The organism is Mycobacterium sp. E2699 (assembly GCF_001666745.1).
Classification (GTDB): domain Bacteria; phylum Actinomycetota; class Actinomycetes; order Mycobacteriales; family Mycobacteriaceae; genus Mycobacterium.
Genome location: NZ_LZJH01000096.1, coordinates 1 through 46,871 on the forward strand (window position 1 = coordinate 1; position 46,871 = coordinate 46,871).

The window sequence follows — 46,871 nt, forward strand, 5'->3', positions numbered from 1 at the left end:
GCGCGTGGCGCCGCTGGTTGTTCTCGGCCTTGAATCCCGCCTTCCTCACCGCGAGCAGGCTCATCACCGTATCGATGTCCGCCGACAGCGGGCTGCCCTCGTGCAGCAGCACGAGCTCCGGTGCGTCGGTGAACAGCGCCCGAAAGTCGTCGAGCCGGTTCTCGTCGTAGGTGTAGGCGTAGGCGCCGAACAGGTTGATGACGGCCAGCCTGTCGGCGACGTCGAAGGCCGCGCTCCCGACATCCCCGAAGTCCATCGGCATCGACCTCCGTCCCGGGCGCTTACAGGCGACTCGCGGCGAAATCGGCCGCCTGATCCACCATCCCGGCGTCGACGTATTGCCGGTGCGCGGCCGGGAAGCCCGACCCCGAACAGACGGGATCGTTGGGGACGCACAGGTCGATCGTCTTGGGTGCATACAGCGGGCCGACCGTGACCGGGGGCTCGTTGATGATGCTCATGAACTGGCCCGACGGCTTGCCGAAAAGGGCGACCGCGGCGACGTGGTTGGCGACGTCGGGGGGCATCGGCTCGGGTGGCTGCGCCAGATTTGCGCCGTCGGGCACCCTGTTCGCGGTGACGAAACCCATCACGGCGGCGCCCTGGGAGTATCCGCCCAACACCATTTTGGTCCGAGGACAGCTCGCCGCCATGGACTCGACGTGGTGGCCGGCGTCGGTGATGCCGTCGATGGCGGTGGGGAAGTCCGTGGTGGCCGGGTAGTTGACCGGGTACACACCGAGCGATTTGCCGCCCACCCGCGAGCGCAGCGTGTCGACGAAGTGCTGGCCGACGCCGCCGACGCCGGGAGGCTCGCTGGTTCCCCGGGCGAATACCACCTCGACGTCGGGGCACGGCTCGGCCGATGCGGACGGAATGGGCGCGATCGCCGACACCCAAATAGGCGCCGCCGCAGCGCAAATGAGGTTGAGGAGGGCAGGCAGCTTCACGCCGAAAATTTTGGCACACGGCGATGGCGGACGCTCGGTGAGCGTCCGGCCCGACTCGACCCGCCCTTCGACCGGGCAAAATCCCAGCTCAGGCGATGACGGTGGCGTCGACGCCCGCTCCATCGCGCTACTTGTCGGTGCCCGGAGTCGAGGGCCGACCCGCGTTCCGCCCGTGCACCAACGAAGTGGCCGAACGCAACACCCCCCGAAACGCGTAGGCGGCCGCCACCACCGACAGCAGAATGAGCAGGATGAACATCGGTAGCCAATTGCCCCGGCTGTGGTCGACTTCCCACCAGACGATGGTGAACAACACCACGCAGAGCAAGAGCACCACATCTCGCCAATTGCCCCGGTAAGTCAGTGCGGCCTGCCGTAACGCGCGATTCCGGTCGGCGACGTCGACCAGGTCATCGATGCGGTCGTCGATCGTGCGCTGCAGCGCGGCGCGTCTGCCGGTGGCCTCCGGGGGGAGGCGATCCAGCAAATCCATGTCCTGCTTGATCAGCCCTCGGTAGTCCGGGCCCCTGAACTGCCCGGCCGCAACGGCCAGCATCAGGCCACCGAAAACCGGCGCACTGTTGAGTGCGACTTGTCCCAAACCCACCACGTCCGTCCTCCATGTGCTATCCGTCCTGTGGTCCGTTGAGAATCGCCGAACGGGCGGAACGGATCAACCGCCCGCGGTCGACGGGCGCAGCGGTCAGGACGCTTTCGGGGGGCGCCCCCGCGCCGGGATCGCGGGCGTGCCCTGCAACGAGTCCATCGCCCGCACCAATTGCGGGTAGGCGATCGCGGGGCCGATCCAGCGGGTGAGATAACGCCGGAGGTCGTCGCCGCCGCGGGGCGGCCGGCCGGGATCCGCGAGAAACGAGTGCAGCACCCGCAGGCAGAACTCGTTCAGCTCGTCCAGGCCGGCCTCATCGAAACCGTAACGCTCCCAATCGATGTCGTAGCGATGCAGCATCGAGCGTCCGAACGCCAGCGCGGTGTCCGAGATGATCGAGACGCCCTGGCCGCCGCGGTGGCGGCGATTCAGGACGAATTCGACCTGATTGTCCGACGCCAGTTGTTCGATCGCGAACGCCATGCCCTCGGTCATCGCGAGGACCGGGTCGGTCACACCGCCGAGATGGCTCGCCAACCGGTCCAGGAAGCCGTCGGCCGACCGCATCGCGGTTGCCACCAGCAGCGCCTGGGTGCCGGGGAAGTACCGATAGACGGTCTGCCGGGTCACACCGAGGGCCCGCGCGACATCGGCGATCCGCGTCGCCGGGCCACGTTCGTCGATGATCTGCTCGGCGGCGTCCAGGATGCGCTCGATCGCCTCCTCGTCGGAGGCCGGCGTGTTCCCCGCCCACCCGTGGCTGCGCATGCTTATCCCGTCATCCCCATCGCTGGATCATAACGTCCATCGGGCGCTCCACGGATTCGCTTGAGCCACAACCGGTTACGGGGCAGCCGCGCCCAGGATGAGGGTGACGGCCTCGTCCAGCTGGCCGGCGATCTCCCGGTAGCTGACGAACCGCGCCGTCATCAGCGCGCCGGCGAACGTCATCTGCAAAGCCGACTTCACGGCGCGAGGCCACCCCGGACCCAGCGCGGCCCCGATCCGCCTCGACACCTCGGCCCCGATCTCCTCGCGCAGCGGCCTGACCGCGGGATCGTCGGCCATCAGCGCGGCCCCGCAGGCCGTCATCAGCTCCGGCTCGTCGGCGACCATCAGCGCCATGTCGCGCAACGTCGCGCTGACCCGCGCCGGGGTCGCGTCGTTGACGTCGGTGTGCAGCGGCAGGTCGCGCAGAAAGCGGAGGTACACCGCGGCCACCAGCGCGCTCTTCGACGGAAAGTAGGTGTATGCGCTGGCCGGGGAAACCCCGGCGCGGTTGGCGACCGCCCGCATCGTCAGGTTCGCGTACGACGACTCGCGCAGTTCCTCCAGGCCGGCGTCGAGGACCTTGCGGATCGTCTGGGCGGGCCGACGGTCGGAGCGGCGGGGTGTGGTGGCAACCGCTTCCCTGGACACCGGTCCAGTGTAGAAACGGCGTGGGCGTGCTGGTCCACTGGTCGCGCCCCGCAGCGCCCGGCTACGCCGCGCTTGCGAGCGCTCTAAGGTGGCGCCTATGGCCGAGGCCGACCGGCGCCGCTGGGACGACAAGTACGCCGCTCAGGGTCCGCCGCCGGTGGGTGCGGTGGACCCGCCCGACCTCCTGGTGCGGCACGCGGCGGCGTTTCCGACGGCCGGTCCCGCCCTCGACCTGGCCTGCGGGCGGGGGTTCGGCGCGGTGTGGCTGGCCCGGCGCGGCCTGCAGGTGTGGGGGTACGACGTTTCTCCGGTCGCGATCGACCAGGCCCGCGAGGTGGCCCGGGGCGCCGGCGTCGGAGGCCGCTGCCACTTCGAGGTGTTCGACCTCGATGACGGTCTGCCGGCCGGGCCGCCGGTCGCCGTGATCCTCTGCCACAGGTTCCGGGACCCCCGCCTCGACCGGGCGATCGTCGAGCGCCTGGCGCCGGGCGGGCTGCTGGCGATCGCCACGCTCAGCGAAGTGGGCGCCGCGCCGGGGCCGTTCCGCGCCGCCGCGGGCGAACTGCCCGCCGCGTTCGCCGAGCTCGAGCAGGTGGCCACCGGCGAGGGCCACGGTCAGGCGTGGCTGCTGGCCCGCCGCTGAGGGGGGCGCCTTCGAGACTGCGTCCAGATCACCCTTTGCCCGCAAAATCGCGATCTGAGCGCAGGCTCGGCGCCCTCGTCGCGGGCTCGAGAAGCGGTAGTGTCACCGAGATGGAGCGGCGCGTGCTCGAGGCGATCATCTATGAACGCGAACCGCCGATTGCGCGGATCATCCTGAACCGGGTCGACAAGGCCAACACCAAGGACGCCGTCTTGGTCACCGAGGTCGACGATTGCCTGCACGAGGCCGACCGCGACCGCGAGATCAAGGTCGTCATCCTCAAGGCCAACGGCAAGGGCTTCTGCGGCGGGCACGTCGCGCGCTGGGGCCCGGACGAGAACCCGTACCCGGACTTCGGAAACACCTTCGAAGACCTGTACAAGGGGACCGCCGACCTGTTCCTGTGGCCCACCCTCTACCTGTGGGAATTCCCCAAGCCGACGATTTCGCAGATCCACGGCTACTGCATGGGCGGCGGCATCTATCTGGGTCTGTTGACCGACTTCTGTGTGGCATCCGACGACGCGTATTTCCAGATGCCCCTTGCCCAGAGCCTCGGGGAACCCGGCGGGCACACCATGATCGAACCCTGGTTGCTGATGAACTGGCACCGCACCATGGACTGGCTGCTGCTGGCGCCGACGTTGTCCGCCCAGGAGGCGCTGGACTGGGGTCTGCTGAACAGGGTTGTGCCGCGCGAAGATCTGGAAGACACCGTCGAGGACATGGCGCGCAGGATCGCCCAAATCCCGTTGACCACGCTGATGGCGGTGAAGAACAACGTCAAGCGCGCCTGGGAATTGATGGGCATGCGGGTGCACCTGCAGGTCAGCCACATCCTGACCAACATGGTGGGCGCCGCCACCGACGTCCAGGCGCGGCGGGCCGAGCTCATGCAGTCGGGAATGAAGCCGCGCGATTTCGTCGGCCGCGACGAAAGTTCCTAGCGCGAGGCCTGACGGCTCCTCTCCCCGGCGATTTTTCGCCCGGCGGCGTGCCGCGCGGCGACGTAGCCGAACACCATCGAGCTGGCGATGCTCGCGCCCGCGCCCGGATAGGTGCGACCCATCACCGTCGCCGTGGTGTTGCCGGTGGCGTACAGGCCGTCGATCACCAGGTCCTGCTCGTCCAGGACCTGCGCGTGCTCGTTGGTGACGACGCCCCCGCACGTCCCGACGTCCGCCGGAAGCACCCGGGTGGCGTAGTAGGGCGCCCGGTCGAGGGGGCCGATGGCGGCGTTCGGCCGGTAGCCGGGATCGCCGAGGCAGTCGTTGTAGGCCGACTGACCGCGCCCGAAGTCGGGGTCCAGACCCTTGGCGGCGAACCGGTTGAACCGCTGGATCGTCCGCGCCAATTCGTCCGCGGGAAGGGCGATCTGGGCGGCGAGCTCGGCGACGGTGTCGCCGCGTTTGACCGCGCCGCTCTCGATGAGCTCCGGTGGCAGGTTCTGGTTGCGCTTGAACGGGTTGGTGCTGGTGACGTATCTGCGCACATAGCCCTCGTCGAAGATCATCCAGCAGGGCACCGCCTTGTTGGCATACATCGCCTTGCCGACCTCGACGTAGGAGTTCGACTCGTTGCAGAATCGGCGGCCGGTCGAGTCGACGTAGATCGCGCCGGGACGCTGGCGGCCCGACCCTAGCGAGGCGGCCACCGCCCCGCCGTTGGCGATGAAAACCGAAGGCAGCCACCAGGCCTCGTCCAGCAGATCGGTCCTGGCGCCGAGCCGCATCGCGGCCTGGAGCACCTCGCCGGTGTCGCCGGCGTTGGCGATCGACCACTTCGCCTCGTTGGGCTGATCGCCGCTGTACTCCCGGCGCATCTCGGCGTTGTGGCCGAAGCCGCCCGCCGCCAGCAGCACGCCTCGCCGGGCCTCCACGTTCTGCGAGACGCCACCGCGGGAGACGCGGGCGCCGACGACCCGGCCGTCGTCGACGATGAGATCTTCCATCGCCGCGTCCGTCCACAGCGGCGGCTGCCCACTGGAATCACTGCTGAGTTCGATGAGCGCCTTGAGCATCTGGGCGATCAGCGACGCCCCGTTGGTGAGGATCTGCCGACGACGCACGCGCGCGGCCGCGGTGCGCAGGAACACCCGCGCCGCGACGGCGAACGCGCGCGGCGAGCGGTTGTAGTACTGAACCGATCGCAGTTCGTTGGTCAGGACCACGAAGCCGTAATTCTTGGCCAGCGGCGGCTGCACCTTGTCGCACCAGCTGCCCAGCTCCGCGGCGTCGAAGGGGATGCCCTCGATGGCCCGGCCGGCTTCGTTGCCGCCCTTGTGGTTCGGGTAGTAGTCGCTCCATCCGGCGCAACGGACCAGCCGGACGCCCTTGCGCACGAGGAAATTCACCATTTCGTAGCCCGCGGTCAGGAACATCTCGCGGCGCGCGGGCGAGGACGGCGCGCCGATGTCGCCGACCACGTCGGCCAGGTAGGCCAGGCCGTCCTCGTGCGAGTCCGCGATGCCCTCGGCCCGCATCAAGGGGTTGTTGGGCAGCCAGACGATGCCGCCCGACAGGCCCGTCGACCCACCGACCAGCGCCTGCTTCTCGATGATCAGCGGTTCGAGCCCGCAGTCGAGCGCGGCCAGCCCGGCCACCATGCCGCCGCCGCCGCTGCCCGCGATCAGCAGGTCGACCGAGCGGTCCCACCGGGGGGTCATCGCCCCTCCACCCCGAATCCCAGCTCGGCCACGGGCACGTCGATGGTGGTGTTGGTCTTCTGGATCGCCGGCACCAGCGCGCCGTACGGCAGGCCGGCCAGGAAGCCGTCGATGACGCGTTCGAAGTTCGAGATCAGCCCCTCGATCCGGTCCGACAGTCGCATGTATTCAAACCCCTTGGAGTGCAGGCCTTTTTGCTGCCTGGGCAGGTTGGAGAAGTCCTGGGCGGGGATGGGCGGCCAGCGCGGGTCGTCGGGCGCCATCGGCTCTGGCGGGGTGGGTTTGTCGGTGATCTGGTCCGGCGGGATGCGGGTGAGCGACCAGATCTCGAACAGCGTCTCCTCCGGGCCCAGCGGGCGGATCCGGTAGGACGAGGCGCTGCTGTACTGGGGCAGCAGAAAGTAATGCGGGAAACAGAAGTTGATCGCTTCGGTGATCCCCCGCCGCGCCAGCTCGTTGAGGTCGGGCATGTCGCAACCCCGGGCGCGATGCCAATGGACGATGGCGTCGTTGAGGGTGCGGCGCCAGACGGCCATCGCCTCGGCCGGATCGGACGGCAGCTCCATGTCCTGCAGGCCCTCGGCGATGCGGACGTCGTTCTCGTGGGTCATGCCGGCCATGCCCTCGCCCAGCGTGCGCATGAAGTAGAGGTTGGTCTGGGCCAGGCCCGATGGTTTCGACGTCGGGGGCATTGCCGACGGCAGCAGTTGCGGGTGGGTCTGGGGGACGTGGTAGCCCTCCATGAACGCCGCCGTAGCCAGCTTCCAGTTCACCGGCAGACGGCACGACTGCCACCACTCGACGCGCAGCGATTCGACCTTCCATGCGTCATAGATCGACGCGAACGGCTCGATGCAGTCGCGCAGTTCAGGCGCGCCGTCGTCGAGGTTGATCCACGCGCACCCGCCCCAGAGCTCGCACCTGACCGGGACGAGCTGCAGGTCGTCCGGGCGCAGGTTGTCCTCGGCGAACTCCTCGGGCCGCAGCACGAATGTGTTGCGGCCGTCGATGCCCCAGCACCAGCCGTGGAACGGGCAGACGAACGTGCGCCGATTCCCGTTGCCCTCCACCAGCTTTACCCCGCGGTGACGGCATGCGTTGTGGTAGGCGCGCACGGTGTGGGTGTCGATCCGCACGACGACGATCGATTCGTCGAGGATCTCGTACTCGACGAAGTCGCCGACCTTCGGGATCTCCTCGAGGCGGCAGGCCATCTGCCACACGCGTGGCCAGAGCAGCTCCGCCTCCAGTTCGTAGAACTCCGCGTCGTAGTACCGCTGCTTGGGGATCCGGTCGGGCGTCTGAACCGCCCACGGCACCGGCAGGGGCGTCCAATCGACACCGGTTCTCTCCGAACCCGTCTCTACAGCCATCGCACTGTCCCTCGTGTCAGCTCATACGATCCGTGAGGCCCGCCCCTGCCAGTAACGCTCACGAATGCGCCGTTTGTAAAGCTTGCCGTTGGGGTCGCGGGGCAATTCGGGCTCGAATTCGACTGTGCGCGGGCACTTGTAGCCGGCCAGGTGCGCCCGGCAGTACGCGATGAGCTCGGCCTCCAGCTCCGGGCCGGGCGCCACGCCGTCGGCCGGTTGCACCACGGCCTTGACCTCCTCGCCGAACTCGTCGTTGGGCACGCCGAACACGGCCGCGTCGACGAGCTTGGGGTGCATGACCAGCAGGTTCTCCGCCTCCTGCGGGTAGATGTTGACCCCGCCCGAGACGATCATGAACGTCGACCGGTCGGTGAGGTAGAGATATCCGTCCTCGTCGACGTAGCCCATGTCGCCCAGCGACCGCCAGCCGCGGTCGTTGGACACCGATGCCGTCTTGGCCGGGTCCTTGAAGTACTCGAAATCGGGACCGCCCTCGAAGAACAGCTCGCCGGACCGGCCCGCGGGGAGTTCGACCCCGTCGTCGGAGAGCACGTGAACCGGGTGCAGCGGCTTGCCGACCGAACCGGGATGGGCGAGCCATTCCTCGGGCCCGATCGTGGTGCCCGCGAATCCCTCTGTGCCGCCGTAATACTCGTGGATGATGGGACCGAACCACTGCATCATCCGGTGCTTGACGTCCACCGGGCACGGGGCGGCCGCATGCAGCACGCACCGCAGGCTGGAGACGTCGTACTTCCGCCGGAGGGCCTCGGGCAGCTTGAGCATTCGCACGAACATCGTCGGGACGAACTGGGCGTGCGTGACGCGATGCGTCTCGATCAGCCGCAGCACGGCCTCGGCATCGAACTTGCGCATCAGGATCGCGGCGGCGCCGACGCGATGCACCGCCATGGTGTAGTTCACCCCCGCCGCGTGATAGAGCGGCGCGGGGGACAGGTACACGCTGGACGCGTCCATCCCGTACTTGTGGATCAGCGCCATCTCCAGGACCGCCTGGGCCCACGACCCGTTGCCGTCGGCGGGCAGCGCCCGGCGGACGGCCTTGGGCCGCCCGGTGGTGCCCGACGAATAGAGCATCTCCGAGCCGTCCGACGGCGGCGGGGGTTCGCCCGCGATTGTCAGGGCGTCCCCATACGAACGCCAGCCGGGCAGCTCGCCCCCGACCGCGACGTGGACCGCGACGCCGGCGTTGGCCGTGAGGACGTGTGCGGCCAGGTCGGCCCCCCAAGCCTCCGAGCCGTCGACGAAGACCGCCTTCGCGTCGGAGTCGTCGATGACGTAGGCGACCTCGTCGGGCGTGAAGTGGGTGTTGACCGCGGTGTAAAACAGCCCGGAAAGCTGGCAGCCCCAGGTGATTTCGAAGAACTCCGGTCGGTTCGGCAGCACCAGCGCCACGCCATCGCCGCGCCGCAACCCGGCGTCGTGCAGCAGGGCGGCGACGCGCAGGCTCCGCTCGTGCAGCGCCTTGTACGAGATGGTGTCGCCGTCCCCGATCGCGAGAGCCACCGAGTCGGGGGCCGTCGCAGCGTGGTCGGCGATGTTCACGGGCGGACCGGCCTAACTGGTTGCGGCGCCGTCGGTCTGTGAAGCCGCCGCCGCCTGGCGCCGGGCCTGTTCGGAGGGCAGCACCTTGTCCTTGAAGACCGTCTGGATCAGCTCCTGCACGTCCTTGCTGATCGACGCGAGCGCGACCAGGTCGTTGGAACTCTGCCAGTGCACCCGCATGCCCATCAGCTCCCAGGCGCGCTTGAGATTGGCCTTGGTCGCCAGCAGCGTGGTCATCGGCGCCTGGGCGATGTGGCGGGCGATGGCGTCGGCGCGCGCCTCCAGCTGGTCGCGCGGAACCACCTCGTTGACCAGCCCGACCTCCAGCGCCTTCTTCGCGTCGATGACCTCGGCCAGGTACAGGTAGTACGCCGCCCGCCGCCAGTTCATGAAGACCCAGGGCTCGATCGAGCATTCGCCGGACGGCATGCCGAAGCCCTGCAGCGGCGGGTAGGAGAAGTAGGCGTCCTCGGCGGCGATGACGATGTCGGTCGTCAGCCCGTAGTGGGTGCCCCCGCCGACGCAGTAGCCGTGCACGGCCGCGATGGTCGGCTTGGAGAACTCCCAGAGGTTCAGGATCGGCTTGACGAACAGGTCGGTCTGCGGCTTCCACGGGGTGCCCATCACCTTCGCGCCCTCGACGAACGCCGGATAGTCGACCGCGTTGTTGCCGATGGCGTGCCCGGAGCAGAAGCCCTTGCCGTTGGCCTTGAGGATCAGCACCTTGATGTCGTAGTCGCGGTCCGCGTCGAGCAGCGCGGCGTCGACTTCCTCGGCCAGTTTCTGGTCCTGGGCGTTCGCCTTCTCGGGCCAGTTGAGGATGACGCGGGCGATCGGGCCTTCCTTTTCGTAGACGATCCTCTCGCGGGTCTCGTTGAGATCCATGCAGGCTCACCTTTCGCTATCTCGAATTATGCAGTGATGACGCCGATTTCGGCGCCGATGTCGTACGTCGTCCCCACCTGTCCGGTCCATTGCACGACGCCGGAAGCGCCGGCCTCGATTTCCTGTTCCACCTTCTCGGTGGCGATCACATAGATCGGTGTGCCCTCCTCGACGCGCTCACCCGCCTCCACGAGCAGGCCGGTGAGCTCGGCCTCCGAGACGGCCACCGACACACGGGGGATGCGGATGATGAAGTCAGCCATGCACTTTGGCCCTCCCCGCGCTCTCGAAAGTGCGCTGGGCGGCCGCAACGATGCGCGGCGGCGACGGGTACATCTGTGCCTCGAGCGCGGCCGCGGCCGGGTTGGGGACGAACCTGGCGCCCACCCGTTCGATCGGTGCTGCCAGCTCGCCGAACAGTTCGGCCTGCAGGATCGCGGCGATTTCCGCTCCCGGGCCTGCGAATTGGACCGCGTCGTGCGCGATCACGACTCTGGCTGTGCGGCGCGCCGATTCGACGATGGTCTCGACGTCGAGGGGCACCAGGGTGCGCAGATCCACGACCTCGGCGCTGACGCCCTGTTCGGCCAGCGTGTCCGCCGCCGCGAGCGCGTCGTGCACGGGGCGGCCGTACGCGATCAGCGTCACGTCGGTGCCGGGCCGCTTGATGTCGGCCCGTCCCAGGGGGATTGAGAATCCGGGTTCGGCGGGGACGGGCCCTTTCTTGCCCTGCAGCCGGATCGTCTCGATGAACAGGCAGGGGTCCGGATCGAAGATCGCCGCCGTCAGAAGGCCTTTGCCGTCGCGCGGGGTGGACGGCACGATGACCTTCATCCCCGGGATGTGCATGAACCAGGCCTCCAGGCTCTGCGAGTGCGTGGCCCCGGTGGCCAGCCCGGCGTAGACCTGGGTGCGGATCGTGATCGGTGCGGTCGTGCGGCCCGCGGTCATGAACCGCAGCTTGGCGGCGTTGTTGATCAGCTGGTCGGCGGCGATGCCGATGAAATCCATGATCATGATCTCGGCCACGGGCAGCATCCCGTCGATCGCCGCACCGATCGCGGCGCCGACGATCGCGGCCTCCGAGATCGGGGTGTCCAAGACCCGGTCGTGGCCGTACTTGGTGGACAACCCCGCCGTGGGCCCCGAGGCGCCGGGATCGGCGATGTCCTCACCGAGCAGGAACACCCGCTCGTCGGCCGCCAGCGCCTCATCGAGCGCGAGGTTCAGCGCCTCGCGCATCGTCATCTCTTTGTCTTGCGTCATGCCGGAAACCCGATCGGGGTTGCGTACACGTCGCGGTCGAGTTCCTCGGTCGACGGGGTCTCCGCGGCCATGACCGCCGCCAGGGCGTCCTCCACCCTGGCGAGCGCGTGGGCGTCGATGCGGTCGAGTTCGTCGGGGCCGCAGATTCCGGCCTGCCCGAGATGGTCGCGAAACCGGGGCACCGGGTCGGCCGCCATGGCCGCGGCCAGTTGCTCCTTGGGGATGTAGGGCATCCGGTCTCCGAAGTAGTGGCCGCGGAAGCGGAACGTCACGCACTCGATGAACGTGGGGCCCCGGCCGGTGCGGGCGCGGCGCAGGGCGTCGTCGAGCGCGGATTTCACCGCCAGCGGGTCGTTGCCGTCGACGCGGACGCCCGGCATGCCGTAGCCGGCCGCCCGCCCCGCCACGTGCTCGAGCTTCATCGTGTCCGACGTCGGCGTCATCTCGGCGAACAGGTTGTTCTGGCAGACAAAGACCAGCGGCAGGTCCCACAGCGCGGCCATGTTGGCCGCCTCGTGGAACGAGCCGGTGTTCGTCGCGCCGTCGCCGAAGCTGACCACCGTGACGCGGTCGAGGCCCTTGCGCTTGGCGGCCATCGCCAGCCCGACGGCCACCGGCGGTCCGGCCCCGACGATCCCGGTCGAGAGCATGACGCCCTTGTCGGGCTTGGCGATGTGCATGGTGCCGCCCTTGCCCCGGCTCGCGCCGACGGTGCGCCCCATCATCTCGCCGTAGATCTCCTCGAGCGGGACGCCCTTGCCGATCAGGTCGTGCAGCCCACGGTAGGTCGTGACCAGTTGGTCGTCGGGCCGCAGCGCCACCCCCATCGCGGCGGCGATCGCCTCCTGCCCACGCGACGGCCAATACACGCACATGAATTCGCCGGTGCCGATGCCCTTGGACAGCCGGTCGTCGGCGGCCTTCATCAGGATCATCAATTCGTAGAGGCGACGTTCGACGTGCGTTGCGGCCTGACCGTCGCTCACCTACACCCTCCAGTCATTGTGCACCCCAACACGATTGGCGACGGCGTCGTCAGCCGCCCGACCACGGCTTGACCTTGAGGAAGCCGCCCCCGTCGACGCGCAGCTGCTGGCCGGTGATGTAGCGCGCCGCGTCGGACGCCAGGAACAGCACCGCCTCGCTGATGTCCTCGGGCTCGACGTACGGGATGGGCATCGCCTGGACCACCGGGAAGACCGGTTCGGCGTCCTCGCGCGTCGGCTCCTTCAGGTCGGGGCGGAACGCGCGGTACATCGGTGCGCTGTGCAGCATGTCGGTGTTGACATTGGTCGGATGCACCGCGTTCATCCGGATGGAGAACTTGGCCAGCGCCAGCGCGAAGTCGTTGACGTAGTGCGCGGCAGCGAGTTTCGCGAACGCGTAGCCGGCTCCGCCAGGGCCGCCATCGATTCCCGTGGTGTTCATCGACGACATGAACGCCGCGTTCGACCCGATCACGATGATCGACGCGCCGGCGCGCAGGTGCTTCAGGCTGGTGTGCACCAGGTTCAGCACGCCGACCAGGTCGACATCGACCGCATCGGCGAACGCCTGCGGCGGCAGGCCCGCGGTGAGCGGGCAGATGCCGGCGTTGGCCACCACGATGTCGAGGTGGCCGAACTCGGCCACGCCCTGATCGATCGCGGCGGCCAGGGCCGCCCGGTCGCGGACGTCGGCGATCGCCGTGAACGCGCGCTGCCCCTCCTTCTCCACCAGTCGCGCCGTCTCGTCGAGATCCTCGGGACGCGCCAGCGGGTACTCGTTCGTCTCGATGTCCGCACACAGGTCCACCGCGATGATGTCGGCGCCCTCCGCGGCCAGCAGCCGCGCATGGGAACGGCCCTGGCCGCGCGCCGCCCCGCTGATCACGGCCACCTTGCCCGTCACCCTGCCCATATCCGTCCTTTGCCCCTACACCGGCGACCCGCGTTGGGGGCCAACGCTATTCGGCGCCGCAGAGCCGGGAATGTGCGTACTCACCGCATCGCGGAGGGGGAGCGATCCAATGGTCGGCTCCATCACGTGTCTTCCACGGAAACTGCGCGTGGCCGCAGCCGGGCTCTCGATATCCCTTAGAGTAGCTAGAATACTTAAAATAGCAAGAAAGACGACCTAGGGGGTTGCCTTGTCGGGCGTGCTGAGCGGTGTCCGGGTGGTCGAGTTGGCGTCGTGGACCTACGTGCCATCGGCCGGCGCCGCCCTCTCCGACTGGGGCGCCGACGTGATCAAGGTGGAGGGCGTCGCCGCGGGGGACCCCGGGCGCGCGCTGGTCGTCGGCGGCTTCACCCGCGAAGCCGCCCGCCCCGACGCCGACTTCATCCTCGAGCTGGGCAACCGGGGCAAGCGCAGCATCGCCATCGACATCAAGTCGGAGATGGGGCGCGAGCTGTTCGGTCGCCTGCTGGCCAGTGCGGATGTGTTCCTGACCAATTGGCTGCCCGGCGCACTGGAGCGGGCACGGCTGACCGTCGACGACGTCCGCGGGTTCAACCCGAAGATCATCATCGCCCGCGGCACCGGGCTGGGGGTCCGGGGACCCGACCGGGATCGCGGCGGATTCGACGCCGCCACCTATCTGGCGCGCGGTGGGGTGGCCTACACGCTCACGCCGTTCGGCACCGACACGCCCGCCGTCCAGGGGCCGGCGTTCGGTGACCTGCAGGGCGGCGCAACGCTGGCGGGGGGCGTGTGCGCGGCGTTGTTTCACCGGGAACGGACCGGCGAACCGACGATCGTGGACTCGTCGTTGCTGGCACAGGCGATGTGGGCGATCGCTCCGTCGATCTCGGCGGCCGACTTCTTCGATATCGACGGCATTCCCGGTGCGCCGCCCGGGCTGGCCATCAACCCCTTGGTCAATCGGTACAAGACCAAGGACGGCCGGTGGATTCAGCTGGTGTTCTTACAGCCCGACAAGTTCTGGGCCGGCTTCTGCGAGCGCATGGGGTTTCCGGAGTTGGCCACCGACGAGCGGTTTGTGCCCTCGAGCAACCTGATCGCCAACGCCGCCGCGGCGACCGAGCTGGTGGCGAATGCCTTTGCCCGGCATGACCTTACGCACTGGCAGGAGGTCCTCGCGGACGAACCCGGCGTGTGGGGTGCCCTCGCGACGCCGCGCGAGACCCTCAACGACCCGCAGGTCGAACCGAACGGGTACGTGGTGACCAACGTCGACGACCATGGCGAGAAGTACCGCATCGTCGCGGCGCCCGTTCAGTTCGACGAAACCCCGCCGGCGCCCGCCCGCGCCCCGGAGCACGGGCAGCACACCGAGGAAATTCTGCTGGAGCTCGGCGTCGACTGGGACGACATCGCCAAAGCGAAGGATCGCCGGGCGATCCTGTGAGCGGCGCCCGGATCAGCCGGCCACCGCGGCCCTGCGGGCGGCGATCTTGGCGCGTACCGCGTTCATGTCGAGCGATTTCACCTGGCTGATCAGGTCTTCCAGCACGGCGGGAGGCATCGCACCCGGTTGGCTGTAGACCAGGACGCCGTCACGGAACGCCATGATGGTCGGGACTGACCGGATGCCCAGCGCGGCGGCCAGCTCCGGGTCGGCCTGGGTGTCGACCTTGGCGTGCACGACGTCCGGGTGAGCCTGCGCCGAACGGTCGTAAACCGGCGCGAAGGCCTGACAGGGGCGGCAGTACGCGGCCCAAAAATCAACCAGGACAAGCGAGTTGTCGATGATGGTCGATTCGAACGTCTCGTGGGTGAGGGCGGTGGTTGCCATGGTGGTTCCTTCCGGTTCGACTGCTTACCTGTGACAACTTATACCCTATGGGGTATATTCCACAGTAGCTCAGTTGATACCCCGGCGGGTACCGTGTGCGGTAACGACAAATGAGACGGAGGATCCAGTGATTGGTGATCAGGACAGCGTCGGCGCGGTGCTCAACCGGCTGCGGCGGGCACAGGGCCAGCTTGCCGGGGTGATCTCGATGATCGAGCAGGGCCGCGACTGCAAGGACGTCGTCACCCAGCTCGCGGCGGTTTCGCGCGCTCTCGACCGTGCCGGATTCAAGATCGTCGCGACCGGATTGAAGGAATGTGTCACGGGTACCACGGCGGACGGCGCAACGCCGCTGAGCGAGGCCGAGCTGGAGAAGCTGTTCCTGGCGCTCGCCTGAGCGGGCGGCGACGGCAACAAACGGAAGGAAGCCATGATGAATCTCGCCATTGCGACACCGCTGCAGACCACCTTCGAGGACGCGGTCGCCAAGACCCGCGAGGCGCTCGCGGAGCAGGGCTTCGGCGTGCTCACCGAGATCGACGTGAAGGCCACGCTGAAGGCCAAACTAGGCCATGACATGGAGGACTACCTCATCCTCGGCGCGTGCAACCCGCCGCTGGCGCACCGGGCCCTGGACGCGCGGCGCCAGATCGGCCTGCTGCTGCCGTGCAATGTCGTCGTCCGGGCCGACCCCGACCACGCCGGCACGGTGCTCGTCGAGGCCATGAATCCGGGGCTGCTGGTCGAGGTCACCGGCGAGCCGGAACTGCGTCCGGTCGCCGAGGAGGTCACCGACAGGCTCAAGGCGGCCATCGACTCCCTCCAGCCCGCGGTTCACCACTGAGCGGGGCCGGGCGATGTCGGATCACCAGCATCACCACGAAATACTGCAGGACCTGCTGCCGCAGCACCGCGCGCTTCGCAAACAGATCCCCGAGGTCTATCAGGGGTTCGCGGCACTGAGCGGCGCCGCCCTGACCGATGGGGCGCTGAGCCGCAAGGTCAAGGAGCTCATGGCGCTGGCGATCGGGGTCGTCGAGGGTTGCGATGGCTGCATCGCCTCGCACGCGCAGGGCGCCGCGCGCGCCGGCGCCACCCGGGAGGAAGCCGCCGAGGCCATCGGCGTCACCTTCCTCATGCACGGCGGTCCGGCCACCATTTACGGCGCGCGCGCCTACACGGCTTTCTGCGAATTCGCCGACGCCGAGGCCGCCAAGTCGTCATAGCCGCGGCGCCGCTGCCGAAGGACCCGATGTACGGGGACCAAAGTCATTGGCTGCCAAGGATGTGCTGACCTTTGCCGTCCCGCGTCGTAGGTTTGTCCCCGGAGCATGTGATGACCGGATTCCTGCGCAACAGCGACGCCTTCACCTGGGCGATGGAGAGTGATCCACGGCTGCGATCAACCGTCGTCAGCGTCGTGCTGCTGGATCGTTCGCCGGACTGGGACGAGGTGCGCGAGCGGTTCGACCTGATCAGCCGCAAACTCCCCATGTTTCGGCAACGGGTGGTGCCGTCGAGGCCGCCGGCGCCGCCGCACTGGGAATACGCCCCGGACTTCGATCTCGACTACCACATCCGGCGCTTCGCCGCCCCGGGGACCGGCACGCTAGACGACGTGCTCGAGATGGCCCGGTTGGCCGAGATGCAGGACTTCGACCGGGCGCGGCCGCTCTGGGAGACGACCCTGATCGACGGCCTGGGCGACGGTGGCGCGGCGATGATCTGCAAGTTCCATCACGCCCTCACCGACGGCATCGGCGGCGTGCAGATCGCGATGCACCTGTTCAACCTTTCCGAGGAGCAATGTCGGCGCGAACCCTTGCCGCCCGAGCCGGACCCGTCCCGGCCGTCGTGGCTCGCCGGCTACCGGGACAGCTGGCGCTATGACGCCGGGATGCTGGCGAGCGCCCTCGCGGGAGCGGCCAAGGCGACCCCGCGACTCCTCTACGGCGGCGTTCGCCGGCCCGTCGCGACGGCCCGGTCGGCGGCGGCCACGGCCGCGTCGGTTTATCGGACGGTCCGGCCGATAGGCCGCACCGGTTCGCCCCTGCTCACCGACCGCGGCCTGATCCGCCGATTGATGGTGCATCAGGTGCCGATGCAGCAACTGCGCGAGGCGGCACACCGCTCCGGCGGCGCGCTGAACGACGCGTTCGTCGCCGGGGTGGCCGGCGGGTTGCGCCGCTACCACGAAAAGCACGACGTCGCGATCGGCGACCTGCACCTCACGATGCCGATCAGCTTGCGGACGGAGGCGGACGGCATGGGCGGGAACCGGATCACGCTGATGCGGTTCGACGTTCCCGCGGGTGAGGTCGAGCCGACGGCACGAATCCGGGCGATCCACGAGCGCGCCGGCGCCGTACGCACCGAACGATCCCTGCCCTACACGCAGTTGATTGCCGGCGCCCTCAACCTGATGCCGCGCTGGTACATCGGTTCTGTGCTGCGGCACGTCGATTTCCTCGCCAGCGATGTGCCCGGGGTGCCCGTGCCGGTCTTTCTGGGCGGCGCGCCGGTGCGCGCGCAGTACGCGTTCGGCCCGACGATCGGCGCGGCGGTCAACGTCACGCTGCTCACCTACGTCGATACGTGCGCCCTGGGCATCGACATCGATACCGCCGCCATTCCGGACCACGACATCTTTCATCAGGCTCTGGTCGCCGGATTCGACGAAGTGTTGGCGCTCGCAGCCTGATTCACGCGCGATCCCGAAACGGTCACAAGGGCGTATCGATACCTGCGCCGGTCTGGCACAACTTGTTCAATCGGCAAATCATTGCACAGGGCGCCTTTTGAGAATCACTGGCGCGACGATGCGTACCGCACGGATTCTCTTCCGCTGCAGCGTGGCGGATTGCGTTCGGTCGCAACAGGAGGTATCGACATTATGATGGCGAACTGGGTTCCCGCCCAGACTTCGTACGGCCCGAATTCCGGCCGCATCCTTGACACCGCGCGAGGCATCCTGATCGGCCTTCGCCGCTGCCCCTCGCATGTGGCCTTCGACGAATTGCACAGTGCCGCAGTGCGTCACAAGGTTCCGGTGTTCGCCATGGCGTGGGCGCTGGTTCACCTGGCGGGCGAAGGGGAGAAGACGCCCAGCTTCGTCGACGCGCAGTCGGCGGCGCGTCGCGAATGGGGTTCGCTGTTCGCCGGGTCGAAAGCGGCGGCCCGCTGACGGGAGGTTAGGAGCTTGGCGCGGCCGGGGTCCTGGGGGGTACCGCGGCCGTCGCCAGCATGCACTCGGCGGCACACCCGAAACGGGTTGCCGGCGTGCCTAGTTGGCGTCTTCCCCCGACGGCCGGCTCAACGCGCCCCAGACCGGCGACCCGGCCGCGGCGCGCAACGCGTCGACGATGCGCCCCTCCTTCTCGCGAAAGCGTTCGGTGGGAGCGGGAACCGAGATCGCCACCACGTTCTCGCCCATGGCTCGTCGTGCGATCGCGGCGGCCGAAATCCCGTGCGTGTGTTCGTCGCGGTCGAAAGCGATGCCGGTGCGCCGGATCTCGGCGATCTCGGCGCGCAGCGACCCGGCGACGTCGGGGGAGAATTTGGCCAATGCGGCCTCCGCGTCGGCGTCATCGAGCGCCGCCAGGGCCGCCTTGCCGTTGGCGGTCGAATCGAGCGGGAACCGGACGCCGACGGCCGAGACCGCCCGAAGGCGGTGTGACGATTCGATCTGGTCGACGAACCACATGCGCCCGCCCCGCAGTATCGACAGGTCCGCGGTCTCGCCGTCGGTTGCCTCCGCCACCCGCTCGATCGTCGCGCGGAACAGGGTGGCGATCTGCGCCCCGTCGGCCCCGCCAAACCCGAGCAGGCGCTCGCCGAGCGCAAAGCGGCCCTGCGCGTCGACGTTGGCCATCCCGACCTCCACCAGGCCCAGCAGCAGGCGGCGAGCCGTCGACTTGGCCAGCCCGAGCCGCTCCCCGAGGTCGACCAGGCGGAGCCGTCCCGGCTCGGCGGCGATCTCGTCGAGCGCGGCGGCGGCGCGGCGTAACACCTGGATGCCCTCGTCGCGACCAGCCGGCGAATTTTCCCCCGTGGACGGCACGATGCCACTATAGTGTTCCGCATCGCGGACCGACAAGAACCGGAATGTGGATCAAAGGAGCTCCAGATGGGCGCGCTACCGGCCGGGCGGCATTATTTCCGTGGCGACGACGGCTACGAGCCCGCCCGCCGAGCCACGGTGTGGCACCAAAAGGTGCCCGACCGGTACCCGGAGCTGATCGTCGCGGCCCGCGACGCCGACGACATCATCGCCGGCCTGCGCTATGCCAAGGCCAACGGGCACAAGGTCAACGTCGTCTCCGGTGGGCACAGCTTCGCGGCCAGCCATCTCCGCGACGGCTCGGTGCTGCTCGACGTCGGCCGCCTGGATCACGCCACGATCGACGCCGAGAAAATGACCGCAGTCGTCGGGCCGGGCAAGGGCGGCAGCCTGCTGATGGCCGACCTGGAGGCGCAGAACCTGTTCTTTCCGGGCGGCCACTGCAAGGGCGTCTGCCTCGGCGGTTACCTGCTGCAGGGCGGATACGGCTGGAACAGCCGCGTCTACGGCCCGGCGTGCGAGAGCGTCGTCGGGCTCGACGTCGTCACCGCCGACGGACAACAGATCCACTGCGACGCCGACAATCATCCCGAACTCTACTTTGCCGCCCGCGGGGCCGGGCCCGGCTTTTTCGGCGTGGTCACGTCGTTCCACCTCAAGCTGTACCCGCGCCCGGCCGCCTGCGGCACCAGCGTCTACGTCTACCCGTGGGACGTCGCCGACGAGGTCTACACCTGGGCCCGCGGCATCAGCGCCGAAGTGGACCGCCGCGTCGAGATGCAGGCCATCGCGACCCGCAGCCTCCCCGAGATGGGCATCGACAGCCCCGGCATCGCGTTCGCCTCGCCGGCGTTCGCCGACTCCGAAGAGGAAGCCCGAGAGGCCCTCGCGATATTCGAGACCTGCCCGGTGGCGGATCGGGCGGTGCTGAAAGTTCCTTACCTGCCGAGCGATCTGCCCACCTGGTATGCCGCCGTGATGACCCACTACCTCGACGATTACCGCTACACCGCGGACAACATGTGGACCTCGGCGTCGGCGGGCGAGTTGCTGCCGGGCATCCACAAGATCCTCGACACCATGCCGCCGGCTCCCTCCCACTTCCTGTGGCTGAACTGGGGCCCGTCGCCGGCCCGGCAGGACATGGCCTACAGCATCGAGGACGAGATCTACCTGGCCCTGTACGGGTCGTGGAAGGACGCCGCCGACGACGACAAGTACGGCGACTGGGCCGGATCCAACATGGCGGCGATGTCCGATCTGGCCACCGGAATTCAGCTCGCCGACGAGAACCTCGGCCAACGACCGGCGAGGTTCGCCACCGACGCGGCCATGGCGCGGCTCGACGAAGCGCGCGCCACCTATGACCCTGACGGCCTCTTCAACGCGTGGATGGGACGACTGTAGATGACCGGCGACCTCTACCTCGGCTACCGCAACGACGACGCGAACACGCCCTTCGGCAAGTTCTTCCGACCCGAAATGGCCCCGCTGCCAACGCATGTCGTCGAGGCGCTACAGCATGGCCCGCAAGGGGGGATGGCCTTGTCGGCGTTCGAGGACGCGGCCGAGGTCGCCGGGGAGGGCTACCAGCAGACCGAGAACGGCTACGGCGTCCTCGAAGACGGCAGCTATCAGGTGTCGGTGCGCACCGAGATGCCCGGAGTCACCCCGGCGATGTGGTGCTGGTGGTTCGGTTGGCACGGCTGCGACACCCGCCGCTACAAGCTGTGGCATCCGCGCGCGCACCTGTCGGCCGCCTGGAAGGACGGCGACGACGTTGCGGCCGGCGATCGTCGGGGCGCCCGGCGCTACATCGGTCGCTGGTCGATGATCACCGAGTACATCGGCTCCACGATGCTCAATGGCGCAATCCAATTCGTCGCCCCTACCGAGCTGGGCTGCCCACCCGACGGCGACGATGCGGTAGCGATTTGTGCCCGCTTGGGCGCCGCGGACGCACCGGTGGATGTCGGGTGGTTCATCCATCACATCAGATCTACGCCCGGCGGCGCGGAGATGCGGTCGCGGTTCTGGATGGGCGGACCGCACATCGCCGTCCGCAACGCCCCGGACATCGCGTCCAGCGCGGTGCGGCCCATCGCGTCACGGCTCTTCGGCGACCCGGTGGCCAGCGGCCGCAATCTGCTGGTGCACTGCGCCCAGGAGATGAACCACCTCGCCGGATTCCTGCCCGAGCTCTACGAACGCTTCGGCGACGAGTAGCTTGTCTCGCCGGGTGCGCGAAAGCGCAACGGGCTGCGCGTTTCTCGAGTGGCGACCGCTTCTTCGCGGCTATGCGGGCCCGGCCGGCGGATGCGGGGTACCGAGGACGACGAACGCCTCGACCACTGTCGCCTGCTCGAAACCCTCGACTTCCACCCGCCACTCGTAGATCCCCGGCTCCAGCGGGATGCCGCCCGGAATGTTGAGCGTGAGCGGCATGCGAACCGACGTGCCGTGGATCGCTCCCGGCGGCCGCCCGGCCTCAGCCGAGGCTTCAAAGGAGATCCGTTGGGCTCCCTGGGTTCCCCTGACCACCACAGGTTCACCGTCGGTGGTCAACAGCTGGCACGACAGCTTGTGCGGTTTGTTGGTCTCGTCCCAGTCGATGTCCAGGAACATCACCAAAGCGAAAGGGGGAGTAGGCGTTTGGCACTGCCGCCAGCCGAGCCCGAGGGCATGGACCTTCCCGGATTGGGCGTCGGCCTGGGCCGCGTCGGCGAGAAACAGGCTGATTTTCATGCGTCGGCCGGACCCACGGTCGCCCTCGCGGTTCTCACCGCGAGATCCTGCCCTGCCATCGCCGCCGCCTCACCGGATCCAGGTGCCCTACCCATTGTCGGGAGGATCATACCTTCGCGTGGATCAGCGACGGCGGCCGCGCATCAGCCGGGCCGTCCGGCGCGGCTGTCTTCTCGCTACGCGCCGCTGGGCTTCGGCGCGGGGCTCTCGTCCTCGGTTTGGGAGAGTTTTTCGGGGCAATAGGCCGACGCCGCTATTGCCGCGAACTTGGCGGCGCCCGGGCCCTGGAAGCCAGGATTCTTGTCCTGCAGGGCTTTGACGATTTCCTCGCCCGTCATCCCGTCGTCGGCCGACTTGCACACTTGCTTGCCGGCGGTGATCGCGCGGTCGGCGTTGAGGTACGTCAGCCCGGCTTGGCTGAGGGCGTTGAGGAAGGCTTGATCTTTGGGGGTCGGGTCGTCGGCGTAGGCAGGGGCGGCCGTCCCGATCACCACGGCGGCGCCGGCCATCAACAGCACGAGTTTCATAGTTCCGTGATTGTTCCAAATCGGCGATGAGCGTGCATCCTTCGTGGCCGAACGGCACCTAAACGGAGCCGGACCGAACGGTGAACTCCCGGTGATCCGAACCGCCCTGTCCACCAACGCCGATCACTTCCCGGGAGGCAGCTGCCGGGGGCCGTCGGGACCGCGCAACTCGCCCGGGCCCTCCCGCTGGGTCAGCTCGCCCGTGCGGTCGCCCTCGGCGGACCCCAGCGTCGGGCGCCCGGCGTCTCCCGCGGCCACCGCCCGCACCGACGAGCGTTGCCGGCGGCTTCCCACCCCATGACGGGCCCCGGCACCGCCGTGCTCGCGCGACGACGGGATCCGGTCCGTCGCGGAGCCCTGCGCGCCCGGCCGCGCGTGCCCGCCGCTCTGGGTGCTTTCGGAGTCGAACGTCACCTTGTGGGTGCGCCTGAGCGAGAAGGTGATCTCCTCGACCTCTTCGAACACCTGACGCGCCGTGCGCAGCGGCTGCGTCGTGTTGTCGATCACGCGCGCGACGAACGGGGGCACCAGCGGGCGAATCCAGCGAGCCGCGGCCCTGGTCGCATCGGGGATGGACGGAATCAGGGGTGTCGCCCGCTCCCCGTGCGGTTCGTGGAGTTCGACCTCGACGTCCGGCTCGACCGGCACGGGCACGTTCTCGACGACCGCTCCGGCGACCGCTTCCTCGACGGCGGGCGGCCCGGGGGTGGGTGGGGCGATGGCCAGGCTGGCCGCCTCCGCTTCCGCGGCGATCGGCAGGTACATGTCGTCCTCCGCCGGCCCGGACGCCCGGTGCGACGCGAAACGCACCGGGGCATCGAGGGCTTCCATCACCCGCCGGCGCTGGTGTTCGCGGTCGATCTCGGTCTGAGCCTCGACGGCAAGCCGGGCCTGCGTGAGTTGGTGCTCGGCCCACATGATTTCGGCCTCGCGGCGGACCTGCGCCCGCTTGATCGCGATCGCGGTGTCGGCCTCCAGCTCGGCGCGCTCCTGGTCCGCCCGCGCCGTGGCGTGACGGTCGTGGGTCGTCTCGCCGCGCCACAGCCGCAGGATCAGCGGCAGCAGGCAAAGGAGCGCGAAGAAAGCGATCGTCACCAGCCGCAGCGCCAACGCGCCCGCGCTGGCGGACGTCAGGTCGTTCAGGGCCACCCAGCGCGCGCCCAGGCCCCGGCCGGCGTCGGCGACCACCTGATGCCGGGCCTGGGCCAACGCCAGCTCGTCGCGGGAGATCCTGGCGTCCAACTCGGGTGCCTGGCCGTCACGTGCCGCCAGCGCGTTGTCCAGCTCGTGCTGCGCGTCGGCGAGAAGCTCGTTCGCCGTTCGGGTTTCGGGCCCGGACCCGGGAACGCCGGTGATCCGGGTCTGCGGGCAGGCCGGCGTCGGGTTGTATTCGCAGCGCGCCACGACGAGGGCCTGGTCCTGATGCTCGCGGGCGCGCTCGACGGCCCGGTCCAGCGCACCGCGTGCGTCCTTGGCCTGTTCCAGCGCCGCCGACGCCTGCGCGACGGCCGGCGCCACGTCGGCGCCGCGCAACGCCCGTTCGTCGAGGCGGTGGTCGATCGAGCTGGCAAAGAGGACGAGCGCGGCGAGCTCGCCGACGACGCCGCCCAGCGCCACCGCGACGGCCGCCCGTCCCGCGATGCCGGGCCGGCGGCGGTCGGGGCCGCCGGCGGTCGCGCGCATGACCGCGGCCACCAGCAGGCCGAAGACCAGCGTCAGCGGCACGACGGCGACCATGGGCCACCGTGCCGCCTCGCTCACCGCCAGTCCGGCGACCAGCCACGCCAGCAGGGCGCCGAGCAGCACGACGGCGCCCGCCACCGCGTGGGTGGACCGTTCGTGGCGCTCACCGAGTTCGCGCCAGTGCCCGCCGCCCAGCCAGGTCAGGGGTCCCTCTATCCGCGACACGAACGAGCGCGGCTGCGCGATTGGCTCGGTATTTTTCTGGGCGCACATCAGCTCCAAACACCTCCAAGTCAGTCCAGCGTCCCAGGCCGGCGGCCGACACACCGAATCGAAGCGCCACGTGTGTGGTCAGCTTCACAGCGCGCGTGGTGGTTGCGGATCACATCCTCGTGATACCGATCGGCCCCGCCCGGTCCTGCTCTCGGGCCGCCTCCGCCGCGAAATTGCTGCGACGCGAGCGGATACAGCGGCCGTTCCGGCAGGGGACGTGAGACGGTATAAGCCTATGCAAAATCGCGATTATGTCACCTACGAAGAGTTCGGCCGCAGATTCTTCGAGGTCGCGGTCACCCCCGAGCGTGTCGCCGCAGCGTTCGCCGACATTGCCGGCAACGAGTTCGCCATGGAGCCGATCGCTCAGGGCCCGGGCGGCATCGCCAAGGTGAGCGCCAACGTCAAGATCCAGGACCCCAAGGTGACCCGCCGGCTGGGCGACGACATCACGTTCGTCATCCACATCCCGCTGTCGATCGATCTGCTGCTGGACCTGCGGCTGGACAAACAGCGGTTCGTGGTCTCCGGCGACATCGGGCTGCGCGCCACGGCGCGCGCCGCCGAGCCCCTGCTACTGATCGTCGACGTCGCCAAGCCGCGGCCGTCCGACATCACCGTCAATGTGTCGTCGAGGTCCTTCCGCGGCGAGGTGCTGCGCATCCTGGCCGGCGTCGACGGCGAGATCCGTCGCTTCATCGCCGCGTACGTCGCCGAGGAAATCGACTCGCCGCAATCCCAGGCCGCGCAGGTCATCGATGTGGCTCACCAGCTGGAGGAGGCCTGGCCCTAGCAGCGGGTCGCCACCCTGAGGCTGTCGGCCCGCGGTCGCGTTTACCTCTTCGTCGGAGCCGGGTATGCGGTGGCTACAGCGACCGTCTCACGAGGAGCGAAGACTTGGCACGAGTAGATGTTTCGATGGCATCCGATGTGGAACCCGAGACGGCCTGGAAGCTCGCCTCCGACCTGCGTCGATTCGATGAGTGGCTGACGATTTTCGGCGGCTGGCGCGGGCCGGTTCCCTCGACCATCGAGAAGGGCACCTGCGTGTCGTCGTGCATCAAGGTCAAGGGCTTCCGCAACATCATCCACTGGGAAGTCACCTGTTATGACGCACCGGAATCGATTGAGCTGCAAGGCCGCGGCCGGGGTGGGATCCGGATCGCCGTCGGGGTGACCATTTCCGACGACCATCCCGGATCGAAGTTTCACCTCACCGCGGACCTGAAGGGCGGGGTGCTCAGCGGGCCCGTCGGGGGGTTGGTCGCCAGGGTGGTGCGATCCGACATCCGCACTTCGGTCAACAACCTGGCGTCCATGCAGTAAGCGACGATTACGGGGTCGGCCGGCGCGTCCCCCAGCCCCGTTCGGCGTCGCGAAACCGCCTGCCGTCCATGACAAGCCAGGCCAGGCCGGCCCCGAAGGCCAGCAACCCGGTGATCGCGGCGGCCACGCCGGCACCGGCCTGGCCGAGGGCGAAATTCGTCACGCAGACCGCCGACGCCACCACGGCGATCCCGACGACGACTAGCCCCGGCGAGCGCTCGGCGTTTCCGCGGGCGCGCGTGCTGTGCTTCATGAGCGTCCCCCTCAGATGTCGCGTTTCGTTGAACCGCTTGTGTGCGGCTACCCGAAACGCCATCTGGGAAAACGACTTCGGGCGGCGACTACAGCGTCTGGTGCCGCCCGAAGTACTTGTGGTCCTCGCTGTAGCCGCCGTAACCGCTGCCGATGTCGCGGTAGTCGGCGACGAACTCGATTCCCTTGATCCACTTCACCAGCTTGAAGCCGTGCTGCAACTCGTTGCGCAGCCGCAGCGGCTTGCCGTGCATGTAGGGGAGCGGCTGGTCGTTCATGTTGTAGGCCAGCATCGTCATGTGGTGGTCCATCTGGCCGATGTGGTGGGCGTTGTAGTAGATCCCCCCAGTCGCGCCGAGGCCCATCGAATAGAACACCGCCCATTTCGCCTCGGGCAGCGGTTTGACGATGTCCATGATCGCCTTCATCTGCACGCCGCCCCACTTGGCCACGCCGGACCACGCCTGGATGCAGAAATGCTGGCTGATCTGCTCGTGGTAGGGCAGCGCCTTCAGGTCGTCGAGCGAGAATTCCATCGGGTGCTCAACCAGGCCGTAGACCTTCAGCCGCCAGTCGCGAAAGTCGTTGGCCTCCAACTCTTTGTATTCGACGGTCTCCGGCAGGCGGCCGTTGCGCCAATGGTGGGGCGAGATGTCCTTCTCCGTGAAGGCGCCGGGCTTGGGGTCGAGCTGTTCGAGCATGCGCTGGAACGGGCCGACGAGCGCGTACCCGACCCGCTGGACCACGCGGGGATGGCGAATGGTGAACGGCGTCGCCCACACCCACGCGACGGCCGTCACCACCATCGCCGCGACGAAGATCCCGAACCCCAGCCAGCTGTCGTCGTCGCGGGAGGCGAACATGTGGTTGAGGTTTCGCAGCGCACCGGTCGTCAAGACCATCGTCACGTGGACCAGGATGAAGAACAAAAAGTACACCAGCACAACGAAATGCAGCGAGCGCGCGTGCTGAATGCTCAGCCGCTTGCTGAGCCAGTGGACGCGCTGTGACAGTGCCGGCGACATGCCGAGGCCGGTGATCAACGCCGCCGGGGCGGCGATGAAGACGGTGGTGAAGTACGCCAGCAGCTGCAGGCCGTTGTAGGCGACCCACCCGTCGTCGGTCGGCCAGTCCAGCGACAGGTACTGAATCGCCACCGAAACGGCGTTGGGGAAGACGTCCCAGCTGGTGGGGACGATGTGCCGCCACTGGCCGGTGGCGAACAACAGCACGTAGAAGACCGCCCCGTTGAGCAGCCACAAAACGTCGATGCCGAGGTGCCACCACCGGGCCAGCCCGATGGAATGCCGGAATCCGGGCAACCCGAATTGCGGTGGCAGCGCGACGGTGTCGGCGTTGGCGGTCCACAACTCGTCATCCGGGACCGGTGGGCCCACGCGCAGCCACTCGTCCTTGCCGGGGGTGGCGTTGCGGCTGAAGTAGAGCCGCGGATGGTCGCAAAGGATCTGGATCCCCGTCCTGATGATGAACATCATCATGAACAGGTTGAAGAAGTGGGTCCAGCCGATCCACGCCGGCAGGCCCGGGCTGACGCCCGAATGGGTGTCGGTGCCGGGGTGACGCTGGATGAAGGCCTGCACCGCCGGCATGTTGTGCAGGCCTTTGCCGATCGCCACCCCGACGACCAGCAGGGCAAAGCCGATCGGGATGAGCCAGAGCAGGTTGAACCACTTGTCGCGCCCGACGCGCAGCTTGGGGGCCGTCGCCCGCCTGGTGAGGTCGAAGCCGCCGCCGTAGGCCTCCACGTCGATGGTGTCCTCGGCCGTGTGTATCTCGTTGCGGTAGTCCGGGACTTCCTTCAGCGGCGTGCCCGTGGCCAGGGTCGACACGGCGCCGTCCACTGCCGCCCGCCCCCCGGCCGACTCGACACGCGCGTCGCGGTGTTCGGTGTTCGTCACGCGGCCGAAAATACCCCAAACGGGGTTGGATAAATTGGACTCGATCGGAAAGAAGGGCGCCCCCGCGGGACGCTCAGGGGGTACGGCCGCCGGCAATAGTTGCCGACGGGCAAAATCCGCGTCGGCATGGATGACGATCGCCGCAGCTGCCGATTCAAACCGCGAATTTTTGCCGCAAACTCGGTTTCTTGGTGGTGACTGTGAGTTTGGGCATAAGGTTCTGGACGCCGGCTAGGCCGGCTCGCGCGGGAGCAGTTTCCGGACCGGGCGGGTCTCAATAGCGTTGATGGTCAGGGCCCGGCGGCCGATCCGCCAGCCGGCGTCGGTCAGCCGGTAGTCGTCGTCGTAGCGCAGGTGCCACACCACGTCGACCACCTCATCCCCGCGCGGGCTCCAGTGGTGCGCGACGCAAGCGACGCGCCCGGTGGCGGCGCCGGGGCCTTCGCCCTCGTCATAGACCTCGCCGATGATCGCGTGCTCGGTGCGGGTCACGGCCGCGACGGCGGCGACCGCGGCCGCGACGGCCTGCCGGCCCCGGTGGGAGTGGACGGGCTGCAGCGCGGCTGGCGGGTCGGGCAGTAGCAGCTCGCCCGTCTGGGTGAAAAGCTCTACGACGCAATCGAATCGGCGGTCGTCGACGTTGGCCGCATAGCGGTGCACCATGTCGCTCAGCGCCATCCGATCGCCGCTGGAAAGGGTCATGACGAGGTCAGGGCGTCAGGGACAGTCGTTGGGCGCACGCGGACAGGACGTCCTTGGCCTCTTCGATGTCGGCGGTCGGCGGCATCGCCAACACGATCCGGTCGGCGCCCTGATCGACGAGGCCGCCCGCGCGTTCGGCGTCGATCTTGGTGACCGCGTGGCCCAGCGAGACTTCCAGGGCGTCCGGATCGCGGCCCGCGGCGGACGCCTCGTCGCGCATCAGCGCGAGCAACGACGCGAGTTGCGGGCCCGCCACACCCAGCGGTTGGAAGCCGTCTCCCAAGCGGCCCGCGCGGCGGGCCGCCGCCCGGCTGTGTCCGCCGATGTGGATGGGAAGCCGTTCGCGTGCAACCGGTTTCGGATAACACATGACGTCGTCGAAATCGAAGAACTCGCCGTGATGGCCGGCCCCCTGCGGTCGGTCGGCCCACAGCGCCCGCAGCACGGCCAGCTGCTCGTCGACCCGCCGGCCCCGGCTGTCGAACTCCGCGCCGCAGGCGGCGAGCTCCTCGGAGAGCCAGCCCACGCCGACGCACAGCCGCAGCCGTCCACCCGAAAGCGCGTCGACCGTCGCCGCACGCTTGGCGAGCACCACCGGATGGTGGTTGGGCAGCACCAGGACACCGGTGGCCAGCCCCAGGCGGCTGGTGTGGCCGGCCAGGAAGGCCAGCAGGTCGAGCGGGTCGGGAATCGGGCAGTCGGCGGACAGGCCGACGCGCCCGGAGCTGTCGTAGGGGTAGACGCTGTCGTAGCGGGTGAGCAGGACGGTGTGCTCGACCACCACGATCGATTCGAACCCGCAGCGCTCCAGGTGGCCCGCGAAGCTCACCATCCACTCGGGATCCGCGGTGACACCGTCGGCGACCGGGGCCACCACCCCTACCCTGACCGAAGCGCTCATGGGCCGAAGCTAACAGGCCGGTTACGCCCGGGGCGCGATCGCCTCGCGGACGGCCTCGGCCAGCGCGGCGGCCCGCCGATCGGTGAAAACGTCCTCGAGCGTGACCGGCCGGCCGTCGGGTCCCGTCAGCGGAACCCGCCAGTTGGGGTATTCGTCGGTGGTGCCCGGCTGGTTCTGGGTGCGGCGGTCGCCGACGGCGTCGGTCAGCGCCACCCCCAGCAGGCGCGACGGCGTCCGGCCCAGGTATCGGTACAGCGCGAGCACCACGCGCTCCGGGTCGTCCTGAACGTCCGGGCCGTCGTCCAGCAACCCGACCCGGCGCAGCTCGGCCATCCACCCCGCCAGGTCGGCCCGGTCGGATTCGAGCTCGGCCTCCACCGGCCGGGTGAGCAACCCCAGGGACTCCCGCAGCCGCACGTGCTCGCCGGCCAGGTAACCGGCCGTCGGCGGCAGATCGTGGGTGGTGACCGAAGACAGGCAGTACTCGCGCCAGCGCTCGGCGGGCAGTGGGCCGCCGGTTCCGTCGCGGTCCAATTCGAACCAGAGGATCGACGTGCCCAGCACGCCGCGCAACAACAGGTAGTCGCGGACCCAGGGCTCCACGGTGCCGAGGTCTTCGCCGACGACGAGCGCCCCGGCCCGGTGCGCCTCCAGCGCGACGATGCCGATCATCGCCTCGTGGTCGTAGCGCACGTAGGTGCCCCGGGTCGGCGGCGCGCCCCGCGGGATCCACCACAGCCGGAACAGCCCGATGATGTGGTCGATGCGGACACCGCCGGCGTGCCGCAGCTGCGCCCGGATGAGCGCCCGAAAAGGCCGGTACTCGCGCTCGTCCAGGCGGTCCGGACGCCACGGCGGCTGCGACCAGTCCTGGCCGAGCTGGTTGAACTCGTCCGGCGGCGCGCCCGCCGTCACACCCGGCGCCATCGCGTCCTGCAGGGCCCACGCATCGGCGCCGTCGGGGTGCACGCCCACGGCGAGGTCATGCATGACGCCCAACGCCATCCCGGCCCGGATCGCCTGCGACTGCGCCGCGGCGAGCTGGTCGTCGAGTTGCCATTGCAGCCAGCGGTGGAAATCGACTGTGTCCGAATTCCTTTCGGCGAAACCCGCGACACCGGCGGCGTCGGGATGCCGCAGCGAGTCCGGCCAGCGATGCCAGTCGCCGCCGTATTCCTCGGCCAGTGCGCACCAGGTGGCGAAGTCGTCGAGCGCACGACCCTCCCGCTCGCGGAATGCGGCATAGGCCAGCTCGCGGCCCGCCGACCGCGGTACCTCGTGCAGCAGCGTGAGCGCCGCGCGTTTGGCGGCCCAGGCGCCGTCGCGGTCGATGGCGTCGAGCCGGCCGGCCCGCCGTTGCACGTCCGACCGCAGCCGGCGCACCCGGCCGCGCTTGGTGAGCTCGGCGTACTCCGGGATCGCCTCGACGCGGAGATAGATCGGGTTGACGAACCGGCGCGACGTCGGCAGGTACGGCGACGGCTCCATCCGGCCCGTCACCCCCGAAAACCCGGCCGCGTGCAGCGGGTTGACGAGCACGTAGTCGGCGCCGTGGCACGAGGCCGACCAGACGGCGAGGTCGGTCAGGTCGGTGAGATCGCCGACGCCCCACGACTGCCGGGAGCGCACGCTGTAGAGCTGGGTGGCCAGGCCCCACGCGCGCCGGACCCCGAGCTGTTCGGGCAGGCCGAGCCAGTCGGGCGTGACGATCAGCGCGGTGCTGGTCTCGGCGGCGCCGGACCGCAGATGAATCCGGTGGTAGCCCAGCGGCAGGTCGGCGGGCAGGACGAAGCTGGCCTCGCCGATCCAGCGCCCGTCCAGATCGAACGGCGGCGTGAAGTTGTCGACCTGCTGCACCCCGCCGCGCACCGTGCCGTCCTCGAGCTGCAGCCACACCTCGGCCGGGTCGCCGTGCGTGACATGGGCCCAGAACCGGATCTGCTCCCCGGTGCGCCCGACGATGGTCGCCGGCATCCGGCGCTGCCAATACGACCGACGGTGCGCGGTCAGGGCCGCGTTGCGCTCCTGTTCGGTGCCGGCCGCGACCCCGAGCGCGGCGAGCACCGCCACCAGCGTCTCCTCGGGCACGGGCACCGCGCGACCCGTCCAGTCCTCGTACTCGGTCGCGATACCGAACCGGCGGGCGAGTTCGACCAGCGAGGGCGCGAGCTCCGTCATGCCGCTCATCTTGCTGCAGAACCCCGCGGCCCGGCTCGGTCAGCGGGCTTTTGCCCGAAGTGACCGTTCGCCAGGACTTGTCGGCCATCCCCGGTTAACATGCGCAGTGAAGACCTGAGGAATGCAGCCGGGGGATGAGTGGGGAACAGCAAAGAGTGCCGGCAGCGGCGACTCAGCGAGATGTAAATAGAAGGTGAAGCGCAGGGCAACGCGTGGCGGGGCCCGCGCCGGTCCCTTACGGTTGTCACGGTTGTACGAAGCAATTAGCGCGACGGATGTTTTCGAAGGACAATATCCAGGGCGTTCAAGCAGACCGGATGGTGAAATAGCGTGGCCGAAGAGAGTCGCGGGCAGCGAGGGTCGGGTTACGGCCTGGGGTTGTCGACCCGCACCCAGGTGACGGGCTATCAATTCCTGGCCCGTCGAACCGCGATGGCGCTGACCCGTTGGCGGGTCCGCATGGAGATCGAGCCGGGACGGCGTCAGAACCTGGCCATCGTGGCCTCGATCTCCGCGGCGCTGGTGATCTGCCTGGGCGCGCTGCTGTGGTCCTTCATCAGCCCGTCCGGTCAGATCAACGAGTCGCCGATCATCGCCGACCGTGACTCCGGGGCGCTCTACGTCCGCGTCGGCGACAAGTTGTACCCGGCGCTCAACCTGGCCTCGGCCCGGCTGATCACCGGGCGCCCGGACAACCCGCACCTGGTTCGGTCGAGCCAGATCGCGAACCTGCCGCGCGGGCCCCTGGTGGGCATCCCGGGCGCACCGTCGAATTTCGCGCCCAAGACGCCGACCGCGTCGTCGTGGCTGGTCTGCGACACCGTGGCCGGGTCCACGGGGACGGGCGCGCCGTCGGGGGTCACCGTGACGGTGATCGACGGCACCCCGGACCTCAGCGGCCACCGCCAGGTGCTGAACGGGTCGGACGCCGTGGTGCTGCGCTACGGCGACGAGGCTTGGGTGGTCCGGCAGGGCCGCCGGTCGAAGATCGACCCGACGAACCGCTCGGTCCTGCTGCCGCTGGGTTTGACTCCCGAGCAGGTCAGCCTGGCGAAGCCGATGAGCCGCGCCCTCTACGACGCGCTGCCGGTGGGGCCCGAACTGACGGTGCCCGACATCCCGAACGCGGGGTCCCCGGCGACGTTCGCGGGTGCGCCCGGCCCGGTGGGGACGGTGATCGTCACCCCGCAGATCAGCGGGCCGCAGCAGTATTCGCTGGTGCTGAGCGACGGCGTGCAGACGCTGCCGCCCCTGGTGGCCCAGATCCTGCAGAACGCCGGCGGCCCGGGTGGCAACACCAAGCCGGTCACGGTGGAACCGTCGGCGCTGGCGAAGATGCCGGTGGTCAACAAGCTGGACCTGTCGTCGTACCCCGACAACCCGTTGAACGTGATGGACATGCGGGAAAACCCGGCGACCTGCTGGTGGTGGCAGAAGAGCTCCGGCGAGAACCGGGCCCGCATCCAGGTCGTGTCCGGTGCCACCCTGCCGATCCCGACCAAGGAAATGGGCAAGGTGGTGTCCCTGGTGAAGGCCGACACCACCGGCCGCGAGGCCGACCAGGTGTACTTCGCCTCCGACCACGCGAACTTCGTGGCCGTCACCGGCAACGACCCCGGCGCCAAGACGACGGAATCGCTGTGGTGGCTGACGGACGCGGGCGCCCGGTTCGGGGTGGACGACACCCGCGAGGCCCGCGAGGCGCTGGGCTTGAAGACCACGCCGAGCCTGGCGCCGTGGGTGGCGCTGCGGCTGCTCCCACAGGGCCCGACCCTGTCCCGAGCAGACGCCTTGGTGGAGCACGACACGCTACCGATGGACATGTCCCCTGGAGATTTGGTGGTACCTAGGTGAAACGCGGATTTGCCCGGCCGACTCCGGAGAAGCCCCCGGTCATCAAGCCGGAGAACATCGTCCTACCGACCCCGCTGAGCATCCCGCCACCCGAGGGCAAGCCCTGGTGGATCGTGGTGGTCGGCGTCGTGGTGATCGGCCTGCTGGGCGGCATGGTCGCGATGACCTTCGCCAGCGGCTCGCACGTCTTCGGCGGCGTCGGCGCGATCTTCCCGATCTTCATGATCGGCGGCATGGCGATGATGATGTTCGGCGGCCGGTTCGGCGGCCAGCAGCAGATGAGCCGGCCGAAGCTGGACGCGATGCGCGCCCAGTTCATGTTGATGCTCGACATGCTGCGGGAGACGGCCCACGAGTCGGCCGACAGCATGGACGCCAACTACCGCTGGTTCCACCCGGCGCCCGACACCCTGGCCGCGGCCGTCGGATCGTCGCGCATGTGGGAGCGCAAGCCCGACGGCAAGGACCTCAACTTCGGTGTGGTGCGCGTCGGCGTGGGCATGACGCGCCCCGAGGTGACCTGGGGTGAGCCCCAGAACATGCCGACCGACATCGAGCTGGAGCCGGTGACCGGTAAGGCGCTGCAGGAGTTCGGTCGCTACCAGAGCGTCGTCTACAACCTGCCGAAGATGATCTCCCTGCTGGTCGAACCCTGGTACTCGCTCATCGGGGATCGCGAGCAGGTGCTGGGCCTGATGCGCGCGATCGTGTGCCAGCTGGCGTTCTCCCACGGGCCAGACCACGTGCAGATGATCGTGGTCAGCTCCGATCTGGAGCAGTGGGACTGGGTGAAGTGGCTGCCGCACTTCGGCGACCCCCGCCGCCAGGACGCGGCGGGCAACGCCCGGATGGTCTACAGCTCGGTGCGCGAGTTCGCCGCCGAGCAAGCCGAATTGTTCGCCGGCCGTGGGTCTTTCACGCCCCGGCACGCCAGCTCGTCGGCCCAGACCCCGACGCCGCACACGGTGATCATCGCCGACGTGACCGACCCGCAGTGGGAGTTCGTGATCAGCGCCGAGGGCATCGACGGCGTGACGTTCTTCGACCTGACCGGCGCGCCCATGTGGGCGGCCGTCCCGGAGCGGACCCTGCGGTTCGACGACCGGGGCGTCATCGAGGCCCTGCCGCGCGACCGCGACACGTGGATGGTCATCGACGAAAACGCGTGGTTCTTCGCCCTGACCGATCACCTGAGCATCGCCGAGGCCGAGGAGTTCGCGCAGAAGCTGGCGCGCTGGCGGCTGGCCGAGGCGTACGAGGAGATCGGTCAACGGGTGGCCCACATCGGTGCCCGGGACATCCTCACCTACTACGGGATCGACGATCCGGCCGAAATCGACTTCGACGCGCTGTGGGGCAAGCGGACCGACTCGATGGGCCGGTCGCGACTGCGGGCGCCGTTCGGCAACCGCTCCGACAACGGCGAATTGCTGTTCCTGGACATGAAGTCGCTGGACGAGGGCGGCGACGGCCCGCACGGCGTCATGTCCGGAACGACCGGTTCGGGTAAGTCGACGCTGGTGCGGACGGTGATCGAATCGCTGATGCTCGGCCACCCGCCGGAGGAGCTGCAGTTCGTGCTGGCCGACCTCAAGGGTGGCTCCGCGGTCAAGCCGTTCGCGGGCGTGCCGCACGTGTCGCGCATCATCACCGACCTGGAGGAAGACCAGGCGCTGATGGAGCGGTTCCTGGACGCGCTGTGGGGCGAGATCGCCCGCCGCAAGGCGATCTGCGACAGCGCCGGTGTCGACGACGCGAAGGAATACAACTCGGTGCGCCTGCGGATGCGGGCGCGCGGCCAGGACATGCCGCCGCTGCCGATGCTCGTGGTCGTGATCGACGAGTTCTACGAGTGGTTCCGCATCATGCCGACGGCCGTCGACGTCCTCGACTCGATCGGGCGTCAGGGCCGCGCCTACTGGATCCACCTGATGATGGCGTCGCAGACCATTGAGAGCCGGGCCGAAAAGCTCATGGAGAACATGGGTTACCGGTTGGTGCTGAAGGCGCGCACCGCGGGGGCGGCGCAGGCGGCCGGCGTGCCGAACGCGGTGAACCTGCCGGCCCAGGCCGGTCTGGGTTACTTCCGGCGCAGCCTCGAGGACATCGTCCGGTTCCAGGCCGAATTCCTTTGGCGGGACTACATTTCGCGCGGCATCACCATCGATGGCGAGGAAGCCCCGGCGTTGGTGCACAGCATCGATTACGTTCGTCCGCAACTGTTCACCAACTCGTTCACCCCGCTCGAGGTCAGCGTAGGGGGACCGGAGCTGGAGCCGGTGGCGGTCCACTCGAACGGCGAGGCGCTCGAGGTGGCCGAGGCCGACGGCGAGGAGGACGAGGAAGGGATCAGGGTGCCGAAGGTCGGCACGGTGATCATCGACCAGCTGCGCAAGATCGACTTCGAGCCGTACCGGCTGTGGCAGCCGCCGCTGAACCAGCCCGTGGCCATCGACGAGCTGGTGAATCGGTTCATCGGCCACCCGTGGCAGCAGGACTACGGTTCGGCCCAGAATCTCGTGTTCCCCATCGGGATCATCGACCGCCCGTTCAAGCACGACCAGCCGCCGTGGACGGTCGACACCTCCGGGCCCGGCGCCAACGTCCTGATCCTGGGGGCCGGCGGTTCGGGCAAGACGACCGCGCTGCAGACGCTGATCTGCTCGGCCGCACTGACGCACACGCCCGAGCAGGTGCAGTTCTACTGCCTGGCCTACAGCGGCACGGCGCTGACCACCATCGCGCGCCTGCCGCACGTCGGTGAGGTGGCCGGTCCGACGGACCCCTACGGCGTGCGCCGTACCGTGGCCGAACTGCTGGCGCTGGTCCGCGAGCGCAAGCGCAGCTTCCTCGAATACGGCATCGCCTCGATGGACGTGTTCCGGCGCCGCAAGTTCGCCGGAGAGGCCGGCCCGGTGCCCAACGACGGGTTCGGCGACGTCTACCTGGTGATCGACAACTACCGGGCGTTGGCCGAGGAGAACGAGGTGCTGATCGAGCAGGTGAACCTGATCATCAATCAGGGTCCCTCGTTCGGCGTGCACGTGGTCGTCACCGCGGATCGCGAGTCCGAGCTGCGGCCGCCGGTCCGCAGCGGTTTCGGTTCCCGGATCGAACTGCGCCTGGCCGCGGTGGAGGACGCCAAGCTGGTGCGTTCGCGCTTCGCCAAGGAGGTTCCGGTCAAGCCGGGACGCGGCATGGTCGCGGTCAACTACGTCCGCCTCGATGCCGACCCGCAGGCCGGCCTGCACACGCTGATCGCCCGGCCCGCGCTGGCCAGCACGCCCACCCACGTGTTCTCGTCCGACAGCATCATCGAGGCCGTCAGCCGGCTCGCGAGCGGGCAGGCCCCGCCGGTGCGCCGGCTGCCGGCGCGCTTCGGCGTGGAGCAGGTGCGCGAGCTCGCGGCCCGCGACACGCGCCAAGGCGTGGGTGCCGGCGGAATCGCCTGGGCCATCTCGGAATTGGACCTGGCGCCGGTGTACCTCAACTTCGCCGAGAACGCGCACCTGATGGTGACCGGCCGGCGCGAGTGTGGGCGCACCACGACGCTGGCCACCATCATGTCCGAGATCGGCCGGCTCTACGCGCCGGGAGCCAGCAGCGCACCGCCGCCACCGGCCGGCCGGCCGTCGGCCCAGGTGTGGCTGGTGGACCCGCGCCGTCAGCTGCTGACCGTGCTGGGCTCGGAGTACGTGGAGAAATTCGCGTACAACCTCGACGGCGTTCAAGAGATGATGAACGAGATGTCGGCCCTGCTGGCCAGCCGCGAACCACCGCCCGGCCTGTCCGCGCAGGAATTGTTGTCGCACTCCTGGTGGAGCGGCCCGGAGATCTTCCTGATCGTCGACGACATCCAGCAGCTGCCCGCGGGCTTCGATTCACCGCTGCACAAGGCCGCCGCCTGGGTGACCAGGGCCGCCGACGTCGGCCTGCACGTGATCGTGACCCGCACGTTCGGTGGGTGGTCGTCGGCGGGCAGCGACCCGATGCTGCGGGCCCTGCACCAGGCGAATGCCCCGCTGCTGGTGATGGACGCCGACCCCGACGAGGGCTTCATCCGCGGCAAGATGAAGGGTGGGCCGCTGCCCCGCGGCCGAGGCCTGCTGATGGCCGAGGACACCGGGGTGTTCGTCCAGGTGGCGGCCACCGAGTTCCGAAAGTAGGACCAGCCGGCTGCGCCGGGGTTGGTCGACATGGTCGACGATCGGCCGGAGATCAACCCCAGTGCAGCGGTAATTCCTTGAGCGCGAACGTCTTCGACGGGAACTTGATCTGCGGGGTGTAATCCGCCGGCACCTCGAAATCGGGGATCTGCCTGAGCCATTCGGCGACGATGATGGTCAGCTCGATCCGGGCCAGGTGCGAACCCAGGCACCGGTGCGGTCCGCCGCCGAATCCCCAGTGCCGGTGCACCTTGCCGTCCATGTAGAGCTCATCGGTCGACATCGCGTCGCTGCCGTCGCGGTTCACCGCCGCCATGCACAGCCGCACCGGTGTGCCCGCGGGCAGCGTCATGCCGCCCACGGTGACGATCTCGGTCGTGACCCTGGGCGCCACCGGCGCCGATGGCTCCAACCGCACGATCTCTTCGATGAAAACCCTGATCTGCCTGGGGTTGTCGCGCAGCTCTTCGCGCAGCTGCGGCCTGCGCGCGAGCTCGTACAGTGAGAATCCGATCGCCGCGGTCACCGTGTCCAGACCCGCCAGGATCAGCAGGTGGCTCATGCCCAGCAGCTCGAGATCGGTGAAGTTGCCCTCGCCGGTCATCACCTGCGACAACATGTCATCGCCCGGATTTTCGCGGCGCTGCGCGATCGCGTCGTTCAAGTAGGCCAACAACTCGTGCGCCTTCTCGAAGTCGGCGGGACTCAGGTAGGGCTTGTCGGCGATGATGGCGTCTTTCCAGTCGATGACGCGGTCGCGGTCCTCGACCGGCAGACCGTAGAGGTCGAGGAAGACCTGGAACGGATACAGCTTGGCGAAATCCGCCATCCCGTCGCACTTGCCTCGCCCCGCGAGCTCGGCGATCATCTCGGCGGCGTGGCGCTGCAGCACCGGGCGGGACTTGCTCAGGCCCTGGGGACTGAAGTAGGGCTGCAGGATTTTCCGGTAGCGGGTGTGCTCCGGCGGGTCGAACGCCAGCGGGATCACCGGCAACGGGCTGCCGGGCGGCTGGAGCGCCAGCCGCGACGAAAACACCTTCGGATTGCGCAGCGCGGCAAGCACGTCCTCGCGACGGGTCAGGTAGTAGTGGCCGTTCATGAACACCACCGGGCCGGCGTCCCGCAACGTCTTCCACCCGACACCCCGGTCGTCCTCCATCGGCAACTTGGTGTACTCCAGCCGCGGTAGGTGGAAGCTGCCCGGCTGCCAATCGCCAACAGTGCTCATGCGCCCTGATCTCCGCTTGTCTGTGTGGTTTTCGCGCCGCAGAAGTATGAGTCCCCAGGCCGCGCTACGAACTTTCGCGTCACCGGTGTGAAGGTGGCACATCAATATCGCACGTGCGGCAAGGGGGCACCAATCTGACCGGCGGTGAGGGCGGCTCACCGCCGTCGAACGACCTTCTCCTCGCCCTTGTCGACCGACTAATCTGTTGTCCAATCGTCAAGTCCCGCTGGGAACTCCCCGGACCCGTCCAAGAAGGGAACCCCGTGAAGGTTCGTCTCGAAAAGTCCAGATGCGTGGGCCACGCCCAGTGTTACGCCGTCGATCCGGACCTGTTCCCCATCGACGCGTCGGGCTACTCCATCCTCGAAGAGCACGAGGTCAGGCCCGAGGACGAGCAATTGACGCGCGACGGCGTGGCCTCCTGCCCGGAAATGGCACTGATCCTTGAGGACGACTAGCGCCACTACGGGGCAAGCCGCCAGACGAACGCAAGGTGAACACTCGGTTGTTTTTCATGAACCGAGGCTTGCCGGGAATGAACATTGGTTGGCCTGGAATGAACAGTTGGCATCGCCGGTCGGCGCGCCCTGGATGACCAGCTAATGTCGTTCGCGAGCGGCAGTTCAAGCACCAGGGGAGCTGTCGCTCGGTTGCTGACAACGGGATAGTCGAGGCAGATTGTTCATGTCGTTACTGACCGAACTTCCGGGAATCCCGGTGGCGGAGCGCCGATCCGGACACCCCGGGCGGGTGCGCCTCAGTATTCCGACTGTCCCGTCGGCTGGGTTTGCTGGTCAACAAGGTCGTGGCCGCGCCCATCATGGTTTCTACCTGACCGCCGCGATTGCCCCGGCAATCGCGGCCGACTGAGGAGGACACGGGGTGTTCGACTTCGGAGCGTTGCCGCCCGAAATCAATTCCGGTCGGATGTATGCGGGTCCGGGAGCCGAGTCGATAATGGTTGCCGCGACGGCCTGGGATGCGCTGGCGGCGGAGTTGAGCACGGCGGCTTCTGGCTACAACTCGGTGATCACCGAACTCACCAGCGCGCCCTGGATCGGGCCCTCCTCGACGGCGATGGTGTCCGCAGTGGTGCCGTATGTGAGCTGGCTCAGCACGGCGGCGGGCCTGGCCGAGGAGAGCGCCAGCCAGGCGCGGGCGGCGGCGGGCGCCTTCGAGGCCGCGTTCGCGATGACGGTGCCTCCGCCGGTGATCGTGGCGAACCGGGTCCTGTTGGCGACGCTCGTCGCGACCAACTTCTTCGGGCAGAACACGCCGGCGATCATGGCCACCGAGGCGCAGTACATGGAGATGTGGGCCCAGGACGCCGCCGCGATGTACGGCTACGCCGCGTCCTCGGCGGCCGCCACGGTGTTGACCCCCTACCAGGCGCCGCCCAACACCAGCACGCCGGACGCTCCCGCCCAGCAGGGTGCCGCGGTCGCCCAGGCCACCGCCCAGCCGGCCGGCAACTCCGCGGCGCAGGCGGTGCAGGCCGCGTCGATCCCGCAGACGCTGCAGCAACTCGCCCTGCAGCAACTGTCGGGTTATCAGTTCACGCAGTGGCCGTTGTCGATGCTGCAGAACCAGCTCCAGGATCTGATCAAATACGGGCTGCCCACCCCGACGAACGACTGGTTCAACGTCCCGGGGCTCATCAAGCCCCCGGTCGTGGGCTACCCGTCGACCTTCCCCTCCAGCGGCATCAGCCCGCTGTACAACGAGGCGCGCCAGTTCCTGCAGGCGTACTTCGGTGTCGGTATCGGCAACTTCGGCTGGTCGATCGGCCAGCAGCTGACCTTCGGCCCCGGCGGTGCGACCGCGGGTGCCGGCGGTGCCTGGTTCCCGACGCCGCAGTTCGGCGGCCTGCACCTGGGCGCGATCGGCGCGAGCTCGGTCAGCGGCCACGGCCTGGGTGGGGCGACGTTGGCGAGCACCGGCGCGTCGGGCAAGATCGGGGCGCTGTCCGTCCCCGCGAGCTGGAACACCCCGACCACGGAAGCCGCGGTCACGCTCGCCGCCTCGGAGGAGACGCCCGTGCAGGCAGGCGCGAACGCCGTGCCCGGAAACGCCCTGCTGCGCGGCATCCCGATGGCCGGCGTCGGCCGGCGCACCGCGGGCTACGGCTACACCACCAAATACGGGTTCCGATATAGCGTGCTGACACGCCCGCCGTCGGCCGGATAGCGGGGGAGGGACGCGCGTGACCTACCAGCCGGCAAACCCGTCCAGGGTCGCCCGAAATGAACAGCAGTTGTCCACCAATGAACAGTTGGCGCTAAGGAGGCGCGACCCGAAGGGATCCAATTAGTCTCACTAGCAAGCCATGTCTGAAGCGAACTTCAGCAGCAAATCTTTCCTTGATGGTCATCGAGCCTGAAAGTTGAGGAGGAAAACCAAATGTCCTTTGTGACCACACAGCCAGAAGCGTTGGCGGCGGCCGCGGGCAGCCTGCAGGGTATCGGCTCGGCGTTGAGCGCCCAGAACGCCGCGGCGGCGGCCCCCACGACCGGGGTGGTGCCGGCGGCGGCCGACGAGGTGTCGGCGCTGACCGCGGCCCAGTTCGCCGCGCACGCGCAGATGTACCAGGCCGTCAGCGCGCAGGCGGCCGCCATTCACGAGCAGTTCGTCAGCACCCTGGGCATCAGCTCGGGGTCGTACGCGGCGACCGAGGCGGCCAACGCGGCCGCGGCCGGCTAGGAGGTCAGTCATGAGCGACTTGGGTATTTTGCCCCCGGAGGTCACCTCCGCGATGATCTACGCGGGCCCGGGCTCCGGGTCGATGATGGCGGCGGCCGCCGCCTGGAACGGGATCGCCGCCGAACTGAACGCTGCCGCCCTGGGCTACGACCAGATCGTCACCCAGCTGGCCGGCGAGGAGTGGCTGGGGCCCGCCTCGGCGTCGATGGCGTCGGCGGCGCAGCCATACGTGCAGTGGATGACGACCACCGCCGGTCAGGCCGAGGAGTCCGCCGCTCAGGCGCAGAACGCCGCGGCGGCCTACGAGACCGTGCTCGCCTCGGTGGTTCCGCCGCCGCTGATCGCGCTCAACCGCACGGAGCTGTCGCAGGCGATGGCGACCAACGTGCTGGGGCAGAACAACGGGATCATCTCCCAGCTCGAGGCCCAGTACCAGGAATTCTGGGCGCAGAACGCCGCGGCGATGTACAACTACGCCGGTCAGTCCGCGGCGGCGGCCAAGGTGACGCCGTATCAGAACGCGCCGACGGTTGCCAATCCCGCCGCCGCGGCCGTCACGCAGTCCGCGGCGCCGGCCGCCTCGATCCAGCAGACCCTGCAGAGCTACCTCACCCAGATCCAGAGCGCGCTGGGCTCCCTCGCCACGCCGGGTTCGACGACCGCGCTGGTGAACCAATTCGGGGCCAACAACCCGCTGACCGAACTCTGGTTCCTCATCAGCGGCCAGACGACGCTGCCGACCAACATCGGTACGTTCCTGGGCGGTTACTCCAACTACGCGAGCTTCTTCTACAACACCGAGGGTCTGCCGTACTTCAGCGTTGGTATGGGCAACTTCGGTGTGCAGATGGCCAAGACCCTCGGGGCGATCACCGGTCCCGCGGCGGCGGCGGCCGCGGTGCCCAAGGGCCTGCCCGGGCTGGGCGGCCTGCTGGGCGGTGGCGCCGGTGGCGCGGCGGCGCACTTGGGCAGCGCGACGTCCATCGGCAAGCTGTCGGTGCCGGTCTCGTGGACCGGGGCCACCGCGCCGACGGCTGCCGCGGCCCACGCCATCCCGGTCAGCAGCATCAGCGCTGCCCCGGAGGCCGCCGGCGGACCCGGAAACCTGCTCGGCGGCATGCCGCTGGCGGGTGCCGGCGCCGGCGGGGGCAGCGGTGCCGGACCCCGGTACGGGTTCCGTCCCACCGTCATGGCGCGGCCGCCCCTCGGCGGGTAGCCGGCCGCACTGCAACATCGCGCCGCGGGCGCAGGCAAGTCGCCTGCGCCCGCGGTGGCGTTCTGGGCGAGTGGCCACTCGGCTTCGCCCTTTCCGATAACCCCTTGACGAGCCGCTCGCGACCATCGATTGCGGTCGCCTCACGGCCCCTCGGCAAACCCCGACGGGGGCATTTTCTGCGGCCGGATTTTTAACCGCCGCGACGGCCGTTGTTCTCTCAACCGGGCCGGACCGCTCCGGTCACCCGAACCGCAGCCGGGTGTATTCCGGCACATTCCCGCAGGTGGCGACGGCGTTTGGGACGCCTCACCGACCCGATCCGGGTCAGGTAGCGCTCCCGGGTCACCGATGCGTCGCGACGGGCCCGCACTGACCGCCCGGATCGGCTTGGCGCGGTGGCGGATTCCGGCATTTAGCCTCAAGCGAACGCTTTGCCGAACGGTCCCGTCGTCAACCGAAGTTGCGGAGAAACCATGTCGCTCGAGTCCGGGGGTTCCTAGGTGCTCGACTTCGGGGCGCTGCCGCCAGAGATCAACTCAGGCCGGATGTATGCCGGCCCGGGTTCCGCGTCGATGGTGGCCGCGGCGTCGGCGTGGGATGGGGTGGCCGCCGAGTTGAGCCTGACGGCGAGCGGCTACACGTCGACGATCGCCGAGTTGACCGGCTCGCTGTGGCTGGGCCCGGCCGCGCAATCCATGGTGGCCGCGGCCGCCCCCTATATCTCGTGGCTCGGTACCGCGGCCATCCTGGCTGAGGAGACCGCCAACCAGGCCCGGGCGGCCGCGGCGGCGTTCGAAGCCGCGTTCGCGCTGACGGTGCCCCCTCCGGTCGTCGCGGCCAACCGGGTGCTGTTGATGACGCTCGTCGCCACCAATTTCTTCGGGCAGAATTTCCCGGCGATCGCGGCCACCGAGGCCCAGTACGCGGAGATGTGGGCCCAGGACGCCACGGCGATGTACGGCTATGCGAGCGCCTCGGCGACCGCCACGCGGCTGAACGCGTTCGGCGAGCCGGCGCAGACCACCGATCAGAACGGGCCGGCCGCCCAGGCCGCAGCCGTGAGCCAGGCCGTCGCCACGCCCGCGGGAACCTCCGCGCCGCAAGCGGCCACCGGCCTGTCCCTGACCCCGGACACCATCTCGGTCACGTCGATCTTCACGTCGATAAACCAAGCGCTGCAACAGCTTTCGACGGGCGCGCTGGCCTCGCCGCTGAACCCCTACAACTGGTGGATCGTCCAGCAGTTCGCCAACCTCAACGTGACGAACCGGACGGCGTTGTCCCGGCTGGGCGTCGGGCTCCCGTACTTCTCGGTCGGGATGATGAGCTTCGCGGGCTCGATCGCCCAGCAGTTGACTTTTGGCCCCGGCGGGTCGACGGTCGGCGCGCAAGGCGCCTGGTATGCGACACCCCAGTTTGCGGGCCTGCACTTCGGCGCCGTGGCGGGCGGCCTGGGAAGTCCCGGCGGCGTGGCGGCGAACTTGTCCTCGGCCACCAAGATCGGGGGTCTGTCGGTGCCGCAGGCGTGGGCCGGTTCGCCCGCCGCGGTGGAACAGCAAGCCGCCCAGGCGCTCGCCGTCGACTACGCCACCGACCCGCCGGGCGCCGGCGCCAACGGGCTGCTGCGCGGCATGCCGATGGGCACCGGCAGCCGGCGCGCCGGCTCCGCCTGGCCGCCCCGCGAATACGGCTTCAGGCGCAGCGTGCTCGCCCGTCCACCATCCGCGGGATGACGCACATGCCCGACGACAAGCGCGCAGCTCGCGCCCGGCCGCCCGAATCGCACGCCACCCGGTTGTGCGCGACAAGCGCGGTATGGCCAAGCGCGGCAAGCGATTTCGTAATGATCGAGTCGGCTACGGAGGCGGCCACGGCGGCCGCGACTGGTTAGGAGTCAGGAAATGGCAATCGATTTTGGTGCGTTACCGCCGGAGATCAACTCGGCGCGCCTCTATTCCGGTCCGGGGTCGACTCCGCTCGTGACTGCGGCCTCGGCGTGGAACTCGCTGGCCGCCGAACTGAATGCCGCGGCCCTGGGCTACGAGAGCGTGGTGACCCAGCTGACGAGCGAGGAATGGCTGGGTCCGGCCTCCGGATCGTTGGCGGCGGCGGCGCAACCGTACGTGGCATGGGTGAGCGCGACCGCGGCCCAGGCCGAGCAGGCCGCCACGCAGGCCAGCGCGGCCGCCGCGGCCTATGAGGCCGCGTTCGCCGGGGTCGTGCCGCCGCCGCTCATCGCGGCAAACCGGGCCGAGTTGGCCCAGGCGGTGCAGACCAACCTGCTCGGTCAGAACACCGGGATCATCGCGCAGCTGGAGGCGCAGTACGGCGAATTCTGGGCCCAGGACGCCGCGACGATGTACAGCTATGCCGGCAACTCGGCGTCGGCTTCCACGGTCACGCCGTTCACCGCGGCACCGGCGGTCGCCAGTCCCGCCGCTTCGAGCACCCAGGCCGCCGCGACAAGCGCGGCGGCGACCACCTCGGTCGGCTCGATACAGAATCAGATCAACAGCGCCATCAGCCAGATCACCGCGCAGCTGACCAGCCTGGCGTCGCCGTTCTACACGCCGCTGCAGCAGGAATGGTGGTATTTCGCGTCGAGCACCGGTCCGCTGTCCTCGGTGTGGCAGCTGTTGTTCGGGAGCCCCACGTTCCCCGGTTCCAGCCTTTCGTCGTTCATGTCTGCGATCTCGCCGTACGCCGGCGTCTTCTACAACACCGAGGGTCTGCCCTACTTCAGCATCGGTATGGCCAACTCCATGACCCAGACGGCAAAAACGGTCGGCGCGATCGGCGGTGCGGCGCCGGCGGCGGCCGCCGCGATCCCGAAAGGCCTGCCCGGGCTGGGAGGGTTGCTCGGCGGCGGCGCGCCTGTCGCGGCGCACTTGGGGAGCGCGACCTCGCTCGGCAAGCTGTCGGTGCCGGCGTCCTGGTCGGGCCCCGTCACGACGCCCAGCCACGCCACCGCCATACCCGTCAGCAACGTCCGGGAGGCGCCCGATGCGGGAGCCGGAAACCTCCTGGGCGGCATGCCCCTGGCGGGGGTGGGCACCGGCGGATCCGGCGCGGGGCCGCGCTACGGATTCAAGCCGGTCGTGATGGCCCGTCCGCCCGCGGCCGGATAGCGGGGGCCGGCCGGCGATGATATTTGCTCCCGCGCGATTTCGTCCCGCTGGTGATAAGCTCCATACGTGCTGGCCAGCAGGCTTCCCACTGCGCCTCCGGAGGGCACGCTCTGGAGGTTTGCTGTGACCGTCCTGTGAACGCCAGCGGTGAGGGCCCGACGCTGTTAGTGTGTCGTTACCAAAAGTGAATTCGCCGTGCCATCCAGTGAACAATTGCCAACGGGTGGCTTCGGGGCCGACTTGAAACAGACGTTGTCATCTAATCTCTTGCACAGAGCGGTGCGGAGGAACTTGAGGAGGGAAAAGTATGTCGTTCGTTACCACACAGCCTGAGGCGTTGGCCGCCGCGGCCGGGAGCCTGCAGGGGATCGGCTCGTCGCTGAGCGCGCAGAACGCCGCCGCGGCTGCCCCCACGACCGGGGTGGTGCCCGCCGCGGCCGACGAGGTGTCGGCGCTGACCGCGGCCCAGTTCGCCGCGCACGCGCAGATGTACCAGGCCGTCAGCGCGCAGGCGGCCGCCATTCACGAGCAGTTCGTGAGCACCCTTGGCATCAGCTCGGCGTCCTACGCCGCGACCGAAGTCGCCAATGCGGCGGCCGCGGGCTGATCGGATTCACGGTTAACGCCTTCGACGGAATCCGCACCGGCGTGGATTCCATGGCGATCGTCCGGCGACTATGGCGCCGGGGCCTGACGACTGGGCCGAAGCAGCGTTCCGGGGGGACCAGCTTCCTGTATGAGGCTCGGCGGTGCGTTTCCGCGTAACCGTCCGGGTCGTCGTTCACCACAACTGAAAACAAGTCACTCAGAATTAAGGAGACAGCCAACATGGCAACACGTTTTATGACCGACCCGCACGAGATGCGGGCGATGGCGGGCCGTTTCGAGGTCCACGCGCAGACC

45 protein-coding genes and 1 pseudogene are annotated in these 46,871 nt (G+C 68.9%); 22 read left to right on the top strand and 24 right to left on the bottom strand.

Features of this window, described 5'->3' with window-relative positions; genetic code table 11:
* The 5 genes from A5696_RS17380 to A5696_RS17400 form a co-directional block, all read right to left on the bottom strand.
* Positions 1-256, bottom strand: a 256-nt coding sequence (locus A5696_RS17380; RefSeq protein ID WP_197517004.1) for a nuclear transport factor 2 family protein, incomplete at its 3' end; no start/stop codon positions are given.
* A 25-nt stretch (positions 257-281) separates the two neighbouring features.
* The gene (locus A5696_RS17385; RefSeq protein ID WP_067881686.1) at positions 282-923 is read right to left on the bottom strand and encodes a cutinase family protein; all 642 of its coding nucleotides are present in this window, start codon (positions 921-923) and stop codon (positions 282-284) included.
* A 154-nt stretch (positions 924-1,077) separates the two neighbouring features.
* The gene (locus A5696_RS17390; RefSeq protein WP_197517007.1) at positions 1,078-1,506 is read right to left on the bottom strand and encodes a hypothetical protein; all 429 of its coding nucleotides are present in this window, start codon (positions 1,504-1,506) and stop codon (positions 1,078-1,080) included.
* 147 nt (positions 1,507-1,653) lie between these two features.
* On the bottom strand, positions 1,654-2,325 hold the full coding sequence (locus A5696_RS17395; RefSeq protein ID WP_067881579.1) for a TetR/AcrR family transcriptional regulator: 672 nt from the start codon (positions 2,323-2,325) through the stop codon (positions 1,654-1,656).
* Positions 2,326-2,400: 75 nt separating this feature from the next.
* The gene (locus tag A5696_RS17400; RefSeq protein WP_067881582.1) at positions 2,401-2,976 is read right to left on the bottom strand and encodes a TetR/AcrR family transcriptional regulator; all 576 of its coding nucleotides are present in this window, start codon (positions 2,974-2,976) and stop codon (positions 2,401-2,403) included.
* A 97-nt stretch (positions 2,977-3,073) separates the two neighbouring features.
* Between A5696_RS17400 and A5696_RS17405 the strand changes: the two genes are divergently transcribed.
* Both A5696_RS17405 and A5696_RS17410 read left to right on the top strand, forming a co-directional pair.
* Entirely contained in the window at positions 3,074-3,619 is a 546-nt protein-coding gene (locus tag A5696_RS17405) for a bifunctional 2-polyprenyl-6-hydroxyphenol methylase/3-demethylubiquinol 3-O-methyltransferase UbiG (protein WP_067881585.1), read from the top strand.
* A 110-nt stretch (positions 3,620-3,729) separates the two neighbouring features.
* On the top strand, positions 3,730-4,566 hold the full coding sequence (locus A5696_RS17410; RefSeq protein ID WP_067881588.1) for an enoyl-CoA hydratase-related protein: 837 nt from the start codon (positions 3,730-3,732) through the stop codon (positions 4,564-4,566).
* On the opposite strand, the gene A5696_RS17415 is transcribed toward A5696_RS17410, so the two are convergent.
* The 8 genes from A5696_RS17415 to A5696_RS17450 form a co-directional block, all read right to left on the bottom strand.
* On the bottom strand, positions 4,563-6,284 hold the full coding sequence (locus tag A5696_RS17415) for an FAD-binding protein (protein ID WP_067881591.1): 1,722 nt from the start codon (positions 6,282-6,284) through the stop codon (positions 4,563-4,565). The two genes, A5696_RS17410 and A5696_RS17415, sit on opposite strands and share 4 nt — an antisense overlap.
* Complete coding sequence (locus tag A5696_RS17420; protein ID WP_067881594.1) at positions 6,281-7,657, bottom strand: SRPBCC family protein; 1,377 nt, start codon at positions 7,655-7,657, stop codon at positions 6,281-6,283. Before A5696_RS17420 ends, A5696_RS17415 begins: the two co-directional genes overlap by 4 nt.
* A gap of 21 nt (positions 7,658-7,678) precedes the next feature.
* Entirely contained in the window at positions 7,679-9,223 is a 1,545-nt protein-coding gene (locus tag A5696_RS17425) for an acyl-CoA synthetase (protein WP_067881597.1), read from the bottom strand.
* A gap of 12 nt (positions 9,224-9,235) precedes the next feature.
* Positions 9,236-10,108, bottom strand: coding sequence for an enoyl-CoA hydratase-related protein (locus A5696_RS17430; RefSeq protein ID WP_067881599.1), 873 nt, complete (start codon positions 10,106-10,108; stop codon positions 9,236-9,238).
* A gap of 26 nt (positions 10,109-10,134) precedes the next feature.
* Complete coding sequence (locus A5696_RS17435) at positions 10,135-10,371, bottom strand: biotin/lipoyl-containing protein (protein ID WP_067881602.1); 237 nt, start codon at positions 10,369-10,371, stop codon at positions 10,135-10,137.
* Positions 10,364-11,374: an alpha-ketoacid dehydrogenase subunit beta gene (locus A5696_RS17440; RefSeq protein ID WP_067881605.1), complete on the bottom strand. Its 1,011-nt coding sequence runs from the start codon at positions 11,372-11,374 to the stop codon at positions 10,364-10,366. The genes A5696_RS17435 and A5696_RS17440 overlap by 8 nt, the downstream gene beginning before the upstream one ends.
* The gene (locus A5696_RS17445) at positions 11,371-12,309 is read right to left on the bottom strand and encodes a thiamine pyrophosphate-dependent dehydrogenase E1 component subunit alpha (protein ID WP_082969053.1); all 939 of its coding nucleotides are present in this window, start codon (positions 12,307-12,309) and stop codon (positions 11,371-11,373) included. The genes A5696_RS17440 and A5696_RS17445 overlap by 4 nt, the downstream gene beginning before the upstream one ends.
* Before the next feature lie 100 nt (positions 12,310-12,409).
* Positions 12,410-13,273 carry a mycofactocin-coupled SDR family oxidoreductase gene (locus A5696_RS17450; protein ID WP_067881611.1) on the bottom strand — a complete coding sequence of 288 codons (864 nt, stop codon included), beginning with the start codon at positions 13,271-13,273 and terminating at the stop codon, positions 12,410-12,412.
* A gap of 229 nt (positions 13,274-13,502) precedes the next feature.
* Here A5696_RS17450 and A5696_RS17455 point away from each other — a divergent pair, with 229 nt between their 5' ends.
* Positions 13,503-14,723, top strand: coding sequence for a CaiB/BaiF CoA-transferase family protein (locus A5696_RS17455; protein ID WP_067881614.1), 1,221 nt, complete (start codon positions 13,503-13,505; stop codon positions 14,721-14,723).
* A gap of 12 nt (positions 14,724-14,735) precedes the next feature.
* Here A5696_RS17455 and A5696_RS17460 read toward each other — a convergent pair whose 3' ends face one another.
* The gene (locus A5696_RS17460; RefSeq protein WP_067881617.1) at positions 14,736-15,110 is read right to left on the bottom strand and encodes a co-chaperone YbbN; all 375 of its coding nucleotides are present in this window, start codon (positions 15,108-15,110) and stop codon (positions 14,736-14,738) included.
* 127 nt (positions 15,111-15,237) lie between these two features.
* On the opposite strand from A5696_RS17460, the gene A5696_RS17465 reads away from it, so the two are divergent.
* The 5 genes from A5696_RS17465 to A5696_RS17485 all read left to right on the top strand — a co-directional run bounded on the left by A5696_RS17465 (position 15,238) and on the right by A5696_RS17485 (position 18,294).
* On the top strand, positions 15,238-15,507 hold the full coding sequence (locus A5696_RS17465) for a metal-sensitive transcriptional regulator (protein ID WP_067881621.1): 270 nt from the start codon (positions 15,238-15,240) through the stop codon (positions 15,505-15,507).
* Positions 15,508-15,543: 36 nt separating this feature from the next.
* Positions 15,544-15,954, top strand: coding sequence for a DUF302 domain-containing protein (locus A5696_RS17470; protein WP_067881688.1), 411 nt, complete (start codon positions 15,544-15,546; stop codon positions 15,952-15,954).
* A 13-nt stretch (positions 15,955-15,967) separates the two neighbouring features.
* Positions 15,968-16,336: a carboxymuconolactone decarboxylase family protein gene (locus A5696_RS17475; RefSeq protein WP_067881624.1), complete on the top strand. Its 369-nt coding sequence runs from the start codon at positions 15,968-15,970 to the stop codon at positions 16,334-16,336.
* A gap of 110 nt (positions 16,337-16,446) precedes the next feature.
* Positions 16,447-17,811 (top strand): wax ester/triacylglycerol synthase domain-containing protein, encoded by a 1,365-nt coding sequence (locus A5696_RS17480; protein WP_067881627.1) that lies wholly within the window; start codon positions 16,447-16,449, stop codon positions 17,809-17,811.
* A gap of 192 nt (positions 17,812-18,003) precedes the next feature.
* Complete coding sequence (locus tag A5696_RS17485; RefSeq protein WP_067881630.1) at positions 18,004-18,294, top strand: ANTAR domain-containing protein; 291 nt, start codon at positions 18,004-18,006, stop codon at positions 18,292-18,294.
* 99 nt (positions 18,295-18,393) lie between these two features.
* On the opposite strand, the gene A5696_RS17490 is transcribed toward A5696_RS17485, so the two are convergent.
* A complete protein-coding gene (locus A5696_RS17490) occupies positions 18,394-19,170 on the bottom strand; it encodes an IclR family transcriptional regulator (protein ID WP_067881691.1) in 777 nt (258 codons plus the stop codon).
* Positions 19,171-19,236: 66 nt separating this feature from the next.
* On the opposite strand from A5696_RS17490, the gene A5696_RS17495 reads away from it, so the two are divergent.
* Positions 19,237-20,577 (top strand): FAD-binding oxidoreductase, encoded by a 1,341-nt coding sequence (locus tag A5696_RS17495; RefSeq protein WP_067881632.1) that lies wholly within the window; start codon positions 19,237-19,239, stop codon positions 20,575-20,577.
* The gene (locus A5696_RS17500) at positions 20,578-21,396 is read left to right on the top strand and encodes a DAPG hydrolase family protein (protein WP_067881635.1); all 819 of its coding nucleotides are present in this window, start codon (positions 20,578-20,580) and stop codon (positions 21,394-21,396) included.
* Positions 21,397-21,465: 69 nt separating this feature from the next.
* Here the strand turns inward: A5696_RS17500 and A5696_RS17505 are convergent, their stop codons facing one another.
* The 3 genes from A5696_RS17505 to A5696_RS17515 all read right to left on the bottom strand — a co-directional run bounded on the left by A5696_RS17505 (position 21,466) and on the right by A5696_RS17515 (position 24,398).
* A complete protein-coding gene (locus A5696_RS17505) occupies positions 21,466-21,915 on the bottom strand; it encodes a hypothetical protein (RefSeq protein ID WP_067881639.1) in 450 nt (149 codons plus the stop codon).
* 176 nt (positions 21,916-22,091) lie between these two features.
* Entirely contained in the window at positions 22,092-22,442 is a 351-nt protein-coding gene (locus tag A5696_RS17510) for a DUF732 domain-containing protein (RefSeq protein WP_067881642.1), read from the bottom strand.
* Positions 22,443-22,565: 123 nt separating this feature from the next.
* A complete protein-coding gene (locus A5696_RS17515) occupies positions 22,566-24,398 on the bottom strand; it encodes a DUF4407 domain-containing protein (RefSeq protein ID WP_067881694.1) in 1,833 nt (610 codons plus the stop codon).
* A 235-nt stretch (positions 24,399-24,633) separates the two neighbouring features.
* Between A5696_RS17515 and A5696_RS17520 the strand changes: the two genes are divergently transcribed.
* The gene (locus A5696_RS17520) at positions 24,634-25,191 is read left to right on the top strand and encodes a hypothetical protein (RefSeq protein WP_067881645.1); all 558 of its coding nucleotides are present in this window, start codon (positions 24,634-24,636) and stop codon (positions 25,189-25,191) included.
* A 104-nt stretch (positions 25,192-25,295) separates the two neighbouring features.
* Positions 25,296-25,724 (top strand): SRPBCC family protein, encoded by a 429-nt coding sequence (locus tag A5696_RS17525; protein ID WP_197517005.1) that lies wholly within the window; start codon positions 25,296-25,298, stop codon positions 25,722-25,724.
* A 7-nt stretch (positions 25,725-25,731) separates the two neighbouring features.
* Here A5696_RS17525 and A5696_RS17530 read toward each other — a convergent pair whose 3' ends face one another.
* The 5 genes from A5696_RS17530 to malQ form a co-directional block, all read right to left on the bottom strand.
* Positions 25,732-25,977, bottom strand: a complete 246-nt coding sequence (locus A5696_RS17530) for a hypothetical protein (RefSeq protein ID WP_067881651.1) — start codon at positions 25,975-25,977, stop codon at positions 25,732-25,734.
* Between the two features lie 88 nt (positions 25,978-26,065).
* Positions 26,066-27,838 (bottom strand): molybdopterin-dependent oxidoreductase, encoded by a 1,773-nt coding sequence (locus A5696_RS17535; RefSeq protein WP_067881696.1) that lies wholly within the window; start codon positions 27,836-27,838, stop codon positions 26,066-26,068.
* Positions 27,839-28,126: 288 nt separating this feature from the next.
* Positions 28,127-28,597, bottom strand: coding sequence for a nuclear transport factor 2 family protein (locus tag A5696_RS17540; RefSeq protein ID WP_067881654.1), 471 nt, complete (start codon positions 28,595-28,597; stop codon positions 28,127-28,129).
* A 7-nt stretch (positions 28,598-28,604) separates the two neighbouring features.
* Complete coding sequence (locus A5696_RS17545; protein WP_067881657.1) at positions 28,605-29,498, bottom strand: LLM class F420-dependent oxidoreductase; 894 nt, start codon at positions 29,496-29,498, stop codon at positions 28,605-28,607.
* Positions 29,499-29,519: 21 nt separating this feature from the next.
* Positions 29,520-31,676 (bottom strand): 4-alpha-glucanotransferase, encoded by a 2,157-nt coding sequence (gene malQ / locus A5696_RS17550; protein WP_067881699.1) that lies wholly within the window; start codon positions 31,674-31,676, stop codon positions 29,520-29,522.
* Positions 31,677-32,006: 330 nt separating this feature from the next.
* On the opposite strand from malQ, the gene eccB reads away from it, so the two are divergent.
* Both eccB and eccCa read left to right on the top strand, forming a co-directional pair.
* Entirely contained in the window at positions 32,007-33,530 is a 1,524-nt protein-coding gene (gene eccB, locus A5696_RS17555) for a type VII secretion protein EccB (protein ID WP_067881659.1), read from the top strand.
* Entirely contained in the window at positions 33,527-37,696 is a 4,170-nt protein-coding gene (gene eccCa / locus A5696_RS17560) for a type VII secretion protein EccCa (RefSeq protein ID WP_067881663.1), read from the top strand. Before eccB ends, eccCa begins: the two co-directional genes overlap by 4 nt.
* Positions 37,697-37,748: 52 nt before the next feature.
* Here eccCa and A5696_RS17565 read toward each other — a convergent pair whose 3' ends face one another.
* Positions 37,749-38,924 carry a cytochrome P450 gene (locus A5696_RS17565; protein ID WP_067881666.1) on the bottom strand — a complete coding sequence of 392 codons (1,176 nt, stop codon included), beginning with the start codon at positions 38,922-38,924 and terminating at the stop codon, positions 37,749-37,751.
* A gap of 263 nt (positions 38,925-39,187) precedes the next feature.
* Here A5696_RS17565 and A5696_RS17570 point away from each other — a divergent pair, with 263 nt between their 5' ends.
* The 8 genes and pseudogenes from A5696_RS17570 to A5696_RS27205 form a co-directional block, all read left to right on the top strand.
* Positions 39,188-39,382 (top strand): ferredoxin, encoded by a 195-nt coding sequence (locus A5696_RS17570; RefSeq protein ID WP_067881669.1) that lies wholly within the window; start codon positions 39,188-39,190, stop codon positions 39,380-39,382.
* A 424-nt stretch (positions 39,383-39,806) separates the two neighbouring features.
* Positions 39,807-41,111: a PPE family protein gene (locus A5696_RS17575; protein WP_067881672.1), complete on the top strand. Its 1,305-nt coding sequence runs from the start codon at positions 39,807-39,809 to the stop codon at positions 41,109-41,111.
* A gap of 213 nt (positions 41,112-41,324) precedes the next feature.
* Complete coding sequence (locus A5696_RS17580; RefSeq protein ID WP_066912455.1) at positions 41,325-41,624, top strand: PE family protein; 300 nt, start codon at positions 41,325-41,327, stop codon at positions 41,622-41,624.
* Positions 41,625-41,634: 10 nt separating this feature from the next.
* Positions 41,635-42,840 carry a PPE family protein gene (locus A5696_RS17585; protein ID WP_067881675.1) on the top strand — a complete coding sequence of 402 codons (1,206 nt, stop codon included), beginning with the start codon at positions 41,635-41,637 and terminating at the stop codon, positions 42,838-42,840.
* A gap of 500 nt (positions 42,841-43,340) precedes the next feature.
* Positions 43,341-44,573, top strand: coding sequence for a PPE family protein (locus tag A5696_RS17590; RefSeq protein WP_067881677.1), 1,233 nt, complete (start codon positions 43,341-43,343; stop codon positions 44,571-44,573).
* A 174-nt stretch (positions 44,574-44,747) separates the two neighbouring features.
* Positions 44,748-45,968, top strand: a complete 1,221-nt coding sequence (locus A5696_RS17595; protein WP_156738460.1) for a PPE family protein — start codon at positions 44,748-44,750, stop codon at positions 45,966-45,968.
* 307 nt (positions 45,969-46,275) lie between these two features.
* Entirely contained in the window at positions 46,276-46,575 is a 300-nt protein-coding gene (locus tag A5696_RS17600) for a PE family protein (protein WP_067881683.1), read from the top strand.
* Positions 46,576-46,796: 221 nt separating this feature from the next.
* Positions 46,797-46,871 (top strand): annotated as a pseudogene (locus A5696_RS27205) (WXG100 family type VII secretion target); the annotation flags it as partial.

Excerpts from the sequence above, each read along its gene's own strand:
- A5696_RS17390 (WP_197517007.1), bottom strand. The coding sequence starts at position 1,506 with ATGCTGGCCGTTGCGGCCGGGCAGTTCAGGGGCCCGGACTACCGAGGG.
- A5696_RS17395 (WP_067881579.1), bottom strand. The coding sequence starts at position 2,325 with ATGCGCAGCCACGGGTGGGCGGGGAACACGCCGGCCTCCGACGAGGAG.
- A5696_RS17405 (WP_067881585.1), top strand. The coding sequence starts at position 3,074 with ATGGCCGAGGCCGACCGGCGCCGCTGGGACGACAAGTACGCCGCTCAG.
- A5696_RS17410 (WP_067881588.1), top strand. The coding sequence starts at position 3,730 with ATGGAGCGGCGCGTGCTCGAGGCGATCATCTATGAACGCGAACCGCCG.
- A5696_RS17415 (WP_067881591.1), bottom strand. The coding sequence starts at position 6,284 with ATGACCCCCCGGTGGGACCGCTCGGTCGACCTGCTGATCGCGGGCAGC.
- A5696_RS17420 (WP_067881594.1), bottom strand. The coding sequence starts at position 7,657 with ATGGCTGTAGAGACGGGTTCGGAGAGAACCGGTGTCGATTGGACGCCC.
- A5696_RS17430 (WP_067881599.1), bottom strand. The coding sequence starts at position 10,108 with ATGGATCTCAACGAGACCCGCGAGAGGATCGTCTACGAAAAGGAAGGC.
- A5696_RS17435 (WP_067881602.1), bottom strand. The coding sequence starts at position 10,371 with ATGGCTGACTTCATCATCCGCATCCCCCGTGTGTCGGTGGCCGTCTCG.
- A5696_RS17440 (WP_067881605.1), bottom strand. The coding sequence starts at position 11,374 with ATGACGCAAGACAAAGAGATGACGATGCGCGAGGCGCTGAACCTCGCG.
- A5696_RS17445 (WP_082969053.1), bottom strand. The coding sequence starts at position 12,309 with ATGATCCTGATGAAGGCCGCCGACGACCGGCTGTCCAAGGGCATCGGC.
- A5696_RS17450 (WP_067881611.1), bottom strand. The coding sequence starts at position 13,273 with ATGGGCAGGGTGACGGGCAAGGTGGCCGTGATCAGCGGGGCGGCGCGC.
- A5696_RS17460 (WP_067881617.1), bottom strand. The coding sequence starts at position 15,110 with ATGGCAACCACCGCCCTCACCCACGAGACGTTCGAATCGACCATCATC.
- A5696_RS17470 (WP_067881688.1), top strand. The coding sequence starts at position 15,544 with ATGAATCTCGCCATTGCGACACCGCTGCAGACCACCTTCGAGGACGCG.
- A5696_RS17475 (WP_067881624.1), top strand. The coding sequence starts at position 15,968 with ATGTCGGATCACCAGCATCACCACGAAATACTGCAGGACCTGCTGCCG.
- A5696_RS17480 (WP_067881627.1), top strand. The coding sequence starts at position 16,447 with ATGACCGGATTCCTGCGCAACAGCGACGCCTTCACCTGGGCGATGGAG.
- A5696_RS17485 (WP_067881630.1), top strand. The coding sequence starts at position 18,004 with ATGATGGCGAACTGGGTTCCCGCCCAGACTTCGTACGGCCCGAATTCC.
- A5696_RS17495 (WP_067881632.1), top strand. The coding sequence starts at position 19,237 with ATGGGCGCGCTACCGGCCGGGCGGCATTATTTCCGTGGCGACGACGGC.
- A5696_RS17500 (WP_067881635.1), top strand. The coding sequence starts at position 20,578 with ATGACCGGCGACCTCTACCTCGGCTACCGCAACGACGACGCGAACACG.
- A5696_RS17505 (WP_067881639.1), bottom strand. The coding sequence starts at position 21,915 with ATGAAAATCAGCCTGTTTCTCGCCGACGCGGCCCAGGCCGACGCCCAA.
- A5696_RS17510 (WP_067881642.1), bottom strand. The coding sequence starts at position 22,442 with ATGAAACTCGTGCTGTTGATGGCCGGCGCCGCCGTGGTGATCGGGACG.
- A5696_RS17515 (WP_067881694.1), bottom strand. The coding sequence starts at position 24,398 with ATGTGCGCCCAGAAAAATACCGAGCCAATCGCGCAGCCGCGCTCGTTC.
- A5696_RS17520 (WP_067881645.1), top strand. The coding sequence starts at position 24,634 with ATGCAAAATCGCGATTATGTCACCTACGAAGAGTTCGGCCGCAGATTC.
- A5696_RS17530 (WP_067881651.1), bottom strand. The coding sequence starts at position 25,977 with ATGAAGCACAGCACGCGCGCCCGCGGAAACGCCGAGCGCTCGCCGGGG.
- A5696_RS17540 (WP_067881654.1), bottom strand. The coding sequence starts at position 28,597 with ATGACCCTTTCCAGCGGCGATCGGATGGCGCTGAGCGACATGGTGCAC.
- A5696_RS17545 (WP_067881657.1), bottom strand. The coding sequence starts at position 29,498 with ATGAGCGCTTCGGTCAGGGTAGGGGTGGTGGCCCCGGTCGCCGACGGT.
- malQ (WP_067881699.1), bottom strand. The coding sequence starts at position 31,676 with ATGACGGAGCTCGCGCCCTCGCTGGTCGAACTCGCCCGCCGGTTCGGT.
- A5696_RS17565 (WP_067881666.1), bottom strand. The coding sequence starts at position 38,924 with ATGAGCACTGTTGGCGATTGGCAGCCGGGCAGCTTCCACCTACCGCGG.
- A5696_RS17580 (WP_066912455.1), top strand. The coding sequence starts at position 41,325 with ATGTCCTTTGTGACCACACAGCCAGAAGCGTTGGCGGCGGCCGCGGGC.
- A5696_RS17585 (WP_067881675.1), top strand. The coding sequence starts at position 41,635 with ATGAGCGACTTGGGTATTTTGCCCCCGGAGGTCACCTCCGCGATGATC.
- A5696_RS17600 (WP_067881683.1), top strand. The coding sequence starts at position 46,276 with ATGTCGTTCGTTACCACACAGCCTGAGGCGTTGGCCGCCGCGGCCGGG.